47 protein-coding genes and 5 pseudogenes are annotated in these 50,062 nt (G+C 67.3%); 24 read left to right on the top strand and 28 right to left on the bottom strand.

Annotated elements, in window-relative coordinates:
- Positions 1-154: pseudogene (gene sod, locus NKF06_RS04895) on the bottom strand (superoxide dismutase [Mn]); the annotation flags it as partial.
- A 116-nt stretch (positions 155-270) separates the two neighbouring features.
- Positions 271-1,266: a halo transducer protein gene (locus tag NKF06_RS04890; protein WP_253244696.1), complete on the bottom strand. Its 996-nt coding sequence runs from the start codon at positions 1,264-1,266 to the stop codon at positions 271-273.
- A 185-nt stretch (positions 1,267-1,451) separates the two neighbouring features.
- On the opposite strand from NKF06_RS04890, the gene NKF06_RS04885 reads away from it, so the two are divergent.
- From NKF06_RS04885 to NKF06_RS04865, 5 genes are all read left to right on the top strand, one after another.
- Positions 1,452-2,645: a substrate-binding domain-containing protein gene (locus NKF06_RS04885; protein ID WP_253244695.1), complete on the top strand. Its 1,194-nt coding sequence runs from the start codon at positions 1,452-1,454 to the stop codon at positions 2,643-2,645.
- 62 nt (positions 2,646-2,707) lie between these two features.
- The gene (gene pstC, locus NKF06_RS04880) at positions 2,708-3,841 is read left to right on the top strand and encodes a phosphate ABC transporter permease subunit PstC (RefSeq protein WP_253244694.1); all 1,134 of its coding nucleotides are present in this window, start codon (positions 2,708-2,710) and stop codon (positions 3,839-3,841) included.
- Entirely contained in the window at positions 3,841-5,463 is a 1,623-nt protein-coding gene (gene pstA / locus NKF06_RS04875) for a phosphate ABC transporter permease PstA (protein ID WP_058826277.1), read from the top strand. The genes pstC and pstA overlap by 1 nt, the downstream gene beginning before the upstream one ends.
- A gap of 2 nt (positions 5,464-5,465) precedes the next feature.
- Positions 5,466-6,416, top strand: a complete 951-nt coding sequence (gene pstB / locus NKF06_RS04870; protein ID WP_058826276.1) for a phosphate ABC transporter ATP-binding protein PstB — start codon at positions 5,466-5,468, stop codon at positions 6,414-6,416.
- 245 nt (positions 6,417-6,661) lie between these two features.
- Positions 6,662-7,744, top strand: a complete 1,083-nt coding sequence (locus NKF06_RS04865) for a phosphate uptake regulator PhoU (RefSeq protein WP_253244693.1) — start codon at positions 6,662-6,664, stop codon at positions 7,742-7,744.
- A gap of 28 nt (positions 7,745-7,772) precedes the next feature.
- Here the strand turns inward: NKF06_RS04865 and NKF06_RS04860 are convergent, their stop codons facing one another.
- The 5 genes from NKF06_RS04860 to NKF06_RS04840 form a co-directional block, all read right to left on the bottom strand.
- Positions 7,773-8,675 carry a pyridoxamine 5'-phosphate oxidase family protein gene (locus NKF06_RS04860; RefSeq protein ID WP_058826274.1) on the bottom strand — a complete coding sequence of 301 codons (903 nt, stop codon included), beginning with the start codon at positions 8,673-8,675 and terminating at the stop codon, positions 7,773-7,775.
- A gap of 75 nt (positions 8,676-8,750) precedes the next feature.
- Positions 8,751-10,424 (bottom strand): FAD-dependent oxidoreductase, encoded by a 1,674-nt coding sequence (locus tag NKF06_RS04855; protein ID WP_253244692.1) that lies wholly within the window; start codon positions 10,422-10,424, stop codon positions 8,751-8,753.
- A 134-nt stretch (positions 10,425-10,558) separates the two neighbouring features.
- Complete coding sequence (locus NKF06_RS04850; protein WP_253244691.1) at positions 10,559-11,020, bottom strand: hypothetical protein; 462 nt, start codon at positions 11,018-11,020, stop codon at positions 10,559-10,561.
- Between the two features lie 87 nt (positions 11,021-11,107).
- On the bottom strand, positions 11,108-11,692 hold the full coding sequence (locus tag NKF06_RS04845) for a hypothetical protein (RefSeq protein WP_058826272.1): 585 nt from the start codon (positions 11,690-11,692) through the stop codon (positions 11,108-11,110).
- A 60-nt stretch (positions 11,693-11,752) separates the two neighbouring features.
- The gene (locus tag NKF06_RS04840; protein ID WP_253244690.1) at positions 11,753-12,799 is read right to left on the bottom strand and encodes an alanine--glyoxylate aminotransferase family protein; all 1,047 of its coding nucleotides are present in this window, start codon (positions 12,797-12,799) and stop codon (positions 11,753-11,755) included.
- 201 nt (positions 12,800-13,000) lie between these two features.
- Between NKF06_RS04840 and NKF06_RS04835 the strand changes: the two are divergent.
- The 3 genes and pseudogenes from NKF06_RS04835 (at position 13,001) to NKF06_RS04825 (ending at position 16,390) form a co-directional block, all read left to right on the top strand.
- A pseudogene (locus NKF06_RS04835) lies at positions 13,001-14,013 on the top strand (AIR synthase family protein).
- Positions 14,014-14,178: 165 nt separating this feature from the next.
- Positions 14,179-15,507, top strand: a complete 1,329-nt coding sequence (locus tag NKF06_RS04830) for a cobyrinic acid a,c-diamide synthase (RefSeq protein ID WP_253244688.1) — start codon at positions 14,179-14,181, stop codon at positions 15,505-15,507.
- Between the two features lie 162 nt (positions 15,508-15,669).
- A pseudogene (locus NKF06_RS04825) lies at positions 15,670-16,390 on the top strand (cob(I)yrinic acid a,c-diamide adenosyltransferase).
- A gap of 28 nt (positions 16,391-16,418) precedes the next feature.
- Here NKF06_RS04825 and NKF06_RS04820 read toward each other — a convergent pair.
- The 8 genes from NKF06_RS04820 to NKF06_RS04785 all read right to left on the bottom strand — a co-directional run bounded on the left by NKF06_RS04820 (position 16,419) and on the right by NKF06_RS04785 (position 24,882).
- Positions 16,419-17,507, bottom strand: coding sequence for a LeuA family protein (locus tag NKF06_RS04820; protein ID WP_253244687.1), 1,089 nt, complete (start codon positions 17,505-17,507; stop codon positions 16,419-16,421).
- Positions 17,508-18,776 carry a CaiB/BaiF CoA-transferase family protein gene (locus NKF06_RS04815; RefSeq protein ID WP_253244686.1) on the bottom strand — a complete coding sequence of 423 codons (1,269 nt, stop codon included), beginning with the start codon at positions 18,774-18,776 and terminating at the stop codon, positions 17,508-17,510.
- Positions 18,773-19,924 (bottom strand): ABC transporter ATP-binding protein, encoded by a 1,152-nt coding sequence (locus NKF06_RS04810; RefSeq protein WP_058826265.1) that lies wholly within the window; start codon positions 19,922-19,924, stop codon positions 18,773-18,775. Before NKF06_RS04810 ends, NKF06_RS04815 begins: the two co-directional genes overlap by 4 nt.
- Positions 19,924-20,790, bottom strand: coding sequence for a carbohydrate ABC transporter permease (locus NKF06_RS04805; protein WP_253244685.1), 867 nt, complete (start codon positions 20,788-20,790; stop codon positions 19,924-19,926). Before NKF06_RS04805 ends, NKF06_RS04810 begins: the two co-directional genes overlap by 1 nt.
- Position 20,791: 1 nt before the next feature.
- Entirely contained in the window at positions 20,792-21,721 is a 930-nt protein-coding gene (locus tag NKF06_RS04800; RefSeq protein ID WP_058826263.1) for a sugar ABC transporter permease, read from the bottom strand.
- The gene (locus NKF06_RS04795; protein ID WP_253244697.1) at positions 21,718-22,956 is read right to left on the bottom strand and encodes an extracellular solute-binding protein; all 1,239 of its coding nucleotides are present in this window, start codon (positions 22,954-22,956) and stop codon (positions 21,718-21,720) included. The genes NKF06_RS04800 and NKF06_RS04795 overlap by 4 nt, the downstream gene beginning before the upstream one ends.
- Positions 22,957-23,229: 273 nt before the next feature.
- Positions 23,230-23,868: a helix-turn-helix domain-containing protein gene (locus NKF06_RS04790; RefSeq protein WP_004967876.1), complete on the bottom strand. Its 639-nt coding sequence runs from the start codon at positions 23,866-23,868 to the stop codon at positions 23,230-23,232.
- Positions 23,869-24,009: 141 nt separating this feature from the next.
- Positions 24,010-24,882, bottom strand: coding sequence for a universal stress protein (locus NKF06_RS04785; protein WP_253244684.1), 873 nt, complete (start codon positions 24,880-24,882; stop codon positions 24,010-24,012).
- 128 nt (positions 24,883-25,010) lie between these two features.
- On the opposite strand from NKF06_RS04785, the gene NKF06_RS04780 reads away from it, so the two are divergent.
- The 3 genes from NKF06_RS04780 (at position 25,011) to NKF06_RS04770 (ending at position 27,802) form a co-directional block, all read left to right on the top strand.
- A complete protein-coding gene (locus NKF06_RS04780) occupies positions 25,011-25,682 on the top strand; it encodes a hypothetical protein (RefSeq protein ID WP_253244683.1) in 672 nt (223 codons plus the stop codon).
- A gap of 134 nt (positions 25,683-25,816) precedes the next feature.
- Positions 25,817-26,956, top strand: coding sequence for a hypothetical protein (locus NKF06_RS04775; protein WP_253244682.1), 1,140 nt, complete (start codon positions 25,817-25,819; stop codon positions 26,954-26,956).
- A gap of 69 nt (positions 26,957-27,025) precedes the next feature.
- Entirely contained in the window at positions 27,026-27,802 is a 777-nt protein-coding gene (locus tag NKF06_RS04770; protein WP_253244681.1) for a hypothetical protein, read from the top strand.
- A gap of 36 nt (positions 27,803-27,838) precedes the next feature.
- On the opposite strand, the gene NKF06_RS04765 is transcribed toward NKF06_RS04770, so the two are convergent.
- Entirely contained in the window at positions 27,839-28,306 is a 468-nt protein-coding gene (locus tag NKF06_RS04765) for a peptidylprolyl isomerase (RefSeq protein WP_008093880.1), read from the bottom strand.
- 110 nt (positions 28,307-28,416) lie between these two features.
- Here NKF06_RS04765 and NKF06_RS04760 point away from each other — a divergent pair, with 110 nt between their 5' ends.
- A complete protein-coding gene (locus NKF06_RS04760) occupies positions 28,417-29,247 on the top strand; it encodes an alpha/beta hydrolase (RefSeq protein ID WP_253244680.1) in 831 nt (276 codons plus the stop codon).
- On the opposite strand, the gene NKF06_RS04755 is transcribed toward NKF06_RS04760, so the two are convergent.
- Complete coding sequence (locus NKF06_RS04755; RefSeq protein ID WP_058826299.1) at positions 29,228-29,596, bottom strand: rhodanese-like domain-containing protein; 369 nt, start codon at positions 29,594-29,596, stop codon at positions 29,228-29,230. The two genes, NKF06_RS04760 and NKF06_RS04755, sit on opposite strands and share 20 nt — an antisense overlap.
- Positions 29,597-29,742: 146 nt before the next feature.
- Between NKF06_RS04755 and NKF06_RS04750 the strand changes: the two genes are divergently transcribed.
- The 3 genes from NKF06_RS04750 (at position 29,743) to NKF06_RS04740 (ending at position 32,691) form a co-directional block, all read left to right on the top strand.
- Positions 29,743-30,348 (top strand): class I SAM-dependent methyltransferase, encoded by a 606-nt coding sequence (locus NKF06_RS04750; protein WP_253244679.1) that lies wholly within the window; start codon positions 29,743-29,745, stop codon positions 30,346-30,348.
- Positions 30,349-31,145: 797 nt separating this feature from the next.
- The gene (locus tag NKF06_RS04745) at positions 31,146-31,673 is read left to right on the top strand and encodes a hypothetical protein (RefSeq protein ID WP_253244678.1); all 528 of its coding nucleotides are present in this window, start codon (positions 31,146-31,148) and stop codon (positions 31,671-31,673) included.
- A 142-nt stretch (positions 31,674-31,815) separates the two neighbouring features.
- The gene (locus NKF06_RS04740) at positions 31,816-32,691 is read left to right on the top strand and encodes an amidohydrolase family protein (protein ID WP_253244677.1); all 876 of its coding nucleotides are present in this window, start codon (positions 31,816-31,818) and stop codon (positions 32,689-32,691) included.
- 79 nt (positions 32,692-32,770) lie between these two features.
- Here the strand turns inward: NKF06_RS04740 and NKF06_RS04735 are convergent, their stop codons facing one another.
- Both NKF06_RS04735 and NKF06_RS04730 read right to left on the bottom strand, forming a co-directional pair.
- Complete coding sequence (locus tag NKF06_RS04735; protein ID WP_253244676.1) at positions 32,771-33,535, bottom strand: enoyl-CoA hydratase-related protein; 765 nt, start codon at positions 33,533-33,535, stop codon at positions 32,771-32,773.
- Between the two features lie 99 nt (positions 33,536-33,634).
- Entirely contained in the window at positions 33,635-34,273 is a 639-nt protein-coding gene (locus NKF06_RS04730) for a helix-turn-helix domain-containing protein (RefSeq protein WP_058826252.1), read from the bottom strand.
- A gap of 91 nt (positions 34,274-34,364) precedes the next feature.
- On the opposite strand from NKF06_RS04730, the gene paaA reads away from it, so the two are divergent.
- The 5 genes from paaA to paaE are packed head-to-tail and all read left to right on the top strand — an operon-like array spanning position 34,365 to position 37,063.
- Complete coding sequence (gene paaA / locus NKF06_RS04725; RefSeq protein ID WP_253244675.1) at positions 34,365-35,309, top strand: 1,2-phenylacetyl-CoA epoxidase subunit PaaA; 945 nt, start codon at positions 34,365-34,367, stop codon at positions 35,307-35,309.
- Positions 35,310-35,314: 5 nt separating this feature from the next.
- Positions 35,315-35,635: a 1,2-phenylacetyl-CoA epoxidase subunit PaaB gene (paaB, locus tag NKF06_RS04720; protein WP_004040859.1), complete on the top strand. Its 321-nt coding sequence runs from the start codon at positions 35,315-35,317 to the stop codon at positions 35,633-35,635.
- Between the two features lie 2 nt (positions 35,636-35,637).
- Positions 35,638-36,456 carry a 1,2-phenylacetyl-CoA epoxidase subunit PaaC gene (gene paaC / locus NKF06_RS04715; RefSeq protein ID WP_253244674.1) on the top strand — a complete coding sequence of 273 codons (819 nt, stop codon included), beginning with the start codon at positions 35,638-35,640 and terminating at the stop codon, positions 36,454-36,456.
- Positions 36,449-36,892, top strand: a complete 444-nt coding sequence (locus NKF06_RS04710) for a metal-sulfur cluster assembly factor (RefSeq protein WP_082677647.1) — start codon at positions 36,449-36,451, stop codon at positions 36,890-36,892. The genes paaC and NKF06_RS04710 overlap by 8 nt, the downstream gene beginning before the upstream one ends.
- Before the next feature lie 3 nt (positions 36,893-36,895).
- Complete coding sequence (gene paaE / locus NKF06_RS04705; RefSeq protein ID WP_172795748.1) at positions 36,896-37,063, top strand: 1,2-phenylacetyl-CoA epoxidase subunit PaaE; 168 nt, start codon at positions 36,896-36,898, stop codon at positions 37,061-37,063.
- Between the two features lie 192 nt (positions 37,064-37,255).
- Here the strand turns inward: paaE and NKF06_RS04700 are convergent, their stop codons facing one another.
- The 7 genes from NKF06_RS04700 to NKF06_RS04670 all read right to left on the bottom strand — a co-directional run bounded on the left by NKF06_RS04700 (position 37,256) and on the right by NKF06_RS04670 (position 45,078).
- Entirely contained in the window at positions 37,256-38,707 is a 1,452-nt protein-coding gene (locus tag NKF06_RS04700) for an aldehyde dehydrogenase family protein (RefSeq protein ID WP_058826248.1), read from the bottom strand.
- A gap of 68 nt (positions 38,708-38,775) precedes the next feature.
- Positions 38,776-39,159, bottom strand: a complete 384-nt coding sequence (locus NKF06_RS04695) for a PaaI family thioesterase (RefSeq protein WP_058826247.1) — start codon at positions 39,157-39,159, stop codon at positions 38,776-38,778.
- A gap of 77 nt (positions 39,160-39,236) precedes the next feature.
- A complete protein-coding gene (locus tag NKF06_RS04690; RefSeq protein WP_058826246.1) occupies positions 39,237-39,965 on the bottom strand; it encodes an ABC transporter ATP-binding protein in 729 nt (242 codons plus the stop codon).
- The gene (locus tag NKF06_RS04685; RefSeq protein WP_058826245.1) at positions 39,962-40,726 is read right to left on the bottom strand and encodes an ABC transporter ATP-binding protein; all 765 of its coding nucleotides are present in this window, start codon (positions 40,724-40,726) and stop codon (positions 39,962-39,964) included. The genes NKF06_RS04690 and NKF06_RS04685 overlap by 4 nt, the downstream gene beginning before the upstream one ends.
- A complete protein-coding gene (locus tag NKF06_RS04680; protein ID WP_253244673.1) occupies positions 40,719-42,707 on the bottom strand; it encodes an ABC transporter permease in 1,989 nt (662 codons plus the stop codon). The genes NKF06_RS04685 and NKF06_RS04680 overlap by 8 nt, the downstream gene beginning before the upstream one ends.
- Position 42,708: 1 nt before the next feature.
- The gene (locus NKF06_RS04675; RefSeq protein ID WP_082677646.1) at positions 42,709-43,893 is read right to left on the bottom strand and encodes an ABC transporter substrate-binding protein; all 1,185 of its coding nucleotides are present in this window, start codon (positions 43,891-43,893) and stop codon (positions 42,709-42,711) included.
- 180 nt (positions 43,894-44,073) lie between these two features.
- On the bottom strand, positions 44,074-45,078 hold the full coding sequence (locus NKF06_RS04670) for an LLM class flavin-dependent oxidoreductase (protein ID WP_058826243.1): 1,005 nt from the start codon (positions 45,076-45,078) through the stop codon (positions 44,074-44,076).
- 55 nt (positions 45,079-45,133) lie between these two features.
- On the opposite strand from NKF06_RS04670, the gene NKF06_RS04665 reads away from it, so the two are divergent.
- Complete coding sequence (locus NKF06_RS04665; protein ID WP_253244672.1) at positions 45,134-45,652, top strand: VOC family protein; 519 nt, start codon at positions 45,134-45,136, stop codon at positions 45,650-45,652.
- 22 nt (positions 45,653-45,674) lie between these two features.
- On the opposite strand, the gene NKF06_RS04660 is transcribed toward NKF06_RS04665, so the two are convergent.
- Positions 45,675-46,145, bottom strand: a complete 471-nt coding sequence (locus tag NKF06_RS04660; protein WP_004040870.1) for a MaoC/PaaZ C-terminal domain-containing protein — start codon at positions 46,143-46,145, stop codon at positions 45,675-45,677.
- 96 nt (positions 46,146-46,241) lie between these two features.
- Here NKF06_RS04660 and NKF06_RS04655 point away from each other — a divergent pair, with 96 nt between their 5' ends.
- Entirely contained in the window at positions 46,242-46,652 is a 411-nt protein-coding gene (locus NKF06_RS04655; RefSeq protein WP_004064410.1) for a hotdog fold thioesterase, read from the top strand.
- A 9-nt stretch (positions 46,653-46,661) separates the two neighbouring features.
- Here NKF06_RS04655 and paaK read toward each other — a convergent pair whose 3' ends face one another.
- Positions 46,662-47,951, bottom strand: coding sequence for a phenylacetate--CoA ligase PaaK (gene paaK / locus NKF06_RS04650; protein WP_253244671.1), 1,290 nt, complete (start codon positions 47,949-47,951; stop codon positions 46,662-46,664).
- Between the two features lie 100 nt (positions 47,952-48,051).
- On the opposite strand from paaK, the pseudogene NKF06_RS04645 reads away from it, so the two are divergent.
- Both NKF06_RS04645 and NKF06_RS04640 read left to right on the top strand, forming a co-directional pair.
- Positions 48,052-49,214 (top strand): annotated as a pseudogene (locus NKF06_RS04645) (thiolase domain-containing protein).
- A 31-nt stretch (positions 49,215-49,245) separates the two neighbouring features.
- Positions 49,246-50,062 (top strand): annotated as a pseudogene (locus NKF06_RS04640) (ACP synthase); the annotation flags it as partial.

The raw sequence follows: 50,062 nt of genomic DNA, 5'->3' as shown, positions 1-50,062 counted from the left end.
CGCGGTTCTCGGCGAGGGTCTCCTCGGCCGCGTTCCAGCCGTTGACGTAGCCCTGATGGTGGGTGTCGTGATGCCACGTCAGCACCTGCTCGGAGATGTGCGGTTCAAGCGCGTCGTACTCGTACGGGAGGGGGTCAAGTTCGTAGTCTGACATTGGTGTTTGCAGTTAGACCGAGGGACTAGACACACATGTACTTTCGCTGAACGCGATTTACGTAGTGGATGTGATATGTATGCTAGCGGATGATTTCGGGACGCACGGCGCTCGGCTCACTCGTCGCTGCCGACCCGGGCGTCGTCGAGTTCGGCCTGTACTTCCCCCCACGACACCGGCGGTTCGAACGCGGCCAGCGTCGCCTCGAACGATTCGATTCGCGCCCCGTACTCGTCGGTCCACGACGGTCGGGCGAGGTCGTCGAGTCGTCCGCGGAGGCGTTCCACGCGGGCGTCGAGGTCGTCGAGTTCGGCGGCGGCGTCGCCGAGGCCGTCGCTTTCCGCGGCCGACTCGGGGGCTAACTTCCGCAGGTCGGCGAGCTCGGCTCGCACGTCCTCGACCAACAGGTCGGAGACGCGGGCGCGGAGCGCGGCGTTGTACCACTCGGCCGCGCGCTCGTCGCCAGCGTCCTCGGAGCCGCCGGCGTCGTCTTCGGAACCCTCCGCGTCGGCGACGGCCGCGACCCGGTCGGCGAGCCCGTCGAGCGACTGTTCGAGCGCCGCCACGTCGCCGTCGAGCCCGCGCCCGCGAACGTCGTGGTTCGAGAGCCATCGGTCGAACTCCTCGATATCGAGTTGTACGTTGTCCGCGTGCGTGGTGAGCGCCTGCGACTCGGACGCGACCTCCCGGAGCCCGAGCACGATGTCGTAGACGGGCCGGGGGTCGTCGCGCCAGTCGGAGAGCCCCTGTAGCTCTTCGCCGAGCGACTCGACCCGCTCAGTCGCGTTCGAGACCTTCGCCTCGAACACGTCGAGACGGGACCGGACGGCACCGACGGCCGCGTCGTCGCCGGCGGCCTCACGGGCGTCGTCGAGATCGATGGACGCGAGTTCGACCCGCGTCTCCGCGGTCGAGAGAATCATCGACGTGTCCGTGACCGCCGAATCGACGCCGTCGGCCGTCACCGTGCCGTCTTCGGTCACGTGGTCGAGCACCGCGCGAACGGTGTCGGGGTCTCGGGACTCGTCGGCGTCCACGACGCGCTCGACCGCCGCGGATTTCGACAGACCGACGATACGTTCGGGGCCGGTAGTTCCGTCCTGCTGGGCCATCGTGCGTACGTATCTCGGGACCCGTTATATTTTCTGTCGTCTCGATTACGTTCGCGTATATAGGTCTCTGTACAGATGTGTGCGCTAATATCGAACTATTTCGGCTCTTAGTGTTACGTTGAACTCTGATAGAACTAAAGTGGTATTATAAACGCATTTTATTTAAAACCGGGTCTGACCACGTGATGGCGCAAGATTCCAAGAAGTTGGCAGGCAGCGTATCACGTCGGCAGTTCCTCGTCGCATCGAGCGCGGCGGGCGTCGCGGGGCTCGCCGGTTGTTCGGGGCAGTCGAACCCCGAGACCGACGCGCCGGCGACCGAAGAAGAAGAGACGGACGCTCCGGAGACCACGACCTCGACTCCCGAGGAGACGAGCGAATCGAGCGCGCCGCAGATGCTCACCGCCGAGGGCTCCTCGACGGTGTATCCCATCGCGAACAAGGGAAGCTCCTACTGGAACTCCAACGCGCCGCCGAGCGACGGCGAGTACTGGGGTTCGAACGACGAATCTACCGTCCCCGGCTGGGACGAACTCGGCGCACCGGACATGCGTCTGGCCGACTACTTCGCATCCCTCTACGGCTTCGAGCCGACCGAGACGCAGGCGAACCCCGCGTTCGCAACGTCCATCGGCCTGAGCCACTCCGGGACGGGTTGTAAGTCCGTCCGCGACGGTCTCGTCGACATCGGTAACTCGTCGGGTCCGATCACGGCGGAACTCGGCATCAGCGAAGAAGAGCGCGACGCGAACTACGTGGACCACGTCCTCGGCCGCGACGGCCAGCCCGTCGTCGTCTCGAAGGACGTCTACGACGCAGGCGTGACGGAACTCACCGGCGAAGAAGTCCGCCAGATCTACCAGGACGAGATCACCAACTGGAGCGAAGTCGGCGGCCACGACCAGGAAATCTACGTGGTCGGCCGCGCGGAAGGCTCCGGGACGGACACCTCGTTCCGCCTCAACATGCTCGGCAGCGCCGACGCCTCGATGGAGGGCGTCGACACTCGTAAGGGTCAGAACCAGCAGGTTGCGACCGTCGTCCAGCAGAACGACGGTGCCATCGCGTACATGGCACTCGCCTTCACCGGCCCGGAGGTCCAGCCCATCGGTATCGAATTCGAGGGCACGCTCTACGCGCCGGACAAGAGCGCGGAGCACACCATCTTCGACAGTGACTACCCGCTCAACCGCGACCTCCACCAGTACACGACCATCACGGAGGACACCCCGAGCGGGACGGACATGCGCGAAGCCGCGTTCATGAACATGTTCCTGACCACGTTCGGTCAGAAGCTGTTCGTCGAGGACAACAACTACATCCCACTGCCTGACAAGGACCTTCAGTCCGAGAAGGACAAGCTTCCGAGCCAAGCGTAACGCGGCTCGGACGCGGTCGCGGTTCCTGAACCTCGTTCTTTCCATTCATCGACGCTCCAACCATGAACGTACTTCCAGACTCCGACGGTGCCGGCCTCCGAGCGGCGGCTCGGCGAGGGCTCCGGCGCGGTCGCGACTTCGTCGACGAGACGCCGCCGGACGCGCTCGTCACGGTCACGGTCGCGGCGGTGTCGCTCCTCGCGGCGTTCGCGGGCTTTCTGGCCGTCTCGTCGCTGACGGCCGTCCCGTTCGCGGTGTTCCTCGTCGCGACGGGCTACGGCTGGCTCAGACACCAAGAATTGACAGCGCGCGTGCTCACGCTGACGACGACGGTCTCGACCATCCTCGTCCTCGGGCTCATCCTCGTCTTCATCTTCGCGGAGGCGTGGCCGACCGTGCAGTACGCGACCGTGAACGTCTTCGGTATTCCGATTCCGGGTCTGCGGCTCTTCATCGAGACGCGCTGGAGCCCGGTGACGCCGCCGATTCAGTACTCGCTCGTCCCGATGATTCACGGGACGGTGCTCGTCACCATCATCGCGACGGCGGTCGCCGCCCCGCTGGGCGTGGCCGCGGCGCTCTTCCTCAGCGAAATCGCGCCGCGGACCGTCCGCGAGGTCGTCAAACCGGGCGTCGAGATTCTGGCGGGTATCCCGTCTATCGTCTACGGTTTCATCGGCTTCACCATCCTCAGCCCGTGGGCGGCCGACCAGTTCGACATCGTCGGCCAGGGCACGTACCTCTTCGTCGGCATCGTCGTCGGACTGATGGCGCTGCCGACGGTCGTCTCGGTCGCCGAAGACGCCCTCAACAGCGTCCCCGAATCGATGAAAAGCGGGTCACTCGCCCTCGGAACGACCGATTGGCAGACCATGACCTCAATCACCCTGCCGGCGGCCTTTTCGGGCGTCTCGGCCGCGGTCCTCCTCGGCGTGGGTCGCGCCATCGGCGAGACGATGGCCGCGACCGTGATGCTCCGCGGCAGCCCGGGGCTCACGAAGCCGCTGTACAACGTCTTCTACGGTAACGACACGCTCACGTCGCTCATCGCGGCGAACTACGGCGACGCCGACGGCCTCCAGCTCTCCGCACTGTTCGTCGCGGGCGTCATCCTGTTCGTCACGGTGCTGTTCCTCAGCATCGGCTCGCAGTACATCGAAGCGCGCATGCGCCGGAAGCTCGGAGGTGCCGAATAATGGCGAGCGCGACCGACACCGCGCTCGTCAGCGAGGACACCTCCGAGACCGAGGCGGTCGCCGCCGGCGCGGTGGGGCTGGCAGCGGTGCTGTTCGCCCTCTCGCTCGCGTCGGTGTTCGAACTCGTGACCATCACCGACCCCGTCGCGGGCGTGCCGATGGTCGCGCTCCTCGGCGGACTGCTGGTCGTTCTCGGCTTTGCCGTCGTCACCTTCGGTGTCGGCTCCCGACTCGGCTACGTCGCCACCGACCCCAGACCGACCGCCGGATTGGTCGCCTCGACTGCCTTCGGCCTCGTCTGGTTCGTCGTCGGCGGGTTGGTCGCCTCCCAGAGTCTCGGATTCGGGACGGCCGGATGGGTCATCGGAGCACTCGTTACCGGCGGGGCCGCGTTCGCGGTGAGCGCGTTCCCCCGCGAGGACATCGGCTCGACGCTCCCCGCTGGCGGGCTAGCCCTCTTCGCCGGTATCGTCTTCCTCACCGGCGTCATCGGCCCGTCGTGGGTCTGGAACCTCGGGTGGGAACAGCAGGCGTCGTTCAACGCCGAGTTCACGATTCCGGTCTTGACGGCGTTCTGTTCCCTGCTCGTCGGCTGGGCCGCCGCGAAGGCCTACGGCGGGTTCGGCGCACGTGGCCGTCACGTCGGCGCGTACGTCCTCGTCTACCTGAACGCCATCTCCATCATCGCGCTGCTGTTCCTCCTCGTCGCGTTCACGGTCCTGAAGGGTCTCCCGGGGCTGTTCAACGGATTCGCGTTCGGCGCGGGCGCGGGTCCCGAAGTGACGCTCGTCGGCCTGACGTTCTCGCTTCCCGTCTCGTGGCCGTTCGTGATGAACGGCGTCGCGCTTCTCAACGACGTGAACGGCGTCCTCCCGGCCATTGCGGGCACGATTTGGCTCGTCATCGGGGCGGTGCTGTTCGCCGTCCCGCTGGGCGTCGGCGCGGCCGTCTTCATCACGGAGTACGCCGACCGCGGGCGCTTCACGCAGGTCGTCGAAATCGCGACCAACGGCCTGTGGAGTACGCCCAGCATCGTCTTCGGACTGTTCGGTCTGGCGTTCCTCGTCCCGCGGCTCGGTAACCAGAAGTCGCTGCTGGCGGGGATGCTCACGCTCGGCTTCATGCTCCTCCCGCTCGTCGTCATCACGAGTCGGGAGTCGATGCTGGCGGTCCCTGACGAGTACCGCGACGCGAGCGCGGCGCTCGGCGTCACGAAGTGGCAGACGATTCGGAGCATCGTCCTCCCGGCGTCGCTCCCGGGTATCGTCACGGGCATCATCCTCGGTGTCGGTCGCATCGCCGGCGAGACCGCCCCGATTCTCCTGACGATGTCGGGGAGCGTCGCCCCGCCGGGCAGCCAGACGGTCGACGTGCTCGGCGGCTTCCAGTTCCAGTCTGCGCCGCCGTTCGTCACCAACCCAGAACTGATGCAGGCGACCTCGGCGCTTCCGTATCAGCTCTACTCGCTCATCACCGCGGGCGTCGGGCAGTCGTCGAACATCGGCGCTATCGACGAGTTCCGGTGGGCGACGGCGCTCATCCTGCTCGTGGTCGTCTTGGGCTTCTACGCAGTCGGCATCGCGACGCGGTACTACTTCCGGAGTAAACTTCAGCACGACTAACCATGAGTGAAACCAGACAGACGACGGACGACGCACAGGCGACGACGGACAGCGAACTCGCCGGCGGCGCGAGCCCCGGCACCGACCAGCCGCTCGAAGTCACGAGCGGCGAGACGCGAGAACGGACCCGCGAGGAGTGGGTCGAACACGAGTTCGAGGGCGAGGCGAAGCTCTCGGTCTCCGACCTCGACGTGTACTACGGCGACGACCACGCGCTGAAGGGCGTCTCGATGGAGATTCCCGAGAACAGCGTCACGGCGCTCATCGGCCCCTCGGGCTGTGGGAAGTCGACGTTCCTCCGGTGTCTCAACCGGATGAACGACCGCATCAAGGCCGCGAGCATCGACGGCTCGGTCCAACTCGAAGGCGAAGAAATCTACCAAGACGGCGTCAACCTCGTCGAACTCCGCAAGCGCGTCGGCATGGTGTTCCAGTCGCCAAACCCGTTCCCGAAGAGCATCGCGGACAACATCTCCTACGGCCCGCGGAAGCACGGCGACCTCGACACCGGCCTGCTCGCCAACCTGCTCGGCCGGAGCGACGACGACGCGGTCGACGAACTCGTCGAGCGCTCCCTGCGGCAGGCGGCGCTGTGGGACGAGGTACAGGACCGACTCGACGACAACGCCCTCGGACTCTCCGGCGGCCAGCAACAGCGGCTCTGCATCGCCCGCGCGCTGGCGACCGACCCCGAGGTGCTCCTCATGGACGAGCCGGCGTCGGCGCTCGACCCTATCGCGACCTCGAAAATCGAGGACCTCGTCCACGACCTCGCGGAGGAGTACACGGTCGTCATCGTCACGCACAACATGCAGCAGGCGGCGCGCATCTCGGACCAGACGGCGGTGTTCCTCACCGGCGGCGAACTCGTCGAGTACGGCGACACCGACCAGGTGTTCGAAGACCCCCAGAGCCAGCGCGTCGAGGACTACATCAGCGGCAAGTTCGGATAGTCGACGCCGGACCCAGACCGGTCGGCTCGACCCGGACAGACCGCCGAACCGCCCGCCTGTCCCCGCAGCGGGCGTCCCGACTTCGACCACGCGACGTGACGACGACGTTCGACGATCTGCGGCCGTCGAAGCCGGACCATCGGTCGGCGGCGCTCGCTTCTCACCAGTCGAGCCACCCGCCGAGGCGGGGTCGGCGTCACCGCGGAACTGGCATGCAGACAACACAAACTCAGACAGCCAACACAATGGAGACACGCAAGATACAGCAGGTCAGCAACGGGACGTTCACCGTCTCTCTCCCCCGAGAGTGGGCGGACGGCGAGGGTATCTCCGCCGGAACCGTCGTCAACCTCCACACGCACCTCGACGGGATGTTAGTCGTACAGGCTCCCGAGTGCGAGGACGATTCGTCGATGCAGTTCACGGTAACTGTCGGTGGGAGCGACCCGGACGGCGGGGGCGACACAGGCGATTCCCTCGAACAGACGCTCCGAGCGGCCTACGCCGCCGGGTCGAAACAGGTCGTCATCGAGGCCGACGGGACGTTCGACGCCGAACAGCGACAGGCCGTCAGGCGGGTCGCACGGAACCTCGTCGGCGTAACCATCACGGAGGAGTCGGATACCGCCGTCACGGTTCGGAACGTCCTCGACGCGAACGAGGTCTCCATCCGCCAGTCGGTCCGACAGCTCCAGTTCGTCGCCGTCTCGATGCACCGCGACGCGACCGCCGCGCTCACCGGTGCCGCCCCCCTCGACGGCTTCGCGGAGCGGGACAACCGCGCCGACCGCCTGTTCGCTATGGTCGACCGGCACTTCACCCGCGGGCTCGACCGCCTCGACGAGGTGGACGCCCTCGGCGAAACGCGCCCGGAACTGTTCCGCCTCCACACCGCGGCCCGCGAGTTAGAGCGCGTCGCCGACCAGGCCGAGCGAATCGCCGCCGTCGCGTCGGCGGTCTCCGACCCCTTTCCGCCGGCGGTCGCCGACGAGGTGTCCGAACTCGCCGAGCTGATTCCGGAGGCGCTCGAAGCCGCGGTGCAGGTCGCGCTCGAAGGCGACAACCCCGACGCGGCGCGGGAGGCACTGGCGGCGCGCGACCGAGTGTGCGAGGACCTCGCGGGCGTGGAGCAACGGCTGTTCGAGGACGTGGACGCCGACGCCGATTACCGGTTCGCGCACGCGCTCCACGCGCTCGAACGGACGGCCGAGCACGCCGGCAACGTCGCCGAGGTCGGGCTCAGGACGGCGGTCCGGACCCGCAACATGGACGAGCGCCCGGCCCGAGAGGGCGGAAACGAGTCCGCGGGACACTCCCAGAGCGCGTAGAGCGTCTGTTCGGCGGCCGTACTGGTTTTCACCACTCGAGGAGCGTTCGAAGACGAGGAATCGGTCGATACGTCTGTCCACGGTCAGCGAAGTAGGTCCGCGTCCGACGTTTGCCGTCGACGATGAACCGAAGACGGTCCCGTACCGTTCGGTTCCGCAGGTGGAACGAACTGGCGGGGTCGAACACCAGTCCGCGCGCGTCCCTCCGACACCGGCCGCGGATGAGTCGCTGTTCGAGGTTCGCGAGGTCCGCGTCGTGCCAGTGGACGAGGACGCACGCAGGTTGGCCGTCAGCCGGCGTCACGTCGTCCGGCGGCGTCAACCGGAGCCGACCGTCGCGGACGGTCGCAGACGAAACCGGCCAGCTACGGGGATACCCCGCGTCGTCGGTGACGGTCGCGACCATCTGGTCGTAGGTTTCTGCCTCTCCGCTGTCGATGCCGGCCGCGTTCCACGTCGGCACCGTCGTCGTGCCATCGGTCGGCCGCTCGTCGATTGCAGTCGGTCGAATCTCGATGAGGATTCGGAGCCCGTACCAGTCCAGAAGCAACAGTCCGAGCCGCGTCCCGAGGAAGTCGGCAGCCTCGACCATCGCCCGCCGTTTCGGTGACGGCGGTTCGTCGCGGATGAGCCGCTCGACGACGGCGGTGTTCGCTTCCAAGTCTGCGTCTCGAACAGTCGCCCGCCCGGTCACGTGCAATCGACCCCCACCTTCGCGGAGCAGGAGCGACACCCGCGGATTGGCCGCCGCTTGCTCGGCTTTCCCCGCGAATGCCGGCGCGGCCGTTACGACGACGACCTCCCGTTCGCGGTCGAAAAAGGGTGTGACCGGCACCACCGCCGGGCGGTCGTCGCGAGCCGTCGCGAACTCGGCCGTCAGCGAGTCATACACGGCGTCTCGAATCCGCTCGGTCGCGGACGACACCGTCACGGACGCCTCCGGGGGCGCGGCAATCGTCTGGTCCTTTCCGGAGTTTTAGTGGGAACCCAGCGCCGTGGCCAACGGTCAGTCATCCAGTCCCCAGCCGCTCGTTCGCAGTCCTCGGAAGGTCGACCGCAGTCCGCGCTCGGCCTCGCCGGGGTGTGGGAGTCCCAGCCGAAACGCGATCTCGTCCTGCCGCTTCGGCGGGTCGAACAGTTGTGGCTCAGATAGCCCCCAGACAGCCGGCGGCGGCGCTCCGGCCCCCGTTCGCTCGACGATACCGCCGACGGCTCGGCGGGCTGCCTCGTTCGCGCTCTCCATGGTCGCCAAGTCAGTGTCTGTGCGGACGTAGTCGGCCGCCAACACGAGGTTCGGCGCGTCGGTCACCGCAGGGGGCCGGTGTCGGAGCGAGCCGACCGTGTTAATCAACAGCGGTTCGTGGTTCTCCATGCCGTCGCCGGTGTCGACGATTGCGGGGTCGAGTACCCAGTCGTACAGGTACTCGGTCGAGAGCCGCTCCGCATCCCGGTTGAGGTGAGCCGTCAGTTGGTGCCAGACCTCGGTTTTGATCTCCTCGCGGCTACACTCGCGGGCCGGCTTGTCGTACACCGCTCCCGGAGTCTCCCAGTCCGAGATAATCGCGGAGAGGACCCCCTGAATCTCGCCGTCGGCGCACGTCTCGATGTCGAACGGGCCGTCGTCCCAGAACTGACGCTGCGAAATCGCCGTCAGCGCCCACGGGGAGTCGGTGTACGCTTGATGGCCGCGCGCGAGCGGCAGGTCCTCGGTGAGATAAAACTGAATTCCGTTCATCCAAGCGGTGTCGAGTCGCCCGATGGACCCGAGCGAGGGGGCCGCCAACCGGAGTTCCGGCGTCACCAACGAGGCCATTACCTCGACCGGAAGCGCCGCCACGTAGTAGTCCGCAGTCACTCGTTCCCCGCCGGCGAGTTCGACGCCGGTAACGCGACGGCCGTCGGAGTCGAGTTTCGCAACCGGCGACTCCGTGCGGATAGACACGTCCAGCGATTCCAGGTAGGACTCCCACGGCGTAATCCAGACCTCGCTCGTCGGACCGTTGAGCACCGCCTCGGTCGGCCGGTTGGGGTCAATCTGATCGAGCATCAACTGCGCGTATATCTGTCCGATAGTGCGGGCGCTCCCGCGCTGGGGTTTCAACGCGACGAGCGCCTGCGTGCTCTCGGCGAGATGCTTGCGGTAGGCCGGCGACTGCGCCTCCGCGTCGACGAACTCCCACCACGACACGCGGTCGAGTTCCCGTTCGCGGCGCGCCCGACAACTCGTCAGCAACACCAGCAGACGCCGGAGGAAGTAGTTCGTCTCGGCGGGGGTGATTTCGCCGCCACCGATTGTCGGTTTGAGCGCGGCAACCCACTCCGCAATCGTGTTCGGCGTCCGCGTCTCGGAGCGCATCTCTTCGCCCGTCGTCGTCGCGATGAGCGTTTCGTCCGTCTCGACGAGGTTGTCCGCGACCGTGTCCCCGGACGGCCGCGGGATTCGGCCGAGCGTGTCGCGGAGATTCCGATAAAACCCCGGAAAGAACCGAAATCCGTGTTCTGCCGGCAGTAAATGGCCGTCGTCACCAGAGGGGATCGAAAAGCTCCGTGCTTTCCCGCCCAGTCGCGATTTGGCCTCGTACACGGTCACGTCGAAGCCGCGTTCCCCGAGTTCGTGCGCCGCGCTCAGCCCGCCGACCCCTCCCCCGAGAACAGCGACTCGAAAACTGCCTGCTGACATACGCTACTCGTGGCGCGAGACGGAATAATTATTTGCAATATCGAAGTATCTGCCCGCTCAGCGGGCGAGAGCCGCGGCAGACCCTCCCCGTGACGGAAAAGAGGGTGACGGGCGCGAGAGCGGCGGGAGCGTCGCTACAACGTGGTCGTGTCCTCGGGAACCGACGTCCAACACCGATTCCGAGCGTTGTCAGCGGAGACGAGTGGGGTATCAGAACAGAGGGGTATGTTCGCGAGTCGATAGACGAGATCGTCGTGGCTCACGTAGTATCCCGACGGAATCGACGCATCGTGCTCCATGCGGTCGTAGTACGGGAGGTCCTCCAGCGCGGCCGCGACAGCCGCGTACTCGTCTCTGTCCAGTCGGAAGTCCATCAGACTGTAGGGTTCTCGTCGGGTCACCCGGTCAAGCGCTCGCTGTATCAACTCCGCTCCATCGAGTCGTTCGTCCGAGGCGGGAACGACCTCCGCGGCTTCCGGTGACGAGATGTGCATCACCGTGAGCACGCCCCCGTTGACCCCTTCGACGTTGAGACAGCCGCTCAGCGCGGCGACCGAACCGAGCCCGAGCGTTGCAAGTAGCGACCGCCGATTCACGACGCTGTAACTCCGACGAAATCACATCACTGTTCCGGTGCTCGGCGCGCTCCGACCGGACCGCACGCTCCACGCGGACCGGCCAGTTCACACGTCCTCGGGAACGAGGTTCGTCAGTGCGCGGTCGCCGAACAGGACGACGAGCGCCGCGCCGACGAGGTTGAAGACGAGGTCGAGCGCGGTGTCGACCCGGCCGTAGGAGACGAGCACGGGGTCGATGCCGAGCGCGTCGGCCCCGCGGTGGATGGCGTACTCCGCGAGTTCCCAGAGCACGCCGGCGCAAACCACGGCCGCGAGGACGCGCGTCGAGGGGTCGCGGCCGCGACGGCGCGAGAGGACGTGGACGACCCCGCCGAGAATCGTCGCCGAGTGGGCGTGAGTGAGGTGGTCCCACCACCACACGTCGTCGTAGGGGCCGAGCATCCCGACCGAGTGAGTCAGCATCGCCGATTCGACGTAAAGACGCTGCCACGGGCGGAACTCGACGCCGACCAGTCGCTCGACGGCGTCGGGGAGGTACGTGCCCGCGAGCCCGAACGTGGCGTTCACCATCGCCGCGGGGTTGCGGCGGCGGAGCCCTGCCAGAAACACGACGACGATTGCGTATCTGATTCCGTCGTCCGGTTCCGGCCACGCCCTCGAATCGCTCGTCTCGGTCACGATTGTTCTCACGGAGACTGTCGTCGGCTTCGGGTAAAAGCGTTGACAGCCAGCAGCGACCGGTCCGCGTCCTCAGACGACGGACGAGAGCGCGTCCATCACGCGGTCGACCTTCTCCATGTCGGCGTTGTAACCCATGTGGCCGACCCGGAGGATGTCGTCGGCGAGGTCGGCGAGACCGGTCGCGAGGACGATGTCGTGTTCGGATTCGAGTTCCGCCTGGATACGTTTCGCCTCGCCGGGGAGGTGGAACGCCGTCACCGTCGGGGAACTGCGCTCAGCGTCGGGGTAGAGGTCGAGTCCAAGGTCAGTCCCGCGTTCGCGGCAGTGCGCGGCGGCCTCCTCGTGGCGCTCGTAGACCTCGTCGAGACCCGCTTCGAGGAGCATCGACAGCGACTCGTCGAGGGCGGCGACGTTCGCGCCGAGGTGGGTGTACGGGAAGCCCTCGCTCGTGTCGCGCCACGGCAGGAGGTTCGTGTAGAGTGAGTCGGGATCGCGCTCCTCGATGACCTCCCACGCGCGGTCGCTGACGGCGGCCGTCGTCAGCCCCGGCGGCGAGCTAAACGCCTTCTGGGACGCGCCGAGGTTGATGTCGATGTGTTCGCTCGGGACGGGCGTCCCGCCGAGCGATGAGACGGCGTCGACGATGGTCAGCACACCGTGGTCGGAGAGCAGTTCGAGCACCGGCTCGATGTCGTTGAGCGTGCCCGTCGGCGTCTCGCAGTGGACCATCGTGGCGACCTCGAACTCCCCATCGTCGAGCGCCGCTTCGACGCCAGCGAGGTCGAGCGGGTCGGTGTAGTCGGCGCCGACGACGGTCGGCTCACCGCCGTAACTCTCGACGAAGTCCGCGAAGCCGTCGCCGTAGAGTCCGTTCGAGACGCAGAGCACGCCGTCGCCGGGGGTGACCGTGGAGGCGATGGCGGCTTCGAGACCGAGGATACCCTCGCCGCCCATGACGACCACGTCGTCGTCGGTGTCGTAGACGCGCCCGAGTTTGTCGCAGACGCCGTCGTAGGTGTCGAAGAAGGACTGCTCGATGTCGGGGTTCGGCATCGGCTCGCTCAGCCGGTCGCGGACCCGCGGCGGAACGGCCGTGGGGCCGGGTGTCATCAGCATGGATTCCCGTTACGAACAGAGCGTCTTAGCAGTACGGCATCCGCGGTGGGTGTCCGCCCACGGCCTGCTCGTCGGGGGCGGCGGTCAGCGGACGTGGCCAGCAGTCGGCGGACGTAGCCGGCAGATGCGGCCGGCGGGCACGACCGTCCGGCTGGCAGCGGACGGGAAGGCACAAAAGCGCCCTCGCCGTCACCCACGTGTATGGGCAAACTCTCACCTGCGGACCTCGACCGCTACGTCTTCTCGCGGACGGGGCCCCCAACGACGACCTGCTCGTCGGGGCCGGCTACGGCGAGGACGCCGCCGCCGTCGCTACCGACGAGGGGACGATGGTCGTCAGCACCGACCCCATCTCGCTCGCCGCCGAACGCATCGGCACGCTCGGCGTCGCCATCGCCAGCAACGACGTGGCCGCCTGCGGGGGCGTCCCCGAGTGGCTCGTGAGCACCGTCCTCCTCCCCGAACCGGACGTGGACCTCCTCGACGACATCACCGACCAACTCGACGCGGAGGCGAGCAGACTCGGCATCAGCATTATCGGCGGCCACACCGAGACGGTCGCCGGCCTCTCGCGCCCGCTCCTCTCGCTTACCTGTATGGGACCGACCGACCGATACGTCCCGACGAGCGGCGCGGAACCCGGCGACGCGGTGATCCTCACCAAAGGGGCCGGTATCGAGGGCACCGCCGTCCTCGCCACCGACTTCCGCGCCGACCTCGATGCCGCCGGCGTCGACGCCGAGACGGTCGACCGCGCCGCGGGCTTCTTCGACGACATCAGCGTCCTCCCCGAGTCCGCGGTGCTCGCCGCCGCCGCAACCGCGATGCACGACCCGACCGAGGGCGGCGTCCTCAACGGACTGGTCGAACTCGCCTGTGCCTCCGGCGTCCGAATCGAGGTCGACGCCGACGACGTGCCCGTCCACCCCGAGACGCGGGCGCTCTGTGACGCGATGGGCGTCGACCCGATGCGGATTCTCGGCTCCGGGGCGCTCCTCGCGGCGGTCGCCGGCGACGAGGCCGACGAGGTTCTCGCCGCGCTCGACGACGAGGGAATCGAGGCGACGGTCGTCGGAACCGTCGAAGCGACTGGAGACGGCCCGGGTGCAAACGCGGCCGGAGACACCGACGTTGGTTCGGACGCGGGCGTCGTCTACGACGGGACGCACTACGCCGACGGCGTTGAAGACGACATGTACGACCTCTGGGACTGAGCCGAACGCGAGTCGCCGACCTACGCTGCCCCCGCCGACGCCGGCCGAACCCAATACAACTTTGACTACTGAAGATGCACTTGTAGACATGACTGCCGAACGCCCGTCTCGACTCGCGAGCGACCCGCCGGAAGCGCCGTCCACGACGCGGACCGCGGTGACCAGATGAGAGGCGTCGTCGTCGCCGGCACGGCCTCCGGCGTCGGGAAGACGGTCACGACGCTCGCGGTGTGCCGCGCGCTCGAACGCGAGGGGTACGCGGTCCAACCGGCCAAGGCCGGCCCCGACTTCATCGACCCCTCGCACCACGCCGCAGTCGTCGGGAAGCCGTCGCGGACGCTCGACCCGTGGCTCGAAGGCGAGGACGGCATGCGCCGGACCTACGCCCGTGGTGAGGGCGACATCTGCGTCGTCGAGGGCATGATGGGCCTCTACGACGGCGACACCTCGACGGCCCGCGTCGCCGCCCTCCTCGACCTCCCCGTCGTCCTCGTCGCGGACGCGAGAGCCGGGATGCAAAGCGTCGCGGCGACAGCCTACGGCTTCCGGACCTACGCGGACCGGATGGGCATCGACGCCGACGTGGCCGGCGTCATCGCCTCCCGCGCTCACGGCGGCCGCCACGCCGAGGGCATCCGCGATGCGCTCCCCGAGGAACTGCCGTACCTCGGTCGAATCCCGCCGAGCGACGACCTCGAAATCCCGGAGCGCCACCTCGGGCTCCACCTCGGCGACGAGGCCCCGCTATCCGACGAGGCGCTCGACGCCGCGGCCGAGGGCATTCGCGCCGACGCGCTCGCGGAAGTGGCGCGGGAACCGGAGTGGAACACCGAGGGGTTCGAAGCGGGCATTCGAGCCGAGCCAGTTCAACCCACGAGTTCGGACGGTCCGACGGTCGCCGTCGCCCGCGACGAGGCGTTCTGTTTCGTCTACCCCTCGACCCTCGACAGACTGGAATCGCTCGGCACCGTCTCGTACTTCTCGCCGGTCGCCGGCGACGACCTCCCCGACTGCGACGGCGTCTACCTCCCCGGCGGCTACCCCGAGCGGTTCGCCGCGGACCTCGCGTCGTCGCCGACGCTCCCGGCGCTTTCCGACCGCGCCGCCGACGGCCTCCCGGTGTTCGGCGAGTGCGGCGGCCTCATGGCGCTCACCGAGTCGCTGACGACGACTGACGGCGACACCCACGAGATGGCCGGTATCCTCCCCGCCGACGTGACGATGCGGGAGCGCTATCAGGCGCTCGACCACGTGGAACTCCGCGCGACCGACGGGACGCTGACCGCTGACGCGGGCGAGGCGCTCCGCGGCCACGAGTTCCACTACTCGTCGGCGGACCCGGCGACCGACGCCCGGTTCGCCTTCAACGTGGAGCGTGGGACCGGCATCAACGGCCGCGAGGGACTCACCGAGTACCGAACCCTCGGGACCTACGCGCACGTCCACCCCGAGAGCGGGGCGTTCGACCGCTTCGTCTCGCGGCTGACGGACTGACCGCGGCGAGAGCGCGGAGCGTGAGAGCGCGGGCGACGGGGCGGCGAACCTCTATATACCAAGCCGCGACAAGCACCGACCGACGACCGACCAACGCGGGGCGGACCGGACCGATTCGGTCCGCGCCGACCCGACTGCGACACCGACTTCGAACTCACTACGATGACCGACGAACCCGACGGAACCACCGAGACAGACGACGAGACCACCCCCGACTCGGTTCGGGCGAACACCCCTGGCCGCGGCGTCCGCCCCGAAGCGGCCGCCATCGAACCCGCCGCGCCCGACGACTTCGGCCTCGTACAGGTGTGGTGGGGCGACGGCAAGGGGAAGACCACGGCCGCGATGGGCATGGGCTTCCGTGCCGCCGGCCACGGCTATCGCGTCCACATGCTCCAGTTCCTGAAGGGTGGCGCGGACTCCGTCGAGGCCGTCCGCGGGGAGTACAACGCCATCGCGGCGATGCCCGGCTTCTCCTTCGAGAACCTCGGCCACTACGGCTGGGCCGGCATGGCCGACGGGAGCGACGACGCCGACCACGAGGCGCAGGTCGCCGCCGGCCTCGACCGGGCGCGCGAACTCATCGACGCCGCGGCCGACGCCGACCTCTCGAACCCCCTCGACCTCGACGGCCCCCCCCGAGGACGGCGTCCACTTCCTCATCATCGACGAGCTTCTCTACGCCGTCGCGATGGGGCTGCTCGACGAGGAAGACGTGCTCGACCTCGTGGAACGAAAGCCCGAGAACCTCGAACTCGTGTTGACCGGGAGCCACGAGAAGCCGACCTACCTCTCCGACGCCGCGGACCTCGTGACCAACGTCCGAAAGGAGAAACACCCCATCGACGCCGGCCAGCGCGCGAGAAAAGGAACGGAATACTGAACCGCGTTGATGCCGGCTCAGCGCCGACTCAGAGCCGTCGGGCGATGTCCAGCGCCTCGTCGGTCGGCACCGGCTCGTCGAGCGACCGGAGCGTCTCGACGAGCGCCGCGACCTTCGTTTCGTCGGGGTCGTCGCCGACCCGCTCCAAGAGCCGACGGGCCGCGCCGGTCCCGCTCTGCGGGCCGAAGTAGAGCGTCCGCGACCCGCCGAAGACGGCCGGGTCGAACGGCTCGAACGTCGCCGGGTCGTCGAGCATCGCCGCCGTGTGGAGCCCGGACTCGTGAGAGAACACGTCCGCGCCGAGCACCGATTTCTCCGCCGGCACCGACTCGCCGAGCGCCGTCAGCACGTCGTTCGCCCGGGGGATGAGCGTCGAGGGGTCGAGCGCGGGGCGGTTCACGGCGCGGCTCGTCTCGGCCGCGACGACGAACTCCTCGACGGGGACGTTGCCGGCGCGCTCGCCGATACCGCCGACCGACACGTCAACTTTCTGCACGTCGTGAGCGACCGCGGTGAGCGCGTTGGCCGTGGCGACGCCGAGGTCGTCGTGGAAGTGGACCCCGAGGCGGGTCGGGTCGGCGTCGAGGTCGTGGAGGAACGACGACACCTCGAACGGCGTCTTCGAGCCCACGGTGTCCGCGATAGTGAGGTACGTCGCGTCTATCGAGTCGAACAGGTCGTCGAGGAACGTGGGGTCGGTCCGGAAGCCGTCCATCGCGGTGAAGTGGACCTCAAGCCCGGTCTCGATCGCGGCATCGACCGTCTCGCAGACGAGCGAGCGCAGTTCGTCCTCGTCTTTCCCGAGCAGTTCGGTCCGCTGTCGCTCGCTGGTCGGCGCGAACACGTCGATGACGTCGACGCCGGCGTCGACCGCGGCCTCGACGTCCTTCGGGACGGCGCGGGCGATGCCCGTCAACTTCGTCTCCACGTCTACGGCGTCGCATACGTCGCCGGTCTGTGCGCCCGCGATGGGGAAGCCGACCTGCACGTAGTCGACGCCGAGGTCGTCGAGGGCGCGCACCGCCGCGACTTTCTGTCCCGTCGTGTAGGACGTGCCGGGTCGCTGTTCGCCCTCGCGGCAGGTCACGTCGAGGAGGACTGGCTCCGCGGCCGCCATTCAGACCCCTCCCGCGCGCCGGAGCGCGTCGATGGCCGCGTCGTCGTAGCCGAGCGACGAGAGAATCGCCTCGGTGTGCTCGCCGAGCTTCGGCGGGTCGGTCGATTCGGGGCGGTCGAAGCCGCTGGCGACGACGGGAAACCGCGGGACGCTGACCGACCGCGACGTTCCCTCAGCGGTCTCGACCTCGGTGAAGAAGTCGGTCGCCCGCAGGTGGGGGTCGGCGGCGACCTCGTCCATCGAGTTCACCTTGGCGACGGGGACGCCGACCTCGCGCAGACCGGCGACGAGGTCGTCCGCCGGGTAGGTCTCGCATTCGGCGCGGAGCAGGTCCATGAGCTTGTCGAGGTTCTCCCGGCGGCCCGGGAGCGTGTCGAACCGGCCGTCCTCGTGGAGGTCGAGGCCGAGTGCCTCGCAGAGCGCGGTCCACTGGCGCTCGCCCGAGGGGCCGATGAACACCCACTCGTCGTCGGCTGTCTCGAACACGTCGTAGGGTGCCCAGTTGGGGTGCGACGCGCCCATCGGACCCGGCACATCGTCGTAGGCCTCGGTGTACGCGAGCCAGTAGCCCATCATCGAGACGGTGGACTCGAACAGCGGCGCGGTCACCTTCGATCCCTCGCCGGTCCGGTCGCGGCGGTAGAGCGCCCCGAGGACCGCTATCGCGCCGTAGAACGACGCCGCCATGTCGGCGATGCTCGTGCCCGACCGGACCGGGGGCATCCCCTCGTGGCCGGTGACGCTCATCAGCCCGGACAGCGCCTCGGCGATGGGGTCGAGCGCGGGGTACGACTCGTAGGGGCCGGGGTTGAACCCCTTGATGGAGCAGTAGACGAGGCCCGGATGCGTCTCTCGCAACTGCTCGTAGCCGATGCCGAGTCGTTCGGCGGTCCCCGGCGCGTAGTTCTCGACGACCACGTCGGTCTCGTCGAGCAGGTCGAAGAACGCGTCGAGCGCCGCGTCGGACTTGAGGTCGAGCGTGATGCTCCGCTTGTCCCGGTTGACGTAGTTGAACGAGCTGTTTCCGACCGGCGACGACCCGCGGATGAGATCGCCGCCCTTCGGGTGTTCGACCTTGATGACGTCCGCGCCGAGGTCGGCGAGGAGCATCGAACAAAACGGCCCGGCGATGATGTGGCCGAGTTCGAGGACGCGAACGCCGTCGAGCGGGAGCCCGGATGTCGCCGACGCGGTCGCAGAGTCGGTCGCGTCCGCGGTAGTCTCGGCACTTTCGGCGCTCTTGGCGCGCTCGGCGCTGTCGCCGCTCATGGAGTGACGCCCCCGGTCCCCGCGGGCGACGACGAGCGCTCGCCGGCGCGCTCAGAGCCGAAGAGTATCGTCTCGCCGTCCTCACCGAAGACGAAGGCGTCGGCGAGGTCGAACGACACGTCGAGACGGTCGCCCGCGACCGCGTCGTCGACGGCGTCGCTCACCACGTCGAAGGGGGTGCCGTCTTCGAGGCGGCCGTGGACCACGGACTCGGTTCCGAGGGTTTCGACGACCTCCACGTCGACAGAGAGCCGACACGCCCCGGCGGAGCCCACGTCGAGATACTGCGGCCTGATGCCGAGTCTGACGCGACCGGCGGGCGAGACGTCGACGCCGGCAGGGAGCGAAAGCTCGAACCCGGGGCCGACGAGTGCGGTCCCGCCGTCTCGCTCCTCGACCGCGCAGTCGACGACGTTGGTCGAGGGCATGCCGATGAACTGCGCGACGTACTCCGAGTTCGGGTAGTCGAACAGCTGTTTCGGCGGGTCGACCTGCGCGAGTTCGCCGTCGCGCAGGAGGACCACCTGGTCGCTCATCGTCATCGCCTCGGTCTGGTCGTGGGTGACGTAGACGACGGTGGTGTCGAGCTCCTGGTGGAGCCGCTGAATCTCGACGCGGAGGTCGGATTTGAGCTTCGCGTCGAGGTCGGACATCGGCTCGTCCAGAAGCAGCACGTCGGGGTCCTGCACGAACGCGCCGCCGAGGGCGACGCGCTGTTGTTGGCCGCCGGAGAGTTCGGCGGGCATCTTCTCCAACTGCGCCTCGATTTGGAGGACTTCGGCGGCCTCGTCGATGCGCTCGTCGCGTTCGGCCTTCGGAACGCCGTGAATCTTCAGGCCGTAGCCGATGTTCTCGCGGACGGACATGTGCGGGTAGAGCGCGATGGACTGGAACACCATCGAGACGTTGCGCTCCTGCGGCGGGAGGTCGGTCACGTCCTCGTCGCCGAACGAGACGGTGCCCGAGGTGGGCGTCTCCAATCCGGCCAACATGCGCAGGGTCGTCGTCTTCCCGCAGCCCGAGGGGCCGACGAAGGTCGTAAACGAGCCTTCGGGGATATCGAGGCTGAGGTCGTCGACGGCGACGTGCGTGTTTCCGAGGGTGCGAAACTCCTTTCTGACGGTGTCGAGGTGGATGCTGGTTGCCATTATTCGAGGCCTCCAACGCTGAAGCCCTGGAGGAGGTATCGTTGCAGGAACAGTGCGATGAGGAACGGCGGAATCGAGATGAGAAGCGAGACGGCCATCGTCTCGCCCCAGCCGATGCTGACGCGGTCCAAGAACAGCGACGCGCCGACGGTGATGGTGTACATCTCGTCGCGGCTCATCACGACGCGCGCCATGGTGAAGTCGTTCCACGCGACGGCGAACGCGAAGATGGCCGCGGAGATGTAGCCGGGTCGGGCCACCGGCAGGACCACGTCTCTGACGGTGCGCCAGCGGCTCGCGCCGCGGACCCACGCGGACTCTTCGAGCGCGATGGGGACGGTCTGGAAGTACTGCCACATCAGCCAGATGCAGAACGGCGCGGAGATGGCCGTCAGCGCGAGGGTGAGCGCGAAGTGGCTGTTGAGGAGGCCGAGCGTCGAGAAGACGACGTACAGCGGGATAGCGAGGACGATGGGACTGAACATGTACGAGAACAGCACCGCCCGCGCCGCCAGCGACTTCCCGGTGAAGTCGAAGCGCGTCAGGCCGTAGCCCGCCGCGACCGCGATAGTCGTCGAGAGGACGGTCGACCCGAGGGTGACCACGAGGCTGTTGACGAAGTACCGGACCGTGTCGGTCGACCCGAGGAGCACGAGGAAGTTCCGGAGCGACGGCTCGGTGGGCAGCAGGTTCACCCGCCCGCCGGCGAACGTCGTCGCCGGCGACTGGATGGCGATGACCACCATCACGTACACTGGGATGATGGTGAACACCGAGATGAGAAGCGCCGTCAGGTAGACGGCGATTCGCTGGAGGCGTTTCTGGGTGTCGTGGGAGACGAGGCCGCGGCCGGTCGACGTCGCCATCTCACGCCACCTCCTTTTCGGGGGCGAACGCCCGGAAGTAGACCACCGCGACGCCGGCGAGGAGGAAGAACATGACGCCGGCGAGCGCCGTCGCCATGCCGAAGTTCACCTCGCTGAACGCGAGTTGGTAGACGCGAATCGGGAGCGTCGTCGTCTGCTGGAGCGGGCCGCCCCGCGTCGAGAGGTAGATGATGTCGAACTTGTTGAACATCCAGATGCCCCTGACGAGGAGGATGATGAGAATCGCGCCACGGAGGTGCGGGAAGGTGATGTCGCGGAACGCCTGCCACGTCGTCGCGCCCTCGACCCGCGCCCGCTCGTAGAGGTCGGGGTCGATGGCCTGCAGGCGCGCGAGCAGGATGAAGAAGGCGAAACTGGCGAACTTCCAGACGCTCGTGACGACGACCGCCGGCATAGCAAACTCCAGGGTCGAGAAGAACGCGATCGGCTTGTCGATGAGCCCGGCGTCGACGAGGAACTGGTTCAGAATCCCGATGTTGGGATCGAGGATGAACTTCCACATGAAGATGACAACGAGCGTCGGCAGGAGGTACGGGAAGATCATCAGCGTCCGCAGGGCGTCGCCGCCGCGGATGCGCTGGTTGATGACGAGCGCGAGCCCCAGCCCGATGATGAGGCTCAGCCCCGTGGTCGCCACCGCGTAGACGACGCTGTTCCAGAGAAAGCCCCAGAACGCGCCGTTTCCGAGGAGTTCGGCGTAGTTGCCAAGGCCGACGAACTCGGGGTTCCGCACCGGCGACGCGAACAGGCTCATTCCGAGCGCGTAGACGATGGGGATGACCCAGACCACAACGAAGAACGCGAGCATCGGAACGAAACACGCCGCCAACAGGAGCGTCGTACCGTCCACGTCGCGCTCTCGGAGGGCCGACCCGGCGGCCGCCAACCGCGATTTGAGGGCCGTACTCATTGCAACCCGCGGAGTTGCTCGGCCAGCCAGTCGACCGTCTCGTCGGGCGTGAGCCCGCCGACGAGAAGCTGGTCAGCCGCCTGTCCGAAGAGCTGTTCGCTGTAGGCGTCGGCCGCGACGATGTTCGGCGCGCCGTCGTCGCCGGTGGCGAGGACGCTCGTAAAGGCGTCCCAGTTGTCGCGGACGAGATTCATCACGTCGGGGTGCTGTTGGATGACCTCGTTTTCGGTCACCTCGGGCGCGTCGAGTTGCTCCCGCGTCGGCGGGAACTGGAACAGCGGCGCGGAGAGCACGAAGTCGAAGAAGCGCGACGAACTCGTGAAGAAGTCCACGAACGCCTGTGCGCCCTCGGTGTTCTGGCCGTCGTTGCGGACGAGGTGGCCCTCCATGTACGACCACCACTTGTCCTGTGCGGCCCCGCTCGGCACGGGGAACGGCATCGGACTGAGGTTCTCGACGAGGTCGGGGCGGTTGGCCTGAATCGTAAGGATGGGGAGGCCGCCGACGCTGGCGATGGCCGCGGCGTTCTCCTGTTGGAGCGCGCCGATGGCGTCGCCCCACGCCCACCCAGAGCCGTTCGGCGAGTACTCGGCCATCGACTGGACCCACTCGAACGTCTCGACGGCCGCCTGTCGGTTGTCGTCGTTGTCGAGTCTGACCTCGATGCCGTCGGAGGGACCGCCGTAAATCTCCACGTCGTTCTGCCAGAGGTACTGCGTCATCTGGGTGTCGGCGTTGTTCGTCTGGCCCGACTGGATGACGTAGCCCTCCATCGACTCGTTGGCCGACACCTCGCCGGCCGCCTCGACCCACTCGCTCCACGACGCGGGCATCTCCGAGTACACGTCGTTTCGGTACCATCCCATGAGCGGTTCGACCATCGCGGCCGCGAAGTACGACTCACCGCCGACGTTGACCGGGTCGGGCAGGCCGTTATCTTGGACGGCCCCCGTGACCGGCGCGAGGACGCCGTCGCGCTGGAGCCGATACGCGTCCGTCGAGGTGTCGAAAAGCAGGTCCGGCGGGTTGCCCGCGGCGACCATCTTCTGCATCTCGGCGTCCGAAGATGTCCCCTTCGCCGTGTAAATCATCTCGACCGTGTGGTCGGTCTCCTCCTCGAACTCGGCGATAATCTCGTCCATCACGTCCTTCGAGTCGCCGCGGTCCGAGAGGTATCGAATCGGCTCGTTGGAGCCGCCGCCACCACCGCCACCCAGACAGCCCGCCGTCGTCACCGCCGCGGCGCTCCCGACCGCCGCGAGGAACGTCCGGCGCGACGACCCGCGCGTTTGCCGCCCGTCTCCACCACGAGAGTGATTCCCATCTATCATGGTAATTGCAAACAATACGTACACCGGTAGAGGCCACGTCAGTAGTGCCTACCCCTGTTGGCTCTTTATATTGGTTCCCGCGAAAATGGTGACGTGTTTCAGGTGTCTTAGGCGCTTAAAACCCGACCCGCGGCGTGCGCGGAGAGCCGACGCGGTCGGTATCGGAGTCAGTCGAGATCAGGTGCTATCGGGGTTCGCCGGCGTCGTCGCGTCGGCGAGCGCGTCGCTGAGGAGTTTCTTTTCGGCCCGGCGGAGGTGTTCCAACACGGTCGGTCTGCTCACCTCGAACGCCGCCGCGATTTCCTCGACCGTGACGCCCCGCGGCCAGTCGTAGTAGCCGCGTTCGAGCGCGTAGCCGACGACCTCGGCCTGCCGCTTCGAGAGCCGCGTGGAGGGGCCGACGAAGGGTTTCAGCCGCCGGAGTTCGACGGTGCCGAGCGACCGGAGCCCCGAGATGATGGCCTTGAGGTCGGCCCGCCGAAACACGACCACGTCGAAGACGCGCGAGCGCCCGTAGAACTGGCTCATCCGCTGGAGCATCCCGTGGTTCTCGCGGATGACGGGGAGCGCGCCGGAGGACCGCTTGGTGATGAGCAGTTGGTCGTCGCCGACGAGTTCGAGGTCGCGGACCACCTCGCTGGCGGCGAGCCGGTCGGCCATCTCGTCGCGGTGTTCTCCGGCGTCGACGACGAAGCGGATGTCCGTCTCGCCGAGCACCTCGCAGTTCGTCACGACGACCGGCCCGTCGACGAGGTCACTCACGTGCGACAGCACGTAGTCTTCGTTCAGTTCGAGGAGGATGGTCGCGCGGAGCATCGCTATCGAGACCTCCGGCTGTCGGGGCTGGACGGGCGTCCGAGACGGTCCTGTTCGACCACGGCTACTGCGCCGATACGTCGCCCGTGGGTAATAGCTGTATCCCGAGACGGACGACCCGCCGCCCGCGACCCGCTCGGGTTACTCCTCGCCGGGCGACACCGTGATGACGGGGACGGGTACGCTCCGAACCGTCTGCTCGGCGACGCTCCCGAGGAGGATTCGGTCCACGCCGCTTCTACCGGTGGTCCCCATCACGACGGCGTGGATGTCGTTACCTTCGACGTACTCCCGAATCGATTCGCTCGGCGAGCCGTGTTCGATGGTCTCGGCGAGCTTCGTGACGCCGCGTTCGTTCGCCTCCTCGACGACCTTCGAAATCGCCTCGTTCGCGCCGCGCTCGCTCTCTTCGCCGGAGAGCATCGACCGAACGTCGAAGCCGAGCGCGGAGTCGTCCACGACCGACAACACGTGAACCGTCGCGTCGAGTTCGGCTGCGAGTGCGAGGCCGTGGCTCGTCGCTCGGTTCGCGGAGCGGCTTCCGTCGGTCGGGATGAGGATGCGCTCGTAGGGGAACGTCAGCTCCTCGTCGGGCTTCATGCGGGCGGTGAGTACCGGCCGGTCCGACAGGCGGACGACCTTCTCCGTGACGCTCCCGCGGAGCTGTCGGGAGATGCCTTTGCGCCCGCGGGTCGGCATCACGACGAGGTCGTAGTCGTACTCGTCGGCGTACTCGACGATGGTGGGGGCAGGGTTGCCCTGCACCACGTCCGTCGAGTAATCGACGCCGAGGTTCTGGAGCGTCTCCGCCGCCTCCTCGACGACGCTCTCGCCCTCGCGTTCGAGCGCGTCGACCACGTCGTTCCCGACCACGGTGACGCTGTCGCGGGTCGTGTCGGCGACGAAGAGCAGTCGTATCTCCGCGTCGTCCCAGTGGGCGAGTTCGCTGGCGTGGTGGAGAACCGCGCTCGACGACGTGCTCTCGTCGACGGGCAGGAGGATGCGCTCGTACATGGCTTGTCATACACCCGGTCGCCGGTAAGTCCTTTCGCCGGACGGCGACCGCGGACTCCCCCATCGCCGGCACCGCTAGCTCCAACCGCACCACACAGTTATCACTCGATAGTCACAATCGAACGGTCATGGCACCGACAGACGAGTCCCCCCGCGGCAGCACGCGGACGCGACGCCACCGCCGACAGAGCGGAGACGACGACGAAACCGGCGTCGACGCGTGGCTCGACGCGACGGTTTACTTCGGGCTCGGACAGCACCTCCTCCTCGCGCTGCCGATGCTCTGGGTCGCCTTCATGACCGTCTCGACGCCCGTGGCGGTCACGACCGCGGCCGTCGTCTCGCTGGCGGTCGCCTGCCTCGCCATCGGCGCGCTCCGCATGGATGCCGTCTCCGTCGGCGCGCCGTGGCACCGCATCGAGGACAACGAAATCGGTCTCGGTCCCGACGCGGGGTACGGCTTTCTCCTCCGCCGAGCGGCCTATCTGAACGCGACGCTCGGCCTCGGGACGTTCCTCGGCGCGCGCGCCGACATCGCCGGAGCGGGGCTCTTCGGCTCGGTCGTCGTCGCCGGCGGCGTCGCGCTCTGTGCGATGCTCGCGCTTCCCCGACTGCGCGCCGCGCCAGCCCCCACGTCGGCCGCGGTAGCCGGGGTCTACTACACCGTTTCGCTCCTCGTCGTCACCACGTTCCCCGGGATGGTCGACCTGTTCTCCCTGTCGCCGTCGGTCGCGCTCTGCGTGCTCGCGGTCGCGGTCGCCGCCGCGTTCGACGTGGCGACCGACCGGGACGGGCGCTGACTCGGCCGACTTCGACCGACTTCGACCGACCGCCCGCCGTCTTCCTCGGTCATCAAGTTTTCAACCCTCGCGCACCGACTCGTCGGGCATGACACCGATTCCGCGAACGGGACGCCCTCCCGAGGTGCCGCGGCGTGACTGACGCCGCGCTCGCCGACGACCCCGTAGCGGCGCTCCGCACGGCGGCCGACATCCTCCGCGGCCGACGCGAGGCGGTCGACGAAATCGGCCGCGAGGAGCTTCGGACGCTCGCCTCGGCCGTCGGCGACGTGTCGGGGATTCTCGACCGCTACGAGGAGCAGGCGACCGACGACCTCGAAGGGTACGTCGCGTTCCGCGAGGCGCTGTCGAACCGACTTGAGGAGGTCCCCGCGGACGTGCGCCACAGCGACGCCTTCATCGACGCAAACGACTCGCTCACGACCGGCATCACGTCGTCGCTGTCGGCGTCGGACTTCGAGCAGGCCAGACGCGAGTTGGCCCCCGCCCGCGAGGAGGCGGCGCTTCTCGACGAACTGGACGAGGCGAAAGACGACTACCGGAACGCCCACCGCCGAGTGCAGGAGCGTGCAGACGAACTCGACGCGCGAATCGAACGCCTCGAACGCGTAGAGCGGCTCGGCGAGGTCGACATCGACGCGCCGGTGGACGAGCTCCGCGATCCCATCGAACGGTACGACGACGCCGTGACCGAGGCGTTCGACCGGTTCCGCGCCGAGTCGCCCGCCCGCGAGGTGCTCGCGTGGCTGGCAGCCGCGGAGTCTTATCCGCTCGTCGAGACGCCCAGTCCTCCCGAGCGACTCCGCGAGTACCTCGAAACCGCCGCCATCGGCGACGAGCCGATTCCCACACTCGTCGAGTACGCCGGCTACTCGCGGTCGAAACTCGACCACTACGTGGACGACCCCAAGCGGTTCTCCGCGGCCGTCGGGACGAACAAGCGGTTTCTGGAGACGCTCGACGCCGACCCGCTGACCGTGTCGTGGCCGCCGGAGCCCGCCTCGGAACTCCGCTGGCGGACGAAGGAACTCGTCGCCGTGGTGAGTCGGTTCGCCGGCGACGAGGCGGTCGCGCGGGCCCGCGAGGTCCACGAACTGACGTACGACGAGTCGTACGACCACCTCCGCACCGCTGCGGTCGCCCGTGCGGAACTCACGGAAGACCAGCGCGACCGCCTCCGGCGGGGCGTCGTTGCCGACGAGTTGGCCTCGGCCCGCGAGGAGCGCGAGCGGGTTCGAGACTGCCTCGACGCTCACCCGCGGCTGGACGAGTAGGCGACTGCGGACGCGTGGACGCCTGACAGCGGCAGAAGACACTTACCGCGCTCGGCGGAACAGCCGACGATGCGTCTCCGGAAACTCGCCCTCCTCCTCGCGGTGGTTGGTCTCGTCTGTCTCCCCGCGCCGGTGTACCTGCCCGCGCTCGCGGAGGCGACGTCGCCACCGCCGCAAACCTCGCAGTCGTACCGAGCCGAGACCGTATCGCTCGCGAACCAATCGGACGTCGAGACTATCGTGAGTCGCCACGGGCGGACGGTCTCGATTTCGGTGCACCAAGTCAGCCACCGATACTCGGCCGGCGAGTACCGCGCGCCGAACGAGACCCGCGAGACGCTGGGGGCGGCGATGCGGAACGGCACCGCCCGAACCGCGGCGGCGGGCGCGAAAGCCGACCTCCGCGCGATAGCGCGGAACAACACGTACGTCCACGACGCCTACGGCGAGCGCGAACAGTACTACCGGCTCGGCGTGGAAGAAAACGGCTCGCTCGTCACCGCCCGAAACGCCACGCTCCAGCGCGTCGCCAACACCACCGTCGAGCGAGGCGCGTATCGCTACGAGAACCTCTCGCCAGAGTCGAGGGAGACGGTCGATAGAATCCTCCGGAACTCCTCGGATGAGGACTTCGGCTACCGACCGCGGGTGAACGACGCCTTCGTGGACCGCCTCCCCGCACTCGTGGAAAAAGAGGGCACGCTCCACAGCATCACCGTCTACGGGCACGTCGACGACTTCGGCTTCGGGGCCGCGCTCGTCGTCGGCCTCGGGGTCGCCGGAGTCGGCGCAGTCCTGATTCTCGTCGGCGGCGTGATGTACGCCGTCGCATGGTGGCGCGAATAGCGGGAGAAGAACCGCAACGAACCGCGAGACTACGACTTAGTTCGCGTCGACGATTTCGACGTCGAAGACGAGCGTCTCGCCGGCGAGCTCGTGGTTGAAGTCGATGCGCACCACGTCGTCGTCGGCGTGGACGATTTCGCCGAGACCGCCCTGCTGGGTCTGGACGTACAGCCCTTCCTCGGGTTCGTCGCCCAGCACTTCGCGGAGCTGTTCGGTCTCGTGCTCGCGAATGAGGTCTTCGTCGTGCTCGCCGTAGGCCTTCTCCGGCGGAATCTCGATGCTCTCCTCGTCGCCGACGGACATGCCGACGAGCGCCTCGTCGAGGCCCTCGATGACGGTGCCCGCGCCGACTTCGACCACGAGCGGTTCGTAGTCGCGGTCGCCCTGCGCCTCGGAGAGCCCTTCGGCGTCGGCCACGTCCTGCCGCGACGTGTCGAAAACCGTGCCGTCGGGGAGCTTTCCAACGTATTCGAGTGAAACGGAGTCGCCGGTTTCTATCGTCATACCGCCTACTCTCTGCCGGAGACGGATAAGTGACCGTACTGGCGATGAGAATATAAGCAGTCTGATACATCGAGGCGCGTGCTCATGCTCTCAGCGCGCCACTAGGTCGCATGGCGTTCGCCCGAACGAACGGTATCGACACCTACTACGAACGACGAGGCGAGGGGCCGCCGGTGGTCTTCGTCCATGGGGCGATTCTCGACCACGGTCAGTGGGACCGCCAGACTGAGGCGCTGTGCGACGACTACACCACCGTCTCGTACGACGTTCGAGGACACGGCCGAACCGGCGGGTCCGACTTGGCGACGTACTCGATGGAACTGTTCGCCGACGACCTCGCCGCGCTCGTCTCGGAGTTAGGCCTCGACAGGCCCGTCATTTGCGGGCTGTCGACCGGCGGCTGCGTGGCGCAGGCGTACGCGATGCGGTATCCCGACGGGCTCTCGGGGCTCGTCCTCGCGGACACGTTCTCCCCGGTCGTCTTCGACCGTCTCGAACGGTTCCAGCGACTCGTCGTCCCGCGGTTGACGATTCCGTTCGTTCGACTCGTCGGCTACGAGCGCGTGGAGAAGGTCATGGTCTGGTTCCAAGAGCGGTTGTCGGGAACGGCCGCGGGCGGCGACTACGGAAACGTAGAGCGTCTTCGGGAGCGCGGCCCGCGGATGGCGACCGACGAGTTCGCCAAAGTGATTCGGGCGGTCAGTCGGTTCACCGACTCGTCGGTCGTCCTCGGCGACATCGACGTCCCGACGCTGATTCTGTACGGCGAGAACGAACTCCCGTTCGTGCGCAGGCACGCCGCGGCGTTCGGCGACGGGATTCCGACCGTTACGGTCCGCGCGGTTCCCGACGCGGGCCACGCGTCGAACCTCGACAACCCCGCGTTCTTCGAGGACGCCCTTCGGGAGTTCCTCGACGGCCTCAGAACAGTCGCCAAATGAGCGACCGGAGTTTGTAGCCCAGCGACCCGCGCTGGTAGCCGTTCCACCCGCTCATCCCGCCCGCGAGCGTCGCCGCGTCGTACCCCTCTTCGCGGAGGAGCCCCGTCGCCCGCTTCGCGACGATGCCCATCTTACAGACGACGACCACGTCGCGGTCCCGCGGAATCTCGTCCAGCCGACCCCGAAGCGGGGCGTCGTCACCCGACCGGAGGTCGTCGTAGACGGGGATGTTTTGGCACCCCTCGATTGCGCCGCGCTGGTAGTTCGACTCCGGGCGGATGTCGAGGACGAAGAGGTCGTCCCCGTCGGCGAGGCGGGCGTCGAGTTCGTCGGGGCGAATCGTGGTCACGGCTCTCCCCACGTCGCTGGCGCGGAAAGCGCTGGTGTTTCCGGTGGTCCGGCGCTCCGCCGTCGGTTCCACGTGAGCGTTCGACGCCGTCCCGTCCGCCGGGAACGACGCCGTAACTTGAACACGGCGGTCCGCGTAGCGCCTCTATGGAGTGGGACGAGCGCTACCGGACCGGAACGTACCCGACCGACCCCGAGCCGTCGCCGGTGCTGCGGGCGTACCTCGACGAACTTCCCGACGGTCGCGCCCTCGACGTGGCGGCCGGAAACGGCCGCAACGCGCTCTTTCTCGCCGCGAACGGCTACCGGGTCGACGCGCTCGACCAGTCGAGCGAGGGACTCAGTATCATCGACGAACGCGCCGCCGACCGCGGGTTCGCCGACCGCGTGGAGACGATTCAGGCGGACGCGACGACCCACGACTTCCCCGAGTCGGCGTACGACCTCGTCACCATCAGCTACTTCCGGACGCTGGACCGCCTCGCGGACATCAAGGCGGCGCTGAAGCCCGGCGGCGTGCTGTTCTACCAGCACCATCTGCGGGCCGACCCGCCGGCGACCGTTGGGCCGAGCACCGACAGATACCGCTTCGACTCCAACGAACTGCTCCGGGCCTGCCTCGACCTCACCGTGCTCTACTACGACGAGTCGACGGAGCCGCGCGACGAGCGACGGTCCGCGACGGCGACGATTATCGCGCGGAACACCCGGGGTGGGGCGCAGTCGTATCCGCGGAGAGGAATAGAACAATAAAAAAATTGCCACACCAAATTGGGAGCGACATAGGGATTCAGATACGCGCCATAACGACCGAAATGAAATAAACATAGAGTACGTTTCCAGGGTACTCGTCTTTTCTTCCCCGAGTTAAATCACGGGTACAGTCGACAGCAACCCATTTATTAGGATGGCGACGATAGAATTAGAAACACAATAAGCATTTGAAATAATATTTACTAAAATATTTGTTACGGGGAAATCCCAACGGCACGCTGCCTTCTTTTGAGAAAATATCAAATGAATATTATTTTCGACATTTCAACTAGACTCGCCGGTCGGCGAGAACAGATAGGGTTCAGACGATGTCCCGGCCACGAAGTCGGGCTGACGACCCGTCCGGATTCGGTTCTCTAATCTGAGAAACACATATGTTCTTCCGAGTTCGAACTGATAGTATGTCAACGGACTGGTTCGCCGAATCCGGTTCGACGGGAGAACTGACCGTCGAAAAGCGCGACGGTGCGTGGTTTCTACAATCAACCGAGTCCGATTCTGAGGTGAAATGTATCTTCGAGGACGACAGTTCGCTCTCGGCTTCGTCGGGTCCCCAACGAGTCAGTATCACCGTCTCAAATTACATGAGGGGGCGCGGCAATGAGGTGAACTACCTTTTCGCCTCAATCGGAGATGACCCATCGAGCTCAAGTTCCAAGGCCACGGAATCGTCGGTAGACAGGGAAGGAACAGCGGCCTCGAACACAGATTCAGGCGATACCGAGACTCGGAAGCCAACCCGAACGCTCTCGGAGCTCACTGGGAGCGGGGCGTACGTGACCGTGGAGGCGACCGTCGACGAGGTCGCGTGGGTCAACAAGAACGACCCCGGGACGCCGGACATCCTCGGCTACCTCACCGACGAGAGCGCGCCCGAAGGCGTCGCGTTCGTCGTCCCCGACGGCGTGAGTCACCCGTACCTCGGCGAGGGCGCGCGGTTCGAGTTCGCTGGTGCGAAGGACCACCACTACCGCGCGAAAGACCAGGTACAGTTGATGATAACCGACGCAACGCAGTTCACTCAGCGCACGTCGTCAGGTGAAGGCGTCCGCGGGTCGAGACACATCAGCGATCGAACACGGAGTCGGTCACCAGATGACCGCGAGAAACTCGGAAGTCTTCGAAATATCGTCGAGAACGCCATTGGTGACGAGACGTTCGTCGAGACGCAATCGGACGACGACTCGCTCGTCGGGGCGGCAAAGCGTCGGGCTCGAAAACAGCAGCGCGACCCCGCCATCGACCCGCGAACGCGCGCCCTCGCCGAGGACGGAGGAGAGGGTTCGAACCGAGACGACGACTGAGCAGGACCCAAACAGGATTGGCCGGTGACTGATTGGGCTGCGCGTCGAATCGCCTCCCGTGGCGGTACGCCAACGCCGCCGCGCCATCATTCGGTCGGCTCCGTCCGTTCGATTTTTATCGCTCGGCGATAGTCATACACGAATGACCGTGTTGGATTGGCTCGACGAGCCGCGCATCATCGACACGCACGCCCATCAGCCGACCGCGGAGTTCCTCGAAGACGCCGGCGGGGAGATGATGCGGGACGCGGCGAACAGGTTCGGCGCGGAGATGGAGACGTGGAGCTACGAGGAGATGATAGCCGAGTACCGCGAGCACAACATCGGGCGGGCGGTGCTCCTCGGGTGGGACGCCGAGACGAACACCGGGAATCCCCCGGTTCCGAACGACTACGTGGCCGAGGTCAGAGACGCACACCCCGACTTCTTCGTCGGCTTCGGGAGCGTCGACCCGCTGAAAGACGACTGCGTCGAGGAGGCGGTTCGGTGCGTCGAAGACCTCGGTCTCTCGGGGTTCAAGTTCCAGCAAATCGCCCAGGGGTTCGACCCGAGCGACGACGAGCACGCGGCGCTGTTCGACACCATCGAGGACCTCGGCGTCCCGGTCGTCTTCCACGGCGGGAACTCCACGCTCGGGGCGTGCTCGCCCGGCGGCCGCGGCCTGAAAATCAAGTACGGCAACCCGATGCTCATCGACGACGTGGCCGCCGAGCATCCGGACCTCCAGATTCTCATCGCCCATCCGGCGTACCCGTGGGAGAAAGAGCAACTCGCCATCTGCCAGCAGAAGGGCAACGTCTACATGGACCTCTCGGGGTGGCTGCCGAAGTACATCGACGAGCAGGTGCTCCACTACGCGAAAACTGTCCTCCAAGACAAGGTGATGTTCGGCACCGACTACCCGATGATTCGGCCGGGTCGGTGGTTCGAATCCTTCGAGGAGCACTTCGACGCCTCCGAGGAGGTAAAGCGAAAGCTCCTCTGGGAGAACGCGGAGCGGTTCCTCGGACTCGACTGAGGGGAGGACGACGAGACGAGGCGAGATAGAACGGGTGAGTGAAACGGGACCAAAACGGGCCGAGGCCGGGGGCCCCGACTCAGTCGAACTCCGGCGGCCGCTTCTCCAAGAACGCGGAAACGCCCTCCTCGTGGGCGTCAGTGTCGTAGGCGAGGGTCTGGGTGTGGGCCTCGCGTTCGAGGCCGTCCGCCCACGAGCGGCCGAGGTTCGCGTGTATCGCTTCTTTCGCCAGCGCGAGCGTCTCCGTCGGCTGTGCGGCGAGCGTCTCCACCGTCTCGTCCACGACGGCATCGAGGTCGGCGGGCTCGACCGCCTCGTTCACGAGGTCGAGTGCCGCGGCGCGCTCGGCCGAAATGAGTTTCCCGGTGAAGGCGAGTTCCTTCGCGGCGCGGAGGCCGACCAACCGGGGAAGCGTCACTGTCGCGCCCGCGTCGGGGACGAGACCGACGTTGACGAACGACGCGCCGAACCGGGCGTCGCTGGCGGCGTAGGCGAAGTCGCAGGCGGCGACGACGGAGGTTCCCGCGCCCACGGCGTCGCCGTTGACGCGGGCGACGACCGGCACCGGGGCGGTGAGAATCGCCTCGGCGACGCGGCCGAGGGTGCCGCGAACGCGCTCGTAGGCCTCGCGGGCGGTCTCGTCGCGTTCGGCCATCGCCCGAATGTCACCGCCGGCGCTGAAGGCGTCGCCGTCGCCCGTTATCACCGCGGCGTCGAACGCCTCGGGCGTGAGTTGTTCGAGCGCCGCCGAGAGCTCTCGGGCCACGTCGGCGGTGAACGCGTTTTTCGCCTCGGGTCTGTCGAACGTCACGGTCCGGACGCCGTCGGCGTCGTCGACTCGCATACCCGCGCTACGGGGACGCGGGGTAAATAGCCTCGCCGGCGGACCGCCGGGCGAGTCGAGCGAGTCGAGCGAGTCGAGCGAGTCGACGTCGATCCCGGCTCACGCGAGCAGCGCCCCGAACACCGACTGTTGTGCCCGGCGGAGTCGTTCGAGGAACGCCGACTTGCTGATTCCGAGTTCGTCCGCAACGTCCTGAGCCGTGATACTCCGGGGGAGGTCGAAGTACCCCATCTCGACGGCCGCCCGGAGAGCGGCTTCCTGCGCGGGCGTGAGGTCCCACGCCCGACCGATGGGTGATTCCTCGTCCGCCCGGAGGGGGTAGACGCGCTGGAGTTGGATGCCGACAGTGCCGCCGGCCGTCTCCATCACGCCGCGGAGCACGTCGTAGCCGACGACCGCCCCGCGCATCGTCGCGCCGCCGTCGTCGTACCGCATCGACTCGACGAGGAAGCCGGCGTCGACGAGTTCGTGAACGACGCAGGGGTGTTTCGAGAGACAGCGGAAGGTGTACGTGTCGTCGCCGCGGGTGACGTGGAGGTAGCGGATGGCGTCGTCGTCGTCGAGGGCCTCGGGGAGTCGGTCGTCCGCGGGGGCGGAAAAGTGAAGCAGGACGTTGCCGTCGGCGCGGAGTTGCGGCGCGTTCGCATCGACCGCGACGGGGACCGCGTCGGTCGCCCGCGCCAACGGGCAGTCGTCGCCGTCGATTCGAAACTCGGCCACCAAGCACTCCGCTATCATCGGCGTGTATGTACGTGACAGAGATATAAAAAGGCAGGCCATGGACGGGTCAATTCGTAAGTAGTTATAGATGATAGTTCCTGATAGACCAATGGACCTCGAAACCGTCAAAGAACGAGCGGGCCCGCGGCAGTTCGCTCCGAAAGACGACATGCCCGAGGAGTACCGCAAGGCCGCGACGCGGATGATTCAGTTCCACGCGAACAGCGAGGTGATGGGCGGGTATCTCGAAAAGCCGTTCATCCGGCAAGCGCCGAGCATCGACCGAAAGTTGGCGTTCTCGGCGAAAGTACAGGACGAAATCGGCCACGCACAACTGCTCTACCGCGCCGCCGAGTCCCTCGGCGTCAAGACGCGCGACGAGATGCTCGACGAACTCGCCCGCGGTGAGGGGAAGTTCCTCAACTGCTTCCACTACCCGATGGAGTCGTGGCACGAGGTGCCGATGATAGCGTTTTTCGTCGACGGCGCGGCCATGCACCGGCAGGCGACGCTCAAAAACACGTCGTGGACGCCGTACGCCCACGCGATGGACAAGGTGTGCTTCGAGGAGGGCTTCCACGTCAAACACGGCGAATCCATCCTCTCCGAGTTGATGAACGGGTCGAAGGCGACACAGGAGAAGACGCAGGCCGCCTTCGAGACGTGGTGGCCGCGCATCATCCAGTTCTTCGGCCCGACCAACGACAAATCCGTCCACAACGACTTCGCCCAGCAGGTCGGCCTGAAGACGAAGTCCAACGACGAGCTGCGCGACACCTTCCTCGACACGTACGTCCCGAAAGCCGAGAAGTACGGCCTCGTCGTCCCCGAGTACCCGCGCATCGAGTACGACGAGGAACTCGACACCTACCACGTCAACGAGGACGACCTGAACTGGGACGAGTTCTGGACCATCGCCAAGAACGCCTCCGAGGGGAGCCACGAGCAGATCAACTCCCGCGCGCAGGCGCAAGCGGCGGTCGAGTGGGTGCGCGAATCGATGCACAGCTGGGAGGGCGCGTCGGGGGCCGGAACCCCGCAGGCGGCGGACTGAGAGCCATGATTTGGGAAGTGTTCAGACAGGATAAACCGGGAGCGTACCACAAACACTGCGGCAACGTCCACGCGCCGGACCGCGAGTTGGCGCTCCAGTTCGCGGCCGTCCAGCACGGCCGGCGGATGAAGACCCACAGCCTGTGGGTCGTCCCGCACGACGAAATCGGCGAAATCGACGCCGACGAGACGAGCTTCGGCGGAACGACCGACAAGACCTACCGCTGGGCCACCTCGTACACGGACATCGAACCGGCCGCGCCGGAAGTCGCCGAAAGCGAAGCCGAGCAGGCCGACGTGGAGAAATCGCTCGAGGCGGACAGCTAACCATGCCAGCGACGCTCAACCCCGAAGACCTCGACGCCGAACAGCGCGCCGCGCTCGAAGAGCTGCTGTTCCGCCTCGCGGACGACGAGTACGTCCACGGCGAGCGCCTCATCGAGTGGCAGATTTACGCGCCGACGCTGGAGTCCGACCTCGCGTTGGCGAACGTCGCACAGGACGAGTTCGGCCACGCTCGGCTGTGGTACGACCTGCTCGAAGAGCTCGGCCACACCGAAGCGGAACTCATCTGGGAGCGCCCCGCCGACGAGTTCAGGCACGCCACGCTGGTCGAACTCCCGTTCGCGGAGGGCGACTGGGCCGACATCATCCTGCGGTGCTACCTCTACGACGCCGCCGAACGCCTGCGTCTCGACGCGCTCGTCGACACCAGCTACGCGCCGCTCGCCGACCGCGTCGGCAAGGTGCTGAGCGAGGAGCGCTACCACCTCGAAAACGCCCAGAGCTGGCTCGACCGTCTCGCCGAGGGCGACAGCCGCGACCGCGTGCAGGACGCGCTCGACCGGCTGTTCCCCCACGCGCTCTCGCTTTTCGCCGAGCCCGACCACGAGGAGGCAATCGTCGACAACGGCTTCCGGACGATGTCCACCGCCGACCTCCGCATCGAGTGGCTGGAGACGGTCATCCCGTACCTCGAATCGCTCGGGCTCGACGTGCCCGAACCCGACGAGGTCGAACGCCCGAGCGCCCGCGGTCGCGACGGCACCCACACCGACCACTGGGACGAACTGGCCGCGGAGTTCCGGCGGACGTACGAGGAGCTCGAAGCGCCCGAGCCGGCGCGAATCGGCAGGGAGCGTGTCTGACGTGAGCGCCGACGACGCCCCTGACGCGACCGCCTGCGGTCACACCGAGTACGTCGACGGCGCGGTTCCCGAGGGCTTCCCGAAGACGGGTGTCGGAGCCACGGGCGTCGAAGCCGACATCTGGGACGCCCTCTACGAAATCGAGGACCCCGAGATGCCGGTGAGCATCGTCGACCTCGGCCTCATCTACGACGTTCGCGTCGTCGAGCGGGAGGGCGAAGACGGCGAGGCGAAGACGCTCGGTATCGTCGAGATGACGCTGACCTACACCGGCTGTCCGGCGCGCGACTACCTCGAAAACGACGTGCAGTGCGCGATTCTGGCGGCCGGCGTCGACGAGGCGTCTGTCCGGCTCCGGTTCACGCCGGAGTGGACCGTCGACATGGTGACCGAGGCGGGCCGCGAGGCCCTCCGCAAGTTCGGACTGGGGGTGTGAGCGATGCGCCGCTTCGACCCCAGCACCGAGACGGGGGGCGAAACGTCGGGCGCGGAGTGCCCGTACTGCGGCGGCACGAACACCGTCCGCGAGCACCCGAAGGGGCCGGGACTGTGCCGGTCGATGCACTTCTGTAACGACTGTCAAGAGCCGTTCCAGCGATTCGAATAGCGTCGGCGGAGAGACTGGAGACGCGCGATTTTTCGGGACCGACGTCCGCGGAGCGCCGCGGCGGTCGGTCCGGGGGCGGCGGGTCGAAGGCTGGGGCGTTCAGCGGGCAACGGAGTGAACGCCGAAGCGTTCAGCGGATTGCGGGTTGCGGCCCGAAACTGCAGCGAGTTGCGGGCCGAATTCGCGGGCGAATCAGCCGAGGTTGAGGTTCACGTTCTTCGCCTGCGTGAACTCGCGGACGGCTTCCGCACCCTGCTCGCGGCCGTGGCCGCTCTGTTTCGTGCCGCCGAAGGGCGTCTGCGGGAACGTGACCGGGTACTCGTTGACGCTGACCATTCCGTAGTCGAGCGCGTCGGCGACGCCGTGAGCACGAGAGAGCCCGTCGGTCCAGACGCCGGCGAGAAGCCCGTACGGCGAGTCGTTGGCGAGTTCGACTGCCTCCGTTCGGTCCGAGAACTCGGTGACGACGAGGACCGGGCCGAATATCTCCTCGCGGGCCACGGTCATGTCGTTCGTCACGTCGGTGAGAACCGTCGGTTCCACGAAGTAGCCGGTCTCCTTGTCCTCGGGGACGCCCCCGCCGCAGGCGACGGTCGCTCCCTCCTCGACGCCGAGGGAGATGTACTCCAACACGTCCTCGCGGTGAGACTCGCTGACGACCGGTCCCATCCGGCCGTCGTCGTCGATGCCAGATCCCAGCGGGGTCGACTCGGCGCGCGCGACGATTCGCTCGACGAGGTCGTCGGCAACGTCCTCGTGGACGAGCAGGCGCGAGCCGGCCCAGCACATCTGGCCGGCGTTCATGAAGATGCCGTAGTGGACGCCCTTGGCGGCGGCGTCGAGGTCGGCGTCGGGGAAGACGACGTTGGGACCCTTCCCGCCGAGTTCGAGCGTGACTCCAGTCACGTTGGCCGCGGCGTCGGCCATGACGCCTTTGCCGACGTCGGTGCTGCCGGTGAAGGTGACGTGCGCCACGTCGGGGTGCGACGCGAGCGCCGACCCCGCCTCGGACCCGCTTCCGGGAACCACGTTCACCACGCCGTCGGGGAGGCCGGCTTCCTCGGCCGCGAGGCCGTAGTAGAGCGCCGAAAGCGGCGTCTGGCTGGACGGCTTTACCACCGCCGTGTTGCCGCAGGCGAGCGCCGGCGCGAGACTGCGCCCCGCGAGTTGGAAGGGGTAGTTCCACGGGACGATGTGTCCGGTGACGCCGAGCGGTTCGCGGGTCGTGTAGTTGACGCGCCGGCCGGGGACGGGGTTGTACTCGCCGGTCACCTTGTCGGTCCACCCGGCGTAGTAGCGGAAGGTGTCGACGACCATCTGGACCTCCATACCGGCCTCGAACGGTGTCTTGCCGTTATCGTGGGACTCGACGAGCGCGATCTCGTCTTTCCGCGCCTCGATGAAGTCGGCCATCGCGCGCAGTTTCTCGCCGCGCTCGGCCGCGCTCGTGGTCTCCCACTCGCCACCGCGAGCGCCCGCCGAGTTCGCCGCCCGCACCGCGGCGTCGACGTCCGCCTCGCCAGCGCGGGCGACCTCGGCGTACGGCGCTTCGGTCGCCGGGTCGCGCGTCTCGATGGTCTCGTCCGATGCCGCGGCTACCCAGTCCCCGTCGATGTAGAGACTGGTCGGGCCACTGTATTCCATTACGAAATACCCTTTTCGCGCACAATATTAACTATTGTTGATTACTAACTGCGCGGCGGGTGGGGAACTCAACCGGTCTTGTAGACTCCCCTCGCGGTCGCCACGTGATTCCCGTCCGTCGCGTACACGTCCACGTCCACGGTTCCCACGTCGCCACCGAGTCGGACCACGTCGGCCTCGGCGCGGAGGTCTCCGGTTCCCGCGTTGAGGTAGTCGATTCGCATGTCGATAGTCGGAACGGGTTGGTCGACCTCGCTGACGAGCGCCGCACCACCGACCGTGTCCGCAAGCGTGAACGTCACGCCGCCGTGGGCCATCACCCGGTCGGCATTCCATGACAGCTCCTCGCGCATCTCGATTCGACCCTCCGCGTGCCCGTCTACTGCCTCGGTGACTTCGACGCCCAAAAGCCGCGCGAACGGCATGCTCTCGAAGAACTCTTCGATGTCCATGCCACCAGTTCGCACAGGTGCGTTAAGTTCGTTTCGTCGGTCGGCCACGGCCGGGCGGCCGACGAGACCGGTGGCCGTCAGTCGGCCATCGAGACGCCGAGGTACCGGTCGAGCACTTCGTCGGCGGCCGCGACCTCGTCGGCGGGGCCCTCGTGGACGACCCGGCCCTTGTCGAGGATGTAGACGTAGTCCGCGGCGTCGAGGGCGACCTGTACGTTCTGTTCGACCAGAAGGATGGTCGCGCCGTCGTCGTTCAGTTCCTCGATTTTTCGCTGGACCTGTTTGACGATAGCGGGCGCGAGCCCTTCGGTCGGTTCGTCGAGCAACAGGAGGTCCGGCGCGGAGACGAGCGCGCGGGCGATAGCGAGCATCTGCTGTTCGCCGCCCGAGAGGTTCGCCCCCCGGCTGTTCCGGTGGCGCGCGAGGTTCTCGAACTCGTCGACGATGGCGTCGACACTCGGTTTCTCGACATCTCGACGACCGCCGATGCGGCCGATTTCGACGTTCTCGGTGACGGTCAGGCCGGGGAAGACGCGGCGCTCCTCGGGGACGAGTGCGATGCCCTCGCGGGCGGTCTTCTCCGGCGACAGCGTCGTGATGTCCGTCCCGTCGAAGGTGATAGTCCCCTCGGACGGCGGGACGTTCCCGAGGATGCTCCGGAGCGTCGTCGTCTTGCCGACGCCGTTGCGCCCGATGAGCGTGACGACCGACCCCCGAGGCACGTCGAGGTCGATGCCCTGCAGGACACGGGTCGACCCGTAGCCCGAGACGAGTCCGCGGACGGACAAGAGCGGTTCGTCGGTCACGCCTCGACACCCCCGAAGTAGGCCTCGCGGACCTCCGGATCCTCCGAGACGGCCTCGGGCGTCCCCTCGGCCAGTACCTCGCCGCGGTGGAGAACCGTGATGCGGTCGGACACCCGCATCACGAGGTCGATATCGTGTTCGATGAGCAGGAGCGTCCGGTCCGACAGCACCTCGTCGATGAGGTCCATCGTGGCCCGCGTCTCCTCGGCACTCATGCCGGCGGTCGGTTCGTCCAGAAGCACCATGTCGGGGTCGGTGGCGAGCACGATGGCGATTTCGAGCCGGCGCTTGTCACCGTAGGCGAGCACGTCCGCGGGTTCGTCGCCGCGGCCCAAGAGGCCGGAGCGGTCGAGCACGCGGTCGGTGTGCTCGTTCACGTCGTTGAAGGCGTCGCTTCGCCGGAGGTACTCTTCGACCGGCGTGAAACCGCCCTCGCGGGCCGCCTGCGCGGCGAGGCGGACGTTCTCGCGGACCGTGAGCCCCGAGAAGACGTTCGTGATTTGGAACGACCGGCCGAGGCCGCGGCGCACGCGCTCGTGCGGCGGGAGCGCGGTCACGTTCTCGCCGTTGAACGTCACGGTACCGCGGGTCGGCCGGAGCGCGCCGGTCAAGAGATTGAACGTCGTCGTCTTGCCGGCCCCGTTCGGGCCGATGAGACTCCGGAACTCGCCGCGTTCCACGTCGAGGGTCACGTCGTCGACGGCGACGAGCTTGCCGAACTCTTTCGTCAGGTTCTCGGTCCGCAGTATCGGGTCACTCATGGCGGTCTACCTCCGGGTCGGTGACGCCGGCCTGTTCGCCGACGCGGTCGCCGACGGCCGATTCGAAAATCGGGTGGTCCGCCACCGTCTGCGGGAGCGACACGAGCCCCCGCGGCACGAAGATGACGAACAGGACGAACAGCACGCCGATAACGAGCTGCCACTGGTCGATGTACGACGAGAGCACGTCCTCCGCGGCGACGAAGACGCCCGCGCCGAGCATCGGCCCGTAGAGCGTCCCCATGCCGCCGAGGACCGTCATCACGATTACCTCGCCCGAGTTTATCCAGTGGAGAAACGACGGCGCGACGTAGCCGTTGTTGGCGGCGAACAGCCCGCCGGCGAGCCCCGCGAGGCCGCCGGAGACGACGAAGGCGCGGCGCTTGTAGGCGGTCACGTCGTAGCCGATGAACGAGGCGCGTTCTTCGCTCTCGCGGATGGACTGCAGCACCGAGCCGAACGGTGCGCGGATGAGGCGTCGGGCCAGCAGGTACGACCCGACCACGACGGCGAGGAGGAAGTAGTACTGGACGACGCCGCCGTCGAGGACGAACGGACCCAGCGGGACCGCGAACTCGCCGGGGTCGATGCCGAGGCCGGCGAGACCGTAGAACGCGTCGACGCCGAACAGGCCGTCGGAGCCGCCGGTGAAGTCGAACTTGAACACGGCGTTGTAGAACAGCTCCGCGAACCCGAGGGTTATCATGGCGAAGAACACCCCGGACACGCGTATCGAGAGGTAGCCGACGCCCCACGCGATGGCCGCGCAGACGGCGACGGCGACGACGAGCGCGACGAACACCGACGGTGAGACGTGCATGAGCGTGAGAACCGAGGCGTACGCGCCGACCCCGTAAAACAGCGTGTGACCGAGCGAGACGAGGCCCGCGTAGCCGAGCACGAGGTCGAGGCTGAGCGCGAACAGCGCCCAGATGAGGATGTCTTCGAGGAGCGTCACGGAGTAGGTGACGCCGGTCACCTCCGCGAGAAGCGGGACGATGAGAAGCGCGCCGACGCCGGCGTAGCCGAGTTTCGCGCGGGTTTCCGCGGACAGCACGCCGCCGCCGGAGCCGTGAAGGAGCGCACCGTCGTGGTGGTCGCCCGCGCCGACGCTCGTGCCGAACAGCCCCGTCGGCTTGACGACGAGCACGGCAATCATGAGCAGGAAGACGATGAGTCCCTCCAAGAACGGCGTGTACGTCCGGGCGAACGTCTGGACGAGACCGACGAACAGGCCGCCGACCACGGCCCCGCGGAACGACCCGAGGCCGCCGAGAACGACGATGACGAACGCCGGGATGATGACCGAACTCCCCATCGTCGGGCTGACGTTCTGGTACGCGCCAAGGACGATGCCGGCGACGCCGGCGAGCGCCGCGCCGAACCCGAACGTCAGGGTGTAGTAGCGGTCGATGTTGATGCCGAGGGTACGGACCATCTCACGGTCCTCGGAGCCGGCGCGGATTATCATCCCGAAGCGGGTGCGGTTCAACAGGAGCCACGTACCGAGCGCCAGCGCCGAGCCGAAGACGATGATGCCGTAGTTGTACAGCGAGTAGTTGAACCCGAACAGCGCGACCGGCTGGTCGAGGACCGAGGGAACCGGAAACGGCTGGGCGGACTTGCCCCACACCGACGTGATGAGGTCGTTGATGATGAGGACGAGCCCGAACGTCAGGAGGATGTGGTACAGCGGGTCGCGGCCGTACAGCCGCTTGACGGTGAGCCGCTCGATGCCCATCCCGACGACGCCGACGAGGAGGGGCGCGACGACGAGCGCGACCCAGAAGCCCGCGCCGCCGAGAGGGCCGGCGATGGCGAACGCGAAGTACGCGCCGAGAGCGAACAGCTCGCCGTGGGCGAAGTTGATGACGTCCATGACGCCGAAGATGATGGAGAGTCCGGCCGCGAGCAGGACGTACACCATCCCGACGACGAGCCCGTTGAGGACCTGTTCGGCGACGGCACTAGCGACCGACATGCTAGAGCGAGCAGCCGAGTTCGCCGCAGTCGGGGAGCGCGTCCGCCCCGGCGATCATCTCGCCGAGTTCGACGGTCGCGGGACCGCTCCCACCGTCCGGCGCGACGAGTTCGCCCGGCCACACCGGGTTCATCGCCTGATGGTCGCAGTCGCGGAACTGGTTCGGCCCGAGAATCGTGTCCATTTCGAGGCCCGGGAGCACCTCCTTGACCTCCGCGGGGTCGGTCGACCCGGCCTCCGCGATGCCCCGCGCAGTCATCCGGATGGACATGTACGCGGCCCGCGCGAAGTTGTCCGGGAGAGAGTCGTACTCGCTCCGGTAGGCCTCGACGAACGACTGGTTGTCGCCCGTTTCGAGCGTCGGCAGGTAGCGAACTCCGCCGTAGGTGCCGTAGGCGGCTTCGCCGAGCGCGCCGCGGACGACCGAGAACGTCATCGTCGGCGACATGAGGTTCACGCTCTCTTTGAGCCCCTGGCTCGCCGCCTGCTTGACGAAGTTGATGAGGTCACCGCCGGTCATGCCGAGAACCGCCACCTCGGCGTCGGAGTTGGCGATTTGACTGACGTAGGAGTTGTAGTTGGTCGAGCCGAGTTGCGAGCGGCTCCGGCCGACGACTTCGATGTCGTGGCCGTCGCGCATGCGGCGCTCGACGCGCTGCATCACCGACTCGCCGTAGGCGTAGTCGGCGATGTGGAACCACACCTTGGTGCCGAGGTTCTCGGCGGTGTAGTCGGAGACGGCTTCGGCCATCTGCGCCGTGTTCGTCTCGGCGCGGAACACCCACTCGTTGCAGTTCGACCCCGTGATTGGAACCGCGGCCCCGCCGGGGTTGTAGATAATCTCCTCTTCGGCCGCGAACTCGTTGAGCGCGAGCGCGACGCTGGACGATATCGCGCCCATGAGATACGACGCCCCGTCCTGTTCGACGACCGACTGCGCCTTCCGCCGGCCGGTCGAGGGGTCCGCCTCGGTGTCCTCGTAGACGCCCGTTATCTCCACGTCGATGTCCGCGTTCTCGTTGACGTGCCGTATCGCTAACTCGGCCCCGTTTCGCTGGCCGACCGCGAGACCGCCGTACGGGCCGGTCATCGGGCTAATCACTCCATAGGTGATGGCGTTCGACCCGCCGCCCCCACCGCCACCGAGACAGCCGGCGACGCCCGTCAGCCCGGTCACGCCCGCCAACCCAGCCGCCTGTACGAACCGTCGCCGCGACGGACGCGGCTGTGCGCCGCTGTCCGCTGAACAATCGTCTCTCATGGTGTGTATGTTCACATGTAACATGAAAAACTTCACGTTTAAATGTTTGCGTTTCGGCGGCGACAAGAACGTCGCGTTCGGCCCTGAACTACTGATTCGTCCCTCTCAGGCGAGTCGCGGACGGACCTCGTCGCCGAGTCGGCGGACGCACTCGACCATCCGGTCGGTGCCGATTCCGGGGTGGTAGGTGCGGAAGATGAAGTGGATGTCGTCGCCGAGAGCGTCGCGGTAGCGGTCGAGTTCCGCGACCACGTCGTCGGGCGTGCCGAAGATGGCCTGTGCTTTGAGTTCCGCCCGGCGCTCGTCGGACAGTTCGGGGACCTCGTCGCCGGAGAATATCTCGGCGTACCGGCGCTGGAGGTAGAGGTAGCCGTCTCTCATCGCGTCCCACGCCTCGGCCTTCGAGTCGCCGACGAAACCGTGTTGGAGGACGTATATCGTGAACTCACCGTCGAGTCCCTCGGCCTCCCGGACGCTCCGGATGTCCTCGACGCGCTTGCGCAGGCCGCCGAGAGAGAGCGACGACGGCGCGCACCACGCGTCCGCCGTCCGGGCCGCCCGGCGAACCGCGGGCTTGGCCGCGCCGCCGAGCATGAGGGGCACGTCGTGTGCCGGTTTGGGCGTCACGTCGACACCGGTCGCACCCTCGTGAAACGGCGACTCGTGCGCTATCGGACCGTCTGACCACGAGTCGCGGAGGAGAGAGACCGTGTCGGCGAGGCGGTCGACGCGCTCGTCTCGCGGAACGCCGAAGGCGTCGAACTCGCGGGGGTTCGAGCCGATTGCGAGACCGAGCGTCGTTCGCCCGCCCGAGATGAGGTCGACCGTCGCCGCGTCCTCCGCGAGCCGAATCGGGTCGTACAGCGGCGCGAGCGCGATACACGTGCCGAGTTCGACCGACTCGGTCGCCGCCGCGAGCGCCCCGAGCGCGGGCATCGTCCCCGAGAGGTAGCCGTCCGGCATGAAGTGGTGTTCGGACACCCAGGCGCTGTCGAGGCCCGCGTCGTCTATCTCGCGACCGAGCGTCAGCATCTCGTCGTACAGGTCGGCCATCGGCCGGTCGTCGTCCGGCCGCCGTTGGCAGGTGAACAGTCCCGTCCCGAGTTCCATGACTCTGCGTTCGTACCTTAGCTATTAATAGTTAGGAACACCGAGTTCGTCAGAGATGAGTCCCGACGACTCGGTACCCTCGGATTCGACGACCGCGGCCGCGACGGAGCCGGCGCCGCCGGCCGCGCGCGTCGACCACGTGGGAATCGCAGTCGATGACGTCGAGGCCGCCGAGCCGACGCTGTTCGCGCTCGGCTGCGAGCGCGTCCACCGCGAGACGGTCGCGGACGGCTCGTTCGAGTGGGCGACCTACGTCCTCGGCGACGCCTCCAGAATCGAACTCGTCGCGCCCGTCGACGGAGAATCGTTTCTGACGACCTTCCTCGACGAGCACGGCCCCGGCCTCCACCACGTCACGCTGGAGGTGTCGGACATCGACGCGATGGTCGCCGCCCTCGAAGCCGCGGGCGAGCGTGTCGTGGGGTACGCGGTGGAAGACGGCTGGACCGAGGCGTTCGTCTCGCCGCGAAACCCGACCGGCGCGCTCTTTCAGTTGATGGAGTACCACGACGACTACGGCGAGAAGGGAGCCGACGACGCGTTGTTCGTCCACGGCGAGCGGTTAGATTCGTGAGTCCAGGGGTCGGGAAGCCGCCTTACTCCGCGGCCGACTTCGTCTTGATGAGGAACTTCATGTCGCCTTCGAGGACGACGGTACCGTCCTGCTTCGTCATCTCGATTTCGAGGACGACCAAGCCGGCGTCGTCGCGGCTCCCGAGGTCCTTCCGCTCCGAGACGACCATCGTCTGCGAGAGCGTGTCGCCGATAAACACCGGGTTCGGCAGGTCCATGTAGTTCATCCCGAGGAAGGCGATGGCGGTGCGCTCGACGATGCCCGACCGGTACACGAAGCCGGTCGACTGGACGAACGTCATCGGCCCGTGGGCGATTCGCTGGCCGAACTGGGTGTCTTCCGCGTACTCGCTGTTCGTGTGGAGTTCGGTCCAGTCGCCCGAGAGCGCGGAGTGCATCATGAAGTCCGCCTCGGTGACGGTGCGACCGACGCTCTGGAACTCTTTGCCCTCCTCGAAGTCCTCGAAGTAGTGCGGTTCGTAGCTGTATGCCATACCTCACCGTCACCGCCATCAGATAAAGTAGTTTACATACCTATCTTTCCTGACAGTCGATGTCTACTTGGGGAGCGCAGGACGACGTGTGGTCGCATGTCGGAGCAAGACGACTACGCGGAGATACGGGAGCGCGCCTCGAACGACCCCTACTGCGGGCGCGTCGGCATCGACCTCGCCGAGGTCGGCGACGGGTACGCGGAGACGACGCTGACCGTGGCCGAAGACCACCTGAACTTCCACGGGACACCCCACGGGGGCGCGGTGTACAGCCTCGCGGACGCGGCCTTCGCGGCCGCCTCGAACAGCCACGGCGACGCCGCGTTCGCACTGGAGACGAACATCTCGTACCTCGCGGCCGCCGAGGTGGGCGAGACGCTCCGCGCGGTCGCCCGGGAGACGCACCTCGGGGGACGGACCGCGGAGTACGAGGTCGTCGTCTCCGGCGGGGACGGCGAGCGAATCGCGACGTTTCGGGGGCGCGTCTACAAGCCCGGCGGTCGCTGACGGCGCGCGTTACTGGCCACGGTGGTCGTAGACACGCTGGACCTTTCCGACCTCGGTGCGCGCGATGTCGCCGTACTCGACGAGATTCAGTTCGTCGGGCGTAAACGAGAGCACGTTCGAGAGCCGCTTTTGAATCCGCCCTTCGAGGTCCGACAGCGACCCGCCGAACTCCTCGACAAGTTCGACCGTGATTTCGACCCGGTCGAGGGTCCCCTCGCGGCGGAGGTCGATGCGGTAGTGCGGCGCGATTTCGTCGAACTCGAGGACGACCGACTCGATCTCGCTCGGGTAGAAGTTCACGCCGCGGACGATTATCAGGTCGTCCGACCGGCCCGTGATGTTGTCCATGCGGACGCAGGTTCGGCCGCACTCACAGGTACCGTAGTCCAGCGTGGTCAGGTCGCCCGTCCGATACCGGAGGACCGGCAACGCGTCCTTCGCGAGGGTCGTCAACACGAGTTCTCCCTCCTCGCCCTCCTCGACGGGGTCGCCCGTGTTCGGGTCGACCACCTCGGGGTAGAAGTAGTCCTCCCAGATGTGCAGGCCGTCCTGCGCCTCGCACTCGACGGAGACGCCGGGGCCGACGATTTCCGAGAGGCCGTAGATGTCGATGCCGGTCACGCCGAGTCGCTCTTCGATTTCGTTTCGCATCGGTTCGGTGCAGGGCTCCGCGCCGAAGATGACCGTCCGAAGCGGCAGGTCGCGGATGTCGATTCCCATGTCATCTGCGACTTCGGCGAGATAGAGCGCGTACGACGGGGTACACGTGATGACGTCGCTTCCGAGGTCGGAGAGCAGTTCCACCTGTCGCTGGGTGTTGCCGCCGCCGATGGGGATGACCGTCGCGCCGAGTTCCTCGACGCCCTGGTGGAGGCCGAGACCACCGGTGAACAGGCCGTAGCCGTAGGCGTTCTGAACCACGTCGTCCGAACCGACGCCGGCCGCGACGAGACACCGCGCGACGGCCTTGCTCCACACGTCGAGGTCTTCGCGGGTGTAGCCGACGATTTTGGGCTTGCCGGTCGTACCCGACGACGCGTGGACGCGAATCACGTCGTCCATGTCGACCGCGAACATCCCCGTGGGGTAGTGGTCGCGGAAGTCCTCCTTCGTCGTGAACGGCAGTTTCGACAGGTCTTCGACGCTCTCGATGTCCGCGGGCGAGAGTCCGGCCTCGTCGAACGTCTCGCGATAGAACTCGACGTTCTCGTACGCGTTCCGAACCGTCTCCCGCAGGCGACCGTCCTGCACCTCGCGGAGTTCCTCCCGCGAGGCGGTCTCCGTGCTATCGAATACCATGTACGTTTGAACTCGATGATAGAATATGATAAAAATGATGCGGTCACCCGACTGCACTGCGGGGCGAACCTATTTCGCGAGGGATACGTAATCGACTATCATGCGAGACGCATACATCGTCGGAGCGGGCCAATCGAAGTACGGCGCGTTTCCGGACGAGAGCTATCGGTCGCTGTTCGCGACCGCGTTCGAGGAGGCGCTGGGGAGCGCCGGCGGCGTCGAGGCGGCCGATATCGACGAGGCCGTCGTCGGGTCGCTCGGCGTCGGCGGGCGGCAACTCGGCTTATCGGGGCCGGCCGTGACGGAGCACGTCGGCCTCCACGGCGTCCCCTGTTCCCGAATCGAAAACGCCTGCGCCGCGAGCGGCTACGCGGTCAGACAGGCGGTGCAGGCGGTCAAAAGCGGGATGGCGGACGTGCCCTCGCGGGCGGCTACGAGGTCATGACGGACATGAGCGGCGACGTGGCGAAGTACTGGCTCGGCGTCAGCGGCGAGACGGAGTGGGAGCGGCTCACCGGGACGACGTTCGCGGGCGTCTACGCCCAGATGGCATCGGCGTACCTCGACGCCTACGACGCCTCGCCGGACCATTTCTCGAAGGTCGCGGTGAAGAACCACGCGAACGGCGCGAAGAACCCGAAGGCGCACCTCGGCTTCGCGTGCTCGCTGGACGACGCGCGGAACGCGCCCGTCGTGGCCGACCCGCTGAATCTCTATCACTGCTGTCCGACCTCCGACGGCGCGGCCGCGGTTCTCGTCGCCAGCGAGGACGTGGCGAGCGCGTGCGACGACGCGGTCCGCGTCGCGGGCGTGGGTGCCGCCTCCGAGCGCGTCGGCCTGTTCCAGCGCGACAGCTACACCGCCGTCGAATCGTCCGAGCGGGCCGCCGCGACCGCCTACGAGATGGCTGGTCTCGGCCCCGACGACGTGGACTTCGCGGAGGTCCACGACTGCTTCGCCATCGCCGAGTTGCTGGCGTACGAGGACCTCGGCTTCTGCGAGCGCGGACACGCGCCCGAACTGGTCGACTCTGGGGCGACCGAACTCGGCGGCGACCTGCCCGTCAACCCCTCCGGCGGCCTGAAGTCGAAGGGCCACCCCATCGGCGCGACGGGCGCAGGGCAGGTCGTCGAGGCGTACAAACAGCTCGCCGGACGGGCAGGGGACAGGCAAGTCGCGGGCGCGAACGTCGGCCTCACCCACAACGTCGGCGGGTCGGGCGGTGCCGCCGTCGTCCACGTCCTCGAAGGAGGGGCGCTATGAGCGCCGACGGCCGACTCGGACGACCCTCGGAATCGCCGGCGTCGGCGCGTACGTTCCCCGACTGTACCTCCCCGCGTCGGCCTACCGCGAGGCGTGGGGCAACGGCGGCGCGCCGGGCGTCGAACGGGTCGCCGTCGCCGATGCCGACGAAGACACCCTGACGATGGCGACCGAGGCGGGCCAACGCGCACTCCGCGCGGCCGGGGTGGACGCCGGTGACATCGACCACCTCGCCCTTGCGACCACGACGCCGCCGAACGACGAGGAAGAAAGCGCGGTCCGGCTGGCCTCACTCCTCGGCGTCGACCCGTCGGTTCCGACCCGGCAGTTCGGCGGGAGCACCCGAGCCGGCGCGGTGGCGCTGGCGGCGACGAGCGAGGCGACACAGAACGTGGGCGACGGCGCGGGCAGTCCGAGGCTCGTCGTCGTCGCTGACAGCCCGCGAGGGGCACCCGAAAGCGACGAGGCGGCCGGTGCCGGAGCGGGGGCGGCCGCACTCGTCATCGTCGAAGACGGGCCGCTCGCCATCGATGCCGTCGGCGAATTCGGCGACCCCACGCCCGGCACGCGGTTCCGAGGGTTCGGGAGCGCCGAGACGGAGTCCATCGGCGTCACCCAGTACGAGCGCGACGCCTACACGCGAGCAATCGCCGGGGCGGTCGATGCCCTCGACGTCGACGCCGCCGAACTGGACCCCGACGCCGTGGCGCTCACCGCGCCGGACGGGAAACTCCCGTACCGCGCGGCCAACGCGCTCGGCGTCGAACCGGCGCGAATCGCAGCCGGGAGCGTCGTCTCACGAACCGGTGACGCCGGGGCCGCCGGGCCGTTTCTCGGACTCGCGTCGG

Source organism: Haloferax sp. AB510 (genome assembly GCF_024136985.1).
Classification (GTDB): Archaea; Halobacteriota; Halobacteria; order Halobacteriales; family Haloferacaceae; genus Haloferax.
The sequence above is the reverse complement of the archived record's forward strand: the minus strand, read 5'-3'. Positions and strand labels throughout refer to the sequence as shown.

What these genes read in the sequence shown, in the direction of transcription:
- NKF06_RS04890 (WP_253244696.1), bottom strand. Translation starts at nt 1,266, where the DNA reads ATGGCCCAGCAGGACGGAACTACCGGCCCCGAACGTATCGTCGGTCTG.
- NKF06_RS04885 (WP_253244695.1), top strand. Translation starts at nt 1,452, where the DNA reads ATGGCGCAAGATTCCAAGAAGTTGGCAGGCAGCGTATCACGTCGGCAG.
- pstC (WP_253244694.1), top strand. Translation starts at nt 2,708, where the DNA reads ATGAACGTACTTCCAGACTCCGACGGTGCCGGCCTCCGAGCGGCGGCT.
- pstA (WP_058826277.1), top strand. Translation starts at nt 3,841, where the DNA reads ATGGCGAGCGCGACCGACACCGCGCTCGTCAGCGAGGACACCTCCGAG.
- pstB (WP_058826276.1), top strand. Translation starts at nt 5,466, where the DNA reads ATGAGTGAAACCAGACAGACGACGGACGACGCACAGGCGACGACGGAC.
- NKF06_RS04865 (WP_253244693.1), top strand. Translation starts at nt 6,662, where the DNA reads ATGGAGACACGCAAGATACAGCAGGTCAGCAACGGGACGTTCACCGTC.
- NKF06_RS04855 (WP_253244692.1), bottom strand. Translation starts at nt 10,424, where the DNA reads ATGTCAGCAGGCAGTTTTCGAGTCGCTGTTCTCGGGGGAGGGGTCGGC.
- NKF06_RS04840 (WP_253244690.1), bottom strand. Translation starts at nt 12,799, where the DNA reads ATGCTGATGACACCCGGCCCCACGGCCGTTCCGCCGCGGGTCCGCGAC.
- NKF06_RS04830 (WP_253244688.1), top strand. Translation starts at nt 14,179, where the DNA reads ATGAGAGGCGTCGTCGTCGCCGGCACGGCCTCCGGCGTCGGGAAGACG.
- NKF06_RS04820 (WP_253244687.1), bottom strand. Translation starts at nt 17,507, where the DNA reads ATGGCGGCCGCGGAGCCAGTCCTCCTCGACGTGACCTGCCGCGAGGGC.
- NKF06_RS04815 (WP_253244686.1), bottom strand. Translation starts at nt 18,776, where the DNA reads ATGAGCGGCGACAGCGCCGAGCGCGCCAAGAGCGCCGAAAGTGCCGAG.
- NKF06_RS04810 (WP_058826265.1), bottom strand. Translation starts at nt 19,924, where the DNA reads ATGGCAACCAGCATCCACCTCGACACCGTCAGAAAGGAGTTTCGCACC.
- NKF06_RS04805 (WP_253244685.1), bottom strand. Translation starts at nt 20,790, where the DNA reads ATGGCGACGTCGACCGGCCGCGGCCTCGTCTCCCACGACACCCAGAAA.
- NKF06_RS04800 (WP_058826263.1), bottom strand. Translation starts at nt 21,721, where the DNA reads ATGAGTACGGCCCTCAAATCGCGGTTGGCGGCCGCCGGGTCGGCCCTC.
- NKF06_RS04790 (WP_004967876.1), bottom strand. Translation starts at nt 23,868, where the DNA reads ATGCTCCGCGCGACCATCCTCCTCGAACTGAACGAAGACTACGTGCTG.
- NKF06_RS04785 (WP_253244684.1), bottom strand. Translation starts at nt 24,882, where the DNA reads ATGTACGAGCGCATCCTCCTGCCCGTCGACGAGAGCACGTCGTCGAGC.
- NKF06_RS04780 (WP_253244683.1), top strand. Translation starts at nt 25,011, where the DNA reads ATGGCACCGACAGACGAGTCCCCCCGCGGCAGCACGCGGACGCGACGC.
- NKF06_RS04770 (WP_253244681.1), top strand. Translation starts at nt 27,026, where the DNA reads ATGCGTCTCCGGAAACTCGCCCTCCTCCTCGCGGTGGTTGGTCTCGTC.
- NKF06_RS04765 (WP_008093880.1), bottom strand. Translation starts at nt 28,306, where the DNA reads ATGACGATAGAAACCGGCGACTCCGTTTCACTCGAATACGTTGGAAAG.
- NKF06_RS04760 (WP_253244680.1), top strand. Translation starts at nt 28,417, where the DNA reads ATGGCGTTCGCCCGAACGAACGGTATCGACACCTACTACGAACGACGA.
- NKF06_RS04750 (WP_253244679.1), top strand. Translation starts at nt 29,743, where the DNA reads ATGGAGTGGGACGAGCGCTACCGGACCGGAACGTACCCGACCGACCCC.
- NKF06_RS04740 (WP_253244677.1), top strand. Translation starts at nt 31,816, where the DNA reads ATGACCGTGTTGGATTGGCTCGACGAGCCGCGCATCATCGACACGCAC.
- NKF06_RS04735 (WP_253244676.1), bottom strand. Translation starts at nt 33,535, where the DNA reads ATGCGAGTCGACGACGCCGACGGCGTCCGGACCGTGACGTTCGACAGA.
- NKF06_RS04730 (WP_058826252.1), bottom strand. Translation starts at nt 34,273, where the DNA reads ATGATAGCGGAGTGCTTGGTGGCCGAGTTTCGAATCGACGGCGACGAC.
- paaA (WP_253244675.1), top strand. Translation starts at nt 34,365, where the DNA reads ATGGACCTCGAAACCGTCAAAGAACGAGCGGGCCCGCGGCAGTTCGCT.
- paaB (WP_004040859.1), top strand. Translation starts at nt 35,315, where the DNA reads ATGATTTGGGAAGTGTTCAGACAGGATAAACCGGGAGCGTACCACAAA.
- paaC (WP_253244674.1), top strand. Translation starts at nt 35,638, where the DNA reads ATGCCAGCGACGCTCAACCCCGAAGACCTCGACGCCGAACAGCGCGCC.
- paaE (WP_172795748.1), top strand. Translation starts at nt 36,896, where the DNA reads ATGCGCCGCTTCGACCCCAGCACCGAGACGGGGGGCGAAACGTCGGGC.
- NKF06_RS04700 (WP_058826248.1), bottom strand. Translation starts at nt 38,707, where the DNA reads ATGGAATACAGTGGCCCGACCAGTCTCTACATCGACGGGGACTGGGTA.
- NKF06_RS04695 (WP_058826247.1), bottom strand. Translation starts at nt 39,159, where the DNA reads ATGGACATCGAAGAGTTCTTCGAGAGCATGCCGTTCGCGCGGCTTTTG.
- NKF06_RS04685 (WP_058826245.1), bottom strand. Translation starts at nt 40,726, where the DNA reads ATGAGTGACCCGATACTGCGGACCGAGAACCTGACGAAAGAGTTCGGC.
- NKF06_RS04680 (WP_253244673.1), bottom strand. Translation starts at nt 42,707, where the DNA reads ATGTCGGTCGCTAGTGCCGTCGCCGAACAGGTCCTCAACGGGCTCGTC.
- NKF06_RS04670 (WP_058826243.1), bottom strand. Translation starts at nt 45,078, where the DNA reads ATGGAACTCGGGACGGGACTGTTCACCTGCCAACGGCGGCCGGACGAC.
- NKF06_RS04665 (WP_253244672.1), top strand. Translation starts at nt 45,134, where the DNA reads ATGAGTCCCGACGACTCGGTACCCTCGGATTCGACGACCGCGGCCGCG.
- NKF06_RS04660 (WP_004040870.1), bottom strand. Translation starts at nt 46,145, where the DNA reads ATGGCATACAGCTACGAACCGCACTACTTCGAGGACTTCGAGGAGGGC.
- NKF06_RS04655 (WP_004064410.1), top strand. Translation starts at nt 46,242, where the DNA reads ATGTCGGAGCAAGACGACTACGCGGAGATACGGGAGCGCGCCTCGAAC.
- paaK (WP_253244671.1), bottom strand. Translation starts at nt 47,951, where the DNA reads ATGGTATTCGATAGCACGGAGACCGCCTCGCGGGAGGAACTCCGCGAG.